Raw genomic sequence first — 55,960 nt, forward strand, 5'->3', positions numbered from 1 at the left:
GTGACCGCCGTACCGATCTTCTTGCCGGCCGCGTCGTACAGGTTCACCGTGGCACCGGCCAGGCCCGGCTCACCGGGGTCCTGGATGCCGTCCTGATCGGTGTCCTTCCAGACCCGGTTGCCGATCTGCAACGGCGCCTGGTCACACAGGATTTCCAGGTCGCCCATACCGCGGGCCTTGCCGAAGTCGTCGTTCAGGTAGAGGCCGTCCGCGTTCAGGGCGCTTGTGCCGTTGGTGCGGTCCACCCACCGAACACCGCTGCCTGTCACCTGGATGGGGTCCATCGCGGTGAAGGGGATCCTGTCCTCCACCGCGGAGAAGGCCACACCGCCCGTGCTGATCTCCTGGTGGCCGCCTTCTTCGGTGGCCATCATGTCGCCGGGGTAGAACTCCTTGACATTCGGGCCCTCTCCGCCCGAGACGGCGGGGCCGGTGTTGTTGTTCTTGCAGCCGCCGTTGCCGTCCAGGACGAACATGTGGTTACCGCCACGGCAGGCCCGGTTGATGTCACCGCCGTTGACCGCGGTGGTGGCCGGCCAGGTGGCGGAGGTGTCCGGCAAGCGCCAGCCGCTGCGGTCGGCGAAGCGGTCGGCGAAGCCGACGACCATGTCGCCGTTGGTCTCGAAGTTGATGTCGGAGAGCTCGGGCTCCGGATTCTGGATCACCTCACCCGCGCATGCCTTGCCGTCCTGGGTCAGCGGCCGGGTGTTGGTCCACGGATACCAGCTCGGGCCACCACACGGGATGGCTGAGTACCCGCCGCGGGGGAAGTTCAGCGACTGGTCCATGACGGTGCCGGTGAACTGGCCCGTGACCGGGTCGAAGACCTGCACGACCGCCCGCAGATCGGCCTTGCTGCCGGTCGACTGCGCCGAACACACGCCGCCGACATACACCTTGCCCTCGTGGAGGCCCAGGCCGTAGGGGCGCCAGTCCCCCGGCGCGGCACACCCCGGATCCTTGATGGGGTACGACGCCTTCGGCGCGGCGGCCGTGGGCTGTGTGGCGTCGTACCGGTAGAGCCTGCGGTCGTTCAGGTTGATGACGTACAGGTCCTTGCCGTCCGCGCTGACGTCCAGGTCGCCGAGCGACTGCTTGCCCACCACCGGGCCGAACGCCTCGTCCATCCCGGCATTCATGTTGTGTGGGGTGCTGCCGGGGTTGGGGACCTGGGTGAACACCACGGTCTGCTTGGTGGTCGGGTCGGTCCGGTAGATCGCACCCGCACCGCCGGGACCGTACTTCGCCCCTCGCTTGGCATAGGCGGCGGAGAAGATCTGCTTGGTCACTCTGTTGACGCCGACACCCCAGACCGTGCCCGTCTGCCCGTTGTTCGCCAGGTCAGAGACAAGGCCGGGGTTCGTCACGGCGTTACCGCGCGTGCCGAACGCGAACGCCGTCAGCGTGCGCTTGCTGTCCGGGGACGCGGAAGCGGGCGGAATAGAGGCGTTCTGACAGGCCGTGACCAAGGTGGCGTTCTTCTGGCAGTAGTCCTCCGGGGACCAGAACGAGGTGGTGATCTCCACGTTCTTGCCACCGGACAGGTCCACGAACTCCACGTTGGACGACAGCACCGTCGGATCGATCAGATTGGTCCGCGCCGAGGCGAACCCGGGGAAGAGCACACCCTCGTCGGGGTTCTTCACCTCGATCCGGTACTTGCCGCCGCCCAGGCTGTTGCCCGGGGTCAGCTTCACCGTGCCGTCCGCCTGTGTGGTCCCGGTGACCGACCGCCCCTCGTCATCGGTCAGCACCACCGTGACCCCGGACATACCCGGCTCGAGCGCCTGGTCCCACTTGCCGTTCGCGTTCACCTCACGCACGACCCGGACGGTCGCGTCACCGTCCCCGGAGTCCGCCGCCGCCGGGGAGATCGCCGAGACCACCCCCGTCGCGGCGAGCGACGCCGATAACGCGGCCGACAAGGCCAAAGACATACCGCCGGCCCACCGCCGACGTTCCCGCTGATCCACTACCAGCTCACTTTCGATAGACCGGTGTCTGCCCGTGGCGGGCAGCCGCCTCGGGTGTGAAACACCTGTAAAGATCGCCACTAGCCCTTCGCATGACGATCTGATGATCCGACCGGGTGGGTCGGCTGACGGAAGAGCCGGGGATCACCGGCCGACTGCCTTGACCTCCCGTTCCGAGCGGTGGCGGGCCCGGTCGTCGTACTGGGCATCGGCAGCTCGGCCAGGAAGCCGAGGCAGGTCATCCGTCCTTCACCGCCCGGTCGGCGATGTCGGACGTACCGTGGTCTCCACGGTGTGCGGACCGGCAGGTCACCGGATCGACGGTGTGGCGGGCGGGGCTGATACGGGTGGGCCGACGGTCTCCGGTGGGGCCGTACACCCGCTGGACGTGGCTCCCACCCGCATCGGCACAGCTACGACGTCGGCCTCAAGGATGAGCGTTGCGAACAGTCGCGGTCGCCACGCCGCGGCCGGCGACATGCTGCGCGACCCTGTAGCCGAGTTCCGCAGTGCGATCCTCGATGTCGACCAGGTTGAATCTGCCGAGTACCGAGCCGTCCTCGGCGACGAGCACATGGAAAGCGCAGATGCCGGCCTCCTGCTCGGCCAGCAAGGCGTTGTACCGGTCGGTGAACTGGTCGAAGAAGTCGTCGCCGCGGTCAGGGACCGAGGCAGCGAAGTAGGCGCGGTTCGCCAGCTCGAAGGCGAGGACCGCCGGGGCATGACCAGCATGCAGCTGCTTCAGCTCGGGCACTGCCCGACCCTATCCGGACGGCGCATCGAGCCCACCTGAGTTTCCGCCGGCGGCAGACAGCCTCAAGACCAGGGCACATAACGAACCACGGCTGAAGTCCGTACCAAGACGCACCCGATCGACAGTATTTTCAGCATTGTGAAACTCAGGACGAAGGTCACCCATGGGGCCGGCAGCGGGGCTGTGGCCTGGCGTGGTCGCCGCAGCCTGAACAACCCTGCTGACCCGTCATGACATTGCTCACCGGAAGGTTCTGCGGCATGACTGCCAAGTACGACGTCAAGCGCGAACTCAAGAAGTGCTACTCGCCCAAGAACACCGACTGGGAGCTAGTCGACATCCCCGAGCTTCATTTCCTCGCCATCGACGGGCACGGCGACCCGAACACCGCCGCCGCGTACCGCCACGCGGTCGAGGCGCTCTACGCGGTCGCCTACACCGCCAAGTTCGCAAGCAAAGAAGCCCTCGGCAAGGACTTCGTCGTGGGCCCGCTTGAGGGGCTGTGGTGGGCGGACGACATGAACGACTTCCTGGCAAGGCTCAAGGACAACTGGCGATGGAGACTGCTCATCAACGTCCCCGACTGGATCACTGGCGGCATGATCGAAGACGCCAAGCGCACCGCACTGACCAAGAAGAACCTTCCGGTCATTCCGGATGTTCGGTCAGAGACACTGCACGAGGGCGCCAGCGCCCAGGTCCTCCACATCGGCCCTTACGACGACGAGACACCGATCCTGACCAGGCTGCACCACGATTACCTTCCCGCCAACAACTTGCGGGAGGCGGGCTTGCACCACGAGATCTATCTCAGCGACCCACGCAGGACTGACCCGGCCAAGCTCAGGACAATTCTGCGGCAACCCGTAGAAACGCAAAGCGGTTGAGGGACGTCGCCGTGTCAGCGGGGGCCGATGCCCGCGAGCGGGGTTGGAGAACAGTGCTCGTGGAACCCGTGCGCAGCGGATCCGCGCCGTATGAGCATGCGACGCGGCAGCCCGGCCGGTCCTCTGTGGGAGACGGCCGGGCCCAAATGTCGCGCCGGTGGTTGCGGATCGTGCCGCGCGCGCCCGGTCAGCCGGCCGGCGAGAGCCTTGGGTCGACCAGCGAGGGCCGGGGCTGGCCCAGCCGCCCTCGTGTCGCGACCAGCAGGATCACGGCCGCCGTGGCCGAGACGAGCAGGAAGGCGTGGGACGCGTCGCTGCGCGTCTGGTCGGGGAACATGTCCGACCACGCCATGGAGATGTAGTTGTTGACACCGCAGTGCAGCAGCATCACCAGCGGCATGCTCTCGCCGGTCTTGTTGAACACCCAGGTCATCACGGCACTGAAGGCGATGGTCGTGGCGATGAACTCCACCGGCTCGATCAGCGCCACATCCGGTCCGCCGCCCCATTCGGTGAGGAACAGCGGCAGGTGCCAGACACCCCACAGGACACCGACGACGGCGGTGGCGGTCAGGGCGCCGTAGCGGTTCTGCATCCGCGGCATGGCGAACTCGCGCCAGCCGGGCTCCTCGGCGAGGCCGGTCGTGAGCAGCTGCATCAGCAGGGCCGGCAGGTAGGCGACCAGGATCCCAGCCGACGGCAGTTCGGGCGCGCGGCCGGCCAGCACGGCGGAGCCGAGCATCAGCGCACCCGGCACCGCGAGGGCCACCGCCAGATACCAGCGCCAGCCGACCTTGAACTTCGTCATGCGGGTCCGCCAGGTACGTAGCCCCGCACGGCCTTCGGTGACCCCGGTGATGAGGACGGCCGAAGTGATCGGCCCGAGGTAGGCGCCCGGCAGGACACCGAGGAGCTGGGATCCGGCCGCGCCGCCGGGGAAGGTGAAGTCCCAGACGCCGACGCCGTTGTGGGAGAGGATGTAGGGCGTCCAGGCGACCCAGCTCAGCGCGTAGGCCAGTGCGAAGAACCAGATCAGCGGGCGGCGGCGGATGCTACCGCGCAGACCCGTGAGCTGCTGGGGCGGGGCCGGCGGGGTCGGTGTGATGCCAGGGGTGGCAGGAACGTAAAAGCTCACCGCAGAGCCTTTCGGAGGGGCTGACGTGATGTGCTCAGCTCACCAGTGCGGCGCCCGGAGATCATTGCGGTGCGTACCCCAACTCCGGGTACAGCAGGCTATACCTGACAGACCGTCACCGGACGACCCCGTACTCCGCGGCTCTCCGACGCGGCATACGAGCCCGACAGTCCACGGGAGCGGATCGAATGGTGCGACGCGATGATGCGTCCCGGCCTCACAAAGCAATTAGCCGATGTGCGTTCTCGCTCCGGCGGCCAGAAGATCAAGTCACTGACATGACCGGACGGGTATGCCAGGCTCTGTCGAACCTGTCCAGCCAGCCGTCCACCTCGTCGCTGGCAGCGGCGCCGGGCGAGCGGCCGACAACGGACAGCGGAACGCCTTCAGCCCGCACGGTCCCCTGAAGTCAGCCTGGCCCGGAGAGTCCTCCCGTTACAGCGGCGAGGCCCGGCGCCTCCATGATCACTGGAACTGGTGGCGATCGTCTGGAAGTTGACCGCCACGCCCCGACCGAAAGTTGACCGTCACGGCATGAGCCGGCCCAGTCAGGCGAGAGGCACCCCAGACCCCCACCTGACACCGCCGCCTGCCGCGGGGCCGTTTCAGTTGAAGGGGACGGCGTCCGTCGGGGCGGTGTGCCAGTTGGTGACGATCGGGCTCTCGACAGTGATGGTGCCGACCGGCAGTGAAACCGGGTTGGGGTCGCTGTCACCGACGGCGACGATGATGCTGTCGAGTTCCTTGCCACCGTTTCCGTTGGTGGTCTTCGGGTTCACCCCGGCGTAGGCGGTGGTGCTCCCGCTCAGCTTGATCTGCTGGCCGGCGGTCTGCTCCGCGGGACCCGCCTCGGTGCCGTCGGATCCGAACGCCACGGTCGGAAGCGCGGCGGGCAGGTAGCAGGTGATCCCCGACTTCGCCTTCGCGATGATCAGGATGTATCCGCCGGCCTGGGTCTCGGACCTGGTGTTCCAGGAGATGTCGTTGGCGCCGCAGCTCTGCTCGACCGGCTCCCGCTTGCCGTTGCCGGTGTCGGCGCCGGAGCCGGCCCCGTCCGCGGTTCCCTTGTCCGTCGCGTCGGAGCCCTTGCCGGTGCCCTGGCTGCCGCCCGCGGTCGACGAGCCGGACGGCGTGCCCGCATCGCCGGTCGGAGTGGCGGACGAAGAACTCTGCCCGGCGCCGGTGTCCGTGGTCGCGTCCGAGCCCTGGCACGCCGTCATCAGCATGGCGCCGCCGACGAGGACCGCGGAGACGAGAAGGGCCTTACGACGGTTGCCGGACATGAAATCTCCCTGGTGATCGGTGGTTGAGGCCGAAGCGGTTTCGGCTTCTTGGTGCTTGCTCGATCACTATGAGGGGGCTGTGGGCCGAGGGGATCCCGGCGTCTTCGTACCAAGACATCGCTGTCGCAGACCGGTGACATGATCACCAAGTCGGAGAACCAAGGGGCCACATGGTCGCAGCGTTACGGCGGGGACGGCCTTTTCGTGTCGCCGAACGTCGACGCCGGCAGGACCGGACTCGATCAGCATGATGGCCGGAGTAGGCGGTGGACGGTCTCATGGCGGGCCCACGGGGACGGTGCTGCCGCGGTGCCTGTTTCCGCGGCGCGCGCTAGAACGCTAGTGCTGTGGCCGGAAAGGTTTGCCGGAAAGCTCGCGGCGTCCGGTGCGGTGCATCGCAAGGCGGAGCATCTCCCGCGTACTGGATGTACTCGGGTGATGCGACAACGCGGCGTGGGGGCACCTCCCGGCCGAAGGCTGGGGGAGTGCCGTGCCGGGCGTCGCGAGCCGGTGAACCTTTCCGGTCGCAGCACTAGCGTCGAGTCTCATGATCGTATGGCTCAACGGCACCCATGGCGCAGGCAAGACGACCACCAGTGCGCTCGTGCAGCAACTGATCCCGGATTCACGGGTGTTCGACGCCGAGAAGGTCGGTGAGACACTCATGGACATCACGCCGGGGCTGCCTGCGACGGACAACTTCCAGCACTGGCCGCCATGGCGGCCGCTCGTGGTCGAGACCGCCCGACGCGTCCTCGACTACACCGGCGGCACCCTGGTGATGCCCATGACCGTCCTGGTCGAACAGTACTGGCGCGAGATCAGCTCGGGCCTTGCCCAGCATGCCGTTCCGGTCCGGCACTTCGTCCTCCACGCCGACCAGGACACCCTCCGCGGGCGCATCGCGGGCGACACCGTTCTCGGCCCCAACTCCCCGTTCCGTCTGCAATACCTTGAGCCCTACGCCGAGGCGGCCCGCACATGGCTGCACGCCGAGGCCGAGGTTGTCGACACCACGCACCTCACACCCGCCCAGGCCGCCCGGCAGATCGCAGAGGCCGTCCAGAGTGGAGAAAAGCGACCAGCCGACGTCAAGCCTCGCGAGTGACAACAAGCCTGCCTGTGTGGCAACCAACGTGCTTCGGCTCAGTGTGACCCGCGGGCTCGCCACGTCCAGGGTGCCTACAGGTCTAATTCCACGTGCTATAGGTCGAATTCCACGTGTTCGATGTCCGTGAGGCGGACCTGCTCCAGGCTGCCGGCGCGGCGGCCGTTGTCCTGGAAGTAGATTTCCCTGAGTCCTTCGGCGGCGATCTGCTGGAGTTGCTGGTCGCCGACGCCGGCCTGCTGGGCGTCGAAGAGGCGGGCGGCGTAGCGGGGTGGCAGGGCGACGGTGAGGTGGCGAAGGCGTGCGTCGTCGGTGGTGCCGACCGGGGCGGTGTAGCCGATGCGGGCGCGGGTGTCGATGACGATGCCGGTGGTCGTCGCGGCCTGTGCCCGCGCCCTGGCGCGGATCTGCGGCTGCCAGCGCTTCTTCACCTCGCGTTCCATGCGGGCGGCGAGGTCCGGGCGGGGCTTCTTGATCTGGTCCTTCACATACCGTTCCACGGTGCGCTGGGAGATCCGCAGGAGTTGGGCGACCGGCCTGGTGCCCTTGAGCTGCCTGACCAGGTACCGCATCTGCGCGCCCGCGCTCTTGGGTGCCGGACGGGTGAACGTCTTCTGCACCGCGGCGTCCAGGCCGTCCCCGAACAGGGTCATCGCCCTCCCCTACTCTCCGTTGTCGACGTCGGTGACGGTGCCGTCCTTGATGTAGCGGGCGAGGTTGAGTTCCGGGGCGTCGAACCGCTCGCGGACCTCTTCGCCCCACAGGACGCTCTGGGTGCCCTCGTGCTTGACCAGGCCCGGGTTGATGCCGAGTCTGAAGCCGCCGGGCAGCGGCTTGCCGTCCCGGTAGGGGAGGAAGTCCAGCGGCGAGGTACCGTCGGCCGCGTACACGACGCAGTCGGACAGGATCGCGACCGGGTACTGGCCGGTGAACGCCGCGTGTTTGACGATCTTGCGGTGCAGGTTGACGCGCGTGCGGGAGATGACCGCGGCGCGGATGTCCGGCCGCCAGGTGGGGCGGGCCAGGGCCCGCCATGGCTCGCCCGGCCGCCAGCCCTCGCCCCGCGGGCGTTCGCGCAGCTTGCCCAGGCCGCCCTTGACCGTCGCCTTGATCGCCGAGACGACGATCGTCAGTTGAGGATCGCGTTCCTTGTAGCCGTCCATGGCCGCCAGGAAGTCGGCGGGCGGCAGGTCGGCGGTGACGCCGAGGTCGGCCATGGTGGCGAGGTAGGCGTCGCGCAGCCGGTTGTACCAGCCGTCCAGGTAGCGGCCGTTGTCGTGGCGCACCCATGCCTCGACCGGGCGCACCTCGTAGCCCAGTTCCTGCGCGTAGGCGACGGTGGGTGTCGCGTACCAGGCCGGGCCTTCGGGGCGGTCGCCCTTCGGCGTGAACGGGCTGGGCAGCATCTCGCCGTCCAGGTCGGCCCATCTGCCCTTGGCGATCTGCACGCGGGACAGGTCGATGTGGGACAGGTCGACCAGCCACGAACCGGGCAGTTTCGCGTCGAACACCGGCGCCTTGACGTGCGTCGGCGCACCGAGGCCGACGACGACGCCGTTGGCGCCGGCGGCGAAGGCCATGTTGACGTCGATGCCGATCAGGTTGCGGCGCATGCATTCGGCGTCGGTGAGCGGGCGCGCCCAGTCGTACGCCTCCTCGAACAGCTTCTCCGCCGGGCCGCGCACATGGAAGCGCGGCAGATCCTTCAGGAGCGGATGCCCGTCCGGGGCCTCGCAGGGCGCGCAGTCAACCGGATGCGCCCCCAGCGAGCCGGGGTTGTGCTCCGAGTGCCGACGGCCGTCGGCATCGGGCTCGGACGCGCGGGTCGGCGGGTGCAGCGCGGTCATCAGCTCCAGGCCGGTGACGGCCGTGGAGCCGCGCGGCGTCATCACCCGGGACGCGTACACGCCCAGCAGGCGGGCGAGTTCGGGTGGCGGCAGCTGGGCGGCCTCGCCCCAGTGCCGGGCGTCGAGCGCATGCCAGGACGGGATGCACAGCTGCACGCAGGCCCGCTCCGCGCCGTGGGCCGGGCGGTAGATCCGCGCCCACGGGCCGAGCCCGCGTTTGGTCAGCTTCCAGTCGGCGCGGGCGAGTTGCTTGACGACCTTGTGGCTCTCCGGGATCCGCCCGGCGAGCCGCTCCTCATCCGTGAGGGCGACGGGCAGGCCGTAGCGCCGCAGCGCGGCCTCGGTGAGCACGAGCAGCGGATCGGCGTCCTTGCCCGGTCCGGACAGTTTCGGCTGCCCGAGCTTCGCCTCGCGCAGTGTCCAGTCCACCAGGGCCGGGAGGGACTTCGCGGGCACGTCCAGGACGAGTCCGCCGACGCAGTACGCCAGTACCTGGCCGTCGGGGTCGGCGTCGACCACGGCGAGCGGGCCGTTCTCGAAGCGCGGGTCCGCGGCCGCGGTGGCGGCGGGCCCGGGGGTGGTCTTCTTCGCCGCCGGCCGCCGGGACGTCGGCGACGGTCTGGTACCGCGCGCCGACCGCGGTGTGGGGGCCGGGGCGGCGGGAGGGGGCTGGGTGTCCTGTCCGGCCGGCGCGAGGGCCGGAACGGGGGCGGGAACCGGGGCGGGGGCGAGGTGTGGGGATACGGCGGTCTGCGGTTCCGGGGCCGGTTCCGGGGCGGCGGCGGTCGCGGACGTCTCGGCCCTTGTCGTGTTCTCGACAGGCGTCGCGGTGTCGGCGTCGGCGTCGGCAGGGTAAAGCTCCGCGAGCTTGTTCAGCAGGCGCGCGTACGCCTCCCGCTCCGGGCCGCGCGGCTCCGTCGGCTTCTTGACGGACTCCCAGCCGGACACCGTGGCCCGGCGCACCTTCAGCGCCGTCGCCACTTCGTCCAGCGTCAGTCCGTGCGCCTGGCGCAGCCGCTTGCGGTCCGCCGGGGACGGCAGCGGAGACCGGGACGCGACCAGCGCGTCGACCCGGTCGAACAGCTCGGACATGGTCACCTCCTGCCTCTCGATCATCCCACGGAACGTACGTTTCACGTACCCATGCCGTACGGATCGCGTACGACGGCACGGCGTGGCCGGGCGGAAGAACTTGGTGCTCCGAAGTCTGAGTCCGCGTGGGGGCCGCGTCCGATCGGTGGAATGCGGTGCCTTCCCTGTCCCCCGGCCCTCGGGTAAGGGGGAGAAAAAGGTCATGACTGTTACCGCACACATCGACAGCAGCCGCCCGGTGGCAACCCTGATCAATGTCTTCACCGTCTCCCCCGACCGTCAGAGCGAACTCCTCACGCTGCTCGCCCATGCCACCGAGGAGACGATGAAGCACCAGCCCGGCTTCGTCTGCGCCAACTTCCACGCCTCCCAGGACGGCGAGCGTGTCATCAACTACGCCCAGTGGGAGTCCGAGGAGCACTACCGGGCGATGCTCGCCAACCCCGAGGCCCGTGTCCACATGGAGCAGGCAGCCAAGATCGCCACTGATGTGCAGCCTCGGCTGTTCCGGGTGCATTCGACACACGGCAAGTGAGACGCGTGACCGGCCCGCCGCCGGACGAGGGCGACCGGAGATCCCGGCACCTCGTCTCCGGTCGTCTGATCCAGGACGGGTCGGGGGCGCCTTGGCCGGGCTGCCGGTAGGCCCGGCGGCGGCGGTCGCGACCTGGAAGCGGTGGCACCAGAGCCCGGTCGGCGGGCGGCAGCACTCCCCCGGCGCGTCACGTCCTCGGCAGGCTTGGCCGGCCTCCCCGACGCCCCCTGGAGGACGCGCCGTGCTGCGCCGCGTACGGAATCTGACGCTCGGGGCACTCGGGCTCTTGTCGGCCGCCGACCGTCAAGGGCGCGCGGCGGTCACAACGGGAGCGTTATACCGAGTTGCTGCATGGCACTGGAGGGCGGGCCGCCTTCGGAACGCTCCGTCTTGTAGCCCTTGGTCCGCGGGGCCAGGGTGTGGGGGTCAACCGCTTCGGCGGGGGCGCTCTTCGCGTAGAGCCCGTCCGGCTGGCTGTCGCGGTCGTGGGGCAGGAGCCAGAAGACCCGCCGGCGGAAGGTTCCGGACTGGCGGGACGGCTTCGCGGTCGGGCCGAGGAGGGCGTAGCCGACCATGCGTCCGTCGCGGTGGTAGGGCGGCTTGCCCTTGCGGGTGGGCAGGCGGTCCAGGCTCTGACGGACGTAGTCGAGGCTGTCGATGTCCTCCAGCCACACCAGCTCCGTCTCGTGGCTGATCTCGTCCTCGGCGATCAGGGAGCTCATGCCTCGGCGTCCCTTTCCTGGTCGGTGAGCAGTCCGATACCCGGGTAGTGCTTACGCTGGTTGGACAGGATCATCTCCTTGGGCGAAGCCAGTCCCACGAGTTCGCGCGTGCGGGCGGCGAACGCCCTTGAGGACATGATCGGTGCTCCCTCATTCTGACACCACGTCCTGTAGGCCGCGTAGAGGGCCGTCTGCTCCGCCCGGAGATCGGAGCCCAGCACGCAGGACTCGTCGTAGAAGCGGCCGGTGTGGTCCTCGGTCTCGGCGTAGGCGTTGGTGGCGATGCGTACCCGTTCGGGACCGGTGAGGTCGCGGTCGCTGGCAAGGTAGCGGCGGGCGCCGTCGATGAGCCAGCCGAGGATGCCCGGACCCTCCTCGGTGACAAGGATGTCGGCCAGGTTGTCGATCTTGCGATGGTCGGGAACGACACGCTCGAAAGGGATCAACCGCATACGACGCCAGAACGCAAAACCACCCGTACCGACCTCCGGCCGGTGATTACCCAGCAACCAGAGCTTGTGAGTCGGCTCAAAACTGAAGAAATCCTGCCGCATCCGACGCGCCTTGATCCGATCCCCACCCGTCAACAGCTTGACCCGCGCCTCATCGAACTTGTCACCCGGCTTGACCTCCGAACACACGATCACCCGCCGACCATGCAACTCGGCCAGGTCGGTGGGGTGGCCTTCGTAGGGCCGTGCCATCAAGAACCCGGGCGGAGCCGCATCGGCATAATCCCCCAGCAGCTTCATCAGCACGTCCAGCAGAACCGACTTGCCATTCTTGCCGGAGCCGAAGAGGAACGGGAGGATCTGCCCGCCGACGTCGCCGGTGACGGAGTACCCGAGGAGCAGTTGCAGATAGTCGATCATCTCCCGGCCTTCGGCGTCGTCGCCGAAGGTGTCGGTCAGGAACCTCCCCCACCGCGGCGTGGCCACATGCCGCGGCCCGACGGTGGTGGACCGGGAGTGGAAGTCCTTGTCCGGGTCGGGGGTCTTCACCAGTCCCGTGCGCAGATCGACGATGCCGTCGGGTGTACACAGGGCGTACGGATCGGCGTCCAGCAACGCCGCGTTCAACACCATCCCGGGCGCGGACTTGGCCTGCGCGAGCATGGCGTTGATACCGGTGGTCGACAGCGCGCGGCGGCGGTGCTGTTGCAGCGCTGTGGTTGTGAAGACACCGCGCGGATCATGGCCGGAGATGCTCTCCGCGAGGTCCCCGGCCGCCCACAGCACGGTGTCGTCCTCGTCGATCTGCCAGCGGGTGGTGTCCCACCGGTACCAGCCGATACCGGGTACGTGCCGGTAGTCGTTGGCGTACAGCTGCACGAACAGCTTGGCGTTGCCGCGGTCGGAGAGGGTGTCCGGCAGCAGCCCGTTGGCGGTCACCTCTCCGGCTGGGACACGGCCGGCTTCGGCCTGCGCAGGGCGCGGCACGGCTGCGGCCCCCTGAGCCCTGATCTGAGCGGCAACGGCCTCCGGGTCGAACTCGAAGAGCGTTTCCGGCTTGGGAGACGTCATGGGCGCCTCCCACGGCCGTACAGAGGCCGCTTCAGACCCGCCGTGAGACCGCTGTGGACGATCTGCTCGATACGCCGCTCCTGGCCGGGGCGGGCCGCGACCGCCGTGTCCCTGAGGGCTTGTACGGCCTCGTCCTGGAGCAGACGGCCGGCCGCGACGAGCCCGCCGATCGTGTAGGCGGCACGGTTGAGGACGTCGGAGAACCCGGCGCCCTCGGCGATCTGCCCGCAGGCCTGCACCGGGGCGAGGACGGCGTCGAGGATGTCCCTCCCGCGGTCCCGGCCGCCACCGGCGGCGAGAACGGCCTGCCGGGCGCGGGCCGGTACCGGCCGGGGCGCGGGGATGTTCGATGCGGGCAGATGGCCGGTGCGCTCCAGTTCCTGGGCGAGCCAGAACGGCAGCGCTGCCGGTTCGCGGGCCTCGCCGACAGGCGTGTACGTCCCGTGCTGCGTGGTGGTCCCGGGCGCGATGATGTAGCTGCCGTGGGCGCGGACGTCCACCTGCCAGGCCAGGGCGCGGCCGGGGCTTGAGCCGACGGAGGACTGCCAGCGGCGGCCGTCCGCCCGGTACCAGATGTGCATGCCGCCCGAGGGGGTGCGGACGCGCATCGTGCTCTCATCGTCCGCGGGGCTGGGCTGGCCTCGCAGGGCGGCCAGGACGGCAAGGGTGTGGAAGCCGTTGGCGAGGCCCGTGAGGTCGATGTGGTCGGCGATGGGGATGCCCGGCAGGATCCGGTCCCGGGTGGGCGGTTCGGCGGGGTGGGCGTCGACATCGATGACGACCAGGCCTGCCAGACCGCAGGCCACGCCGATGCCGAACTCCGGGTTCGCCCCCCACCACTGCTGGATGCGGTCCTGGTCGAGGGTGGCCGCGTGGAAGCCGTGGCACCAACGGCCTGCCTGGAGGCACGGGCAGCCTGCGGGCGGGTGGGGATTCCTGCGGCAGTCGGGGCAGTTCGCGGCCGGGGTCTTACGACCCTTGGCCAAGGGGTGGACCGGCCAGCCTCGACGGGCGCACCAGCGGGCGGTGGCCAGGGACAGCTCAGCGACTGAAGGGCCGTCGGCGGCGCGCGTTGAGTCGCTGGGAGAAAACCGCAGATCAGCTGGCATCTCCACTCCCTATCAGCGACCGAAGCGACTCAACGACGGACACAGACTAGCGAATGAGGCTGCTGAGGTCGTGGACCACATGCCCCGATGGACGGATCCAGCGACTGAAGGAAAAGGGCAGCGACTGAACGCTCTTCGGTAGCTACTCAACAGCCAAGAGAAAACCGCAGGTCAGAGAAGTCTCAAGACCAAAACAGCGACTGAAGCGACTGAAGGCCTCTATATATCACGCACACGCGCACACTCTAACTTCCTCATATATACGGGCCTTGAGTCGCTTCAGTCGCTGTCTCTGGAACGACACCGCTCTGACCTGGTCTTTTACCCTCCCCCTGGGCAGCGACTGAACAGTCGCTGAGTCGCTGAGCTTCAGTCGCTGTGCCCCCGGGAGCCCCCGAAGGCCAGCGACTCAAGCGACTGAAGCGACCGACCATGGAACAAGCGCCCCCCTTCCCCCGGCGGGCTTACGCGAACTCCCCCGCCTGGCCCCGCTCCAAGCCCGCGGCCGCCTTCCCGGACCGCACCCCCATGCCGCCGCGCCCGCAGGCGTCTTTGTCCTTGGCTTGGTCTGAGCGAACGGTCCCGTCCCCGGGAAGCAGGCAGACGGGCTTCCGCTCCCCGGGCCCGGAATGACTTCGCAAGCGGAACGGATCCGCTCGGGTGTCGCCGTAAGGGCGTTGTCAGAAAGGCAAGCCCTGTAGGCTCACGTCAATGGTGGGCTGGGGCAGTTCGGTCAGGTCGTACGTCATGGTGGACAGTGGACAGAGTTGGGTGCCCGCGGGCTGCAGGACGGTGACCGGCACCGCCGGCTGGCACCATCCGAGCCGTGTGTAGAGCGGGACCTGTTCGGGGCGGCAGAGCAGCATCACCGTTTCGGCCCCGGCCGCCCGTGCGTGTTCGACCGCGACGCTGATCATAGTTCTGGCGATACCCCGGCCCCTATGGGCAGGGTGCACCAGTACGTTGCTGAGCCCCGCAACACGGCGCGGTGCCCCGTCGAATGTCATCTCCCGCAGCAACCACCCCAGAGAAGCCACCAGTTTGCCGTTGGAGGCGGCTGTGAGGGCGTGCTCCATGTCCGCCCGGACCAGACAGAATCCGTTGACTTGGAAGGGGACGGGCAGACCGTCGCGGAGTGCGGCATTGTCCTCCTGGCTGCCAGGACCGGGTGTATAGCGCAGTTGGAGATCTGCAGCACCGGCATCGCTGTCGTCCCCCGCGTGCCCCGCCTCGGCCGTGCCGCCCGCGGGGCCAAATCGATAGCGCAGACAGTGCAGGCCGCTGGACTGGACGGTCCCGGCCGCCTCAGCACCCAGACGACGCAGCAATGAGATCGAGGCCGTATTACCGGGCAGGACGAACGCGAAGACGACCGGGAGCGCGAGTCGATGAAACGCCCACTCCAAGCAGGCACGGCCTGCCTCCCCTGCGATGCCGCGGCCCTGAGCCTGTGGATGCAAGGCGAAGCCGAGGTCGACCCCGTACCGGGCGTGGTTGCGCAGTCCCACGCGCCCGAGGAAGACATGGGTTGCCGCGTCCCTGACCGCGAAATCACCGTAGCCGTGCCTGGCCCAGTGTGCGACGTGAGCGTCGCACATGGCCTCGGCCGCCGACCGGCTGTCCGCCCGGCCGGTCGCCAGCCACCGCATCACGCTGTCCTGACTGACCACGGCCTCAAACAGATCGTCACTGTCCTCGCGACGGATCGGCTCCAGCATCAGCCTCTGCGTACGCAGAACAGGTCCATATAACCAAGCCACTCGCAACTCCCCTCAGCCAACGCGGGAGGAGTCCCCCCGGGTCTGGTCGTAGAGTCTGAACTGTGTTGCGCGACTTGTAGAACATTTTGATCGGCTATGCCATGGCAGTTCGTCCATGGGGCGATGAGCTTGGTCATCTCTCGCACGGTGGTTCGTCCGCTGAGTGGTTGTGCGTCTGCCGAGACTGGTCGGTGTCTTGTTGCCGAGGGGTGGCTGCGGTGGTAGGGGCTGGCCCTAGTGAACTGCCGTTCAGCGTGGCGGTCGTTGGGAGAGTCATCGCCGGGTGGTCAACGGGATTCTGTTCCGGCGACGCACCGGGGGGCCGTGGCGGGATCTGCCTGTGCGTTTCGGCCGGTGGAAGACCGTGTGCGAGCGGCATCGGCGCTGGTCAGCGGATGGCGCATGGGACAGGCTCTTCGCGGCTGTCCTCGCTGATGCTGATGCGGAAGGCCGCATTGACCGGTCCGTGGTGAGCGTGGCCTCCACCTCCTGCCGGGCCCACCAGCACGCTGCGGGAGCAAGTAGGAAGCCCTCGCGGTTCCCGGGGAAAGGCGCGCGTCCCGGCAGTACCGACCCGATGAGGGCCTGGGACGCTCACGGAGTGGCCTGACCTGCAAAATTCACCTTGCTGGGGAGGGTGGACGCCGCCCACTGGCCTTGCTGATCACCCCGGGTCAGTGGGGCGACGCCCCATAGCTCATCCCGGTCATGGAGCGTGTCCGCGTCGCCCGCTGAGATGGTGGGCGAAGCGGACACGGCCTGGCCATCTCAGCGGAGACAAGGCTTACTCGTCCCGTCGTAACCGCCGCTACCTGCGGCGACGCCAGATCAAGCACACGATCCCCGAACCGAAGAACCAGCGGGCCGACCGACAACACAGAGGCAGCAGGGGCGGACAGCTCGCCGGCTTCGACAAAACGATCTACAAGCGCAGGAACGAGGTGGAGCGGACGATCAATGCCCTCAAGAGCTTCCGGGCTGTGGCGACGAGGTTCGACAAACGCGCCTGCGTTTTCTACGGCACCGTCACCGTTGCCCCGATCCGACTCTGGCTCCGGTCGCGACCCGCTGAAGAGACCTAGTAGTAGCCCTTCGACCCGTCGAGCAGCTCTCTCACGATGTCCGCGTGCCCTGCGTGCCGTCCGGTCTCTTCGACGAGATGGATGAGCATCCAGCGGAGGTTGGCTTTGCCTGCGCGGTAGTCGGGGTGGCGGCCGACGTCGTCCAGGGATGCCTCGGCCACGATCTCGTTGCTTCGGACGCACTGGGCCTCGTACTCCGCGAGCAGCTGCTTCAGCGAGATGCCGTCGGTACGCCAGTCCGCGTCCTCGCCCGTCCCGGCCAAGGACGGGTTCTGCTCCTTGTCGCCGCCCAGGAACACCACCTCCAGCCAGGTGTGCTCGACCCACCGCATATGGCTGATGAGCCCGGCCATCGTCATCGTCGGCGAGGTCGGGATGACGGAGCGGTGCGCGTCAGCCTCGCTCAGGCCCTCGCATTTCCATCTCAAGATCTGCCGTTGCAGATCCAGCCAGCCGATGAGCGCAGTGCGTTCGTCGGCCTGCAAAGGGGGACGCTCAAGTGAAGGTGACATGCCTGCACGTTAGGGCGCTTGGTCTCCGGATGCCGCCTGATTTTCGATTCAAGATCCGCCGGACAGGCTCTAGGTCGTCACCGCTGAGGAAGGGCGGTGCCATGGATGCTGACTCCTGGACCAGGGCCGCGATCGAGGAGCATTGGCGGGGCTCGGAACGTGGGAGCACCGAAGCCGAGCACGCCCTGTACGTCGCGGACGCGATCCTGGACTATCCGTAGTCAGGTGAGCGGTTTCGGGGCCGAGCGGCGATCTCGGCGCGACGGGGTGGGCGCCCGGCCGAGCGGCACTTCACCGTCCAGCGGATCACCGTCCGGCGGATCATCGGCCATGCGCATCTGTGGGTGAGCGAATACCTCATCACCTACGACGGTGTGCCTTCGTACTCGGTGAGCATCATGGAATTCGCTGACCAGCCTGTCACTTTGTTGAAGTGCCAAGAGCTCCTCCTCACCGCCTTCCCACGCGAGACCTGGCGGTAGATCTGGTCGAGGAAGGGGAGAGCACGCCACCACTCCCCCACCTTGGACGGACCGGTCCAGCCAGGGAACTACTCAGCAGCGCCAAGCATTTCTGGCGCTTTGCCTCCGGGTCCGGGCCCAGATGCCGACTCCGGCGGCCCGCCCGGTATGTGGTGCTGGTGTCGCGGAGTGCTCTGGGGGCTGCCCGGCCTAGGTCGGGCAGCCCCTGGGGTCAATCGGTAAGCCGGGAAGGTCGGAGACGACCGGCACCTGTCCGTTCAGCAGCTTGGCTTTGGCCACTCCCCCGATGACATCCATGACAGCAGCGGTCAGCAAGGTCCTGGCGATGTGGTCGATGTCGCGATTGCAGCCGGCGCTGACATTGACGGCATGGGTCGGCCTGAAGCCGGGGATGGCCTCCACCTCGGGCTCGTCCGCGTGCTCAGCCTTGAAGAGGCTGTCGTCGCCCGCACTCGACCCCATCAAGCAGACATGGAAGGGCCGACGCCAGTCCTCGCACTGCGGATTGAAATCCCCCAAGGTCGTGAGCGTCTCGTCTGCGGGGGCGTTGCCGAGGAGTGGAAGTGGGAACGGCTTTCGCCAGTCCGCCTCTTGCCTGTCCTCAGTGCCCAGGCGCTCCGCGGGTACGTTGATGTCGAAGAACCGTGCCGCTTCTTGCCGAAGTGGGAGGGGAACCCCACCGTCAACGCGTGGAACTCCCGCAGCGCAGCCGGGGAAAGCGGTCCGCCAGATCCAGCCGGTCCGAGTATCGACGTGGGATGGGTGCTGGATCATCGCGCGTGGTGCCGTCCCGTCGTAGGTCGGGGGCCGGGGCCGGGCCCGCCGGGTGATTACGGCGTAATCACCCGGCGGGGCGGTCTATGAGCAGGTAGGTTCCTGGGGGCGCGTAGCTCTTGGGACAGAGCGTTGGGCGATTCACAGAATGTGAATCATGGTTTTCCGGGCACACTGTTCCGCATGGCTCGTCGTGCCCGTAAGTCCCCCTCCCCCACAACGCCGCTGGTCAAGCAGCCGCTGCGCATCGGCACGCTGGACGCGGTGGGCGTCGTCGGTGAGCTGCGTCAGCTTCATGAGGACGCGGAGGATCCCAGCGTTGAGCGTATGCCGGCGGACGACGAGGTCTATGGCGCCCTGCTGTATGCCGAGAAGCATGCCGGGGCGCTGCGCAGGCTGCCGCCCGAGCGGCAGAAGGCGGCTGCGCTGAAGCGCGTTGTGCTCTGGGAGTATCTGCGCGAGCGCGCCGAGGTTCACCAGGCCCGAGCCGTGGCGGATGCGCGCGGTACGGGTGCCGAGTGGGCGGAGCTGGCTCCCGTACTTGCTGTGAAGGCGTCGAGCGCCGCTTATAACAAGGCCAAGCGACTACGGGCGGCGGCCCTTGCCGATGAGGCGCCGCGCGATGCCGAGCCTCTACGTCGCACCCCCGAGGCCGTCATCGCGGCCGAGAACCGGATCGCCCGTCACAAGCAGGCCGAGCAACGGGCCCAGGAGGCGGTCAGGCGGCGCCACCATATTTTGGTTCCGGTGGCGCAGCGGCTTCTGGACCATCGTGACGGGCTGGTCCCGGACGAAGATGCCGAGTACTGGCTCGATGAGATGGCCGAGGTGCTGCCCAGTTGCACCACCGCAACTCAGATGACGAGCCTCAGCCGTTATCTGAGTGCCGCGGTCCGCGCGTTGAGCAGACGAGAGCAGCGCACGACTCTGCCGGTCGCAACCACTGATGAGGCACGCATTGCGCTCGCCGCCGCTGTGGCCTTGGTGATGGAGCAGACGTGATGGCCGGTCAGCTGCGGGTGGCCGACGCAGCCATGCGACAGGCGTGCTGCACGCGGACGGAGTAATGGCCGAGGTGATTACGTCGTAATCGCTCCGTCGTTACCTTGGTGGAGCGACTCGTCGGCCATGGGCTATCCATAGCTAACGTGTCGGTCCCCCTAAGGATCATCGACGTTAGTATGGTGTCTAACATGAGCTCACCAGCAACCAGCGACCGGGAAAAGGTCGTCAGCAAGCTGCCCGGATGGCTCCGTCAGAATCTGAAGATCAGAGCCGCCCAGCACGGCGTCGAGATTCAGGCTGCGGTCGAACAGGGCATCAGGGATTGGTGCAACCTGGCCTCCGCCCCCACGGCCGTCGACACCTCCGGCGCCGACTCCTTCTCCACCTTCCTGCCCCCGGGGCAGTGGGAGGACTTCCGGCAGATCACCACCGACCGACGGGTGTCCCTGATCCAGGGGCTCGCCCAGTCCGTACAGCTGTGGCTCGACACCAACCCGGCGCCCGATGTCTCCCGCCCCGAGATCACGCGCCGCATCGTCGTGTGCAACCAAAAGGGCGGGGTCGGCAAGACGGCCATCACCGCCGGGCTCGGTGAAGCGCTCGCCGAGGATCCCAATTCGCTCCATCCCGTACGAGTCGCCAAGGCCCTGACCCAGGCACTGCGGCAGAGCGACACACACGCCGACCAGTCGGCGCAGGACGATAACCCGCTCGACATCGAGAACCTGCCGGGCCCCGGCCAGCGTGTGCTCCTCGTCGACTTCGACCCGCAGTGCCACCTCACCAACCAACTGGGCGCCACTCCCCTGCCCATGGATGGCGACAGCCTCACCAATCACATGGCCGGCGACTCCAAGGGCGATCTTCGGGACCTCATCCTCTCGATCGATGAGGAGACATTCAACGGCAGACTCCACCTTCTCCCGGCCTGTCACGACGCCTTCCTTCTCGATGTACGTCTCTCAGCGGTGCGTGCGCGTGAAGCCGGACTTGAGCGGGCCCTCGCGCCCCTCGAAGCTGATTACGACGTAATCATCGTCGACTGCCCGCCCAGCCTCGGCCTCAGCATGGACGCGGCGGCCTACTACGGTCGCCGACGCGAGGGCGAACGCCCCGGCAATTCGGGGGCACTGATCGTCGTCCAGGCCGAGGACAGCTCCGCGGATGCCTACGACCTGCTCACCACACAGATCGATGACCTGCGTGGTGACCTTCAGGTCGACATCGACTATCTCGGCATCGTCGTCAACCTCTATGACTCCCGCCGCGGTTACATCGCGACCTCGTCCCTTCAGGGATGGGTGGACATAAAGGATCCCCGGGTCGTCGGGCTCATCGGCGACCTCAAGGAACAGAAGGAAGCCGTCCGAGTGAAACAGCCCCTGCTGTCGTACGCTCCCAAATCGCAGCAGTCGATCGGCATGCGCGCCCTGGCCAGGGAGGTGCTGTGAGCAAGGCCGACCAGCTGGGTGCCGGCCGATTCGGTGGGGGAGTGCGCTCCGTCAGCGCGCGTCGCCAGGCCGTGGCCGCGGCCACCGGTGTCCCCACCGAAGGCGTTGCCCCGCCGACGGAACTGCCTCCGAACCGCATCAGCCTCAACCCGGACAACCCGCGTTCCGCGCTCGGAGATCTCACCGATCTCGCGGGCAGCCTAAAGACTCATGGTCAGAAGCAGGCCATCACGATCATGAACCGTGATGCCTATGTGAAGGCCAACCCGGACCGGGAAGCCGACATCGAGCCGGACGCCGCGTATGTCGTCATCGATGGCAGCAGCCGGCTCGCCGCCGCCCGTGAGGCCGGTCTTGCCGCGGTCAAGGTGATGGTCAGCGATGAGCAGGGCGCCACCTCCGAGGAACTTCTCGAATCCGCCCTCGTCGCCAATATCCATCGGCAGGACCTCGAAGAGCTGGACGAGGCCCGTGCCCTGCAACGACTGCTGGCCATCCACGGCAGTCAGCGCGCGCTGGCCAAACGGCTGCATCGCTCGCAGGGGTGGGTGTCGCAGCGGCTGTCCCTGCTGAATCTCACCCCCGAGCTTCAGGCGCGGATCCGCGAGGAATCCATTGAGTTGCTGCGTGCGGTCGGGAACCGGCCGCACGCGGAGCAGGCTGCGGCTCTGGAGGAGCTCAAGGCCGAACGAGCGCGCAAGGAGGCGGAGAAGGCGGCCCCCAAGGCGCAGGCTGTCGCCGCGCCGGTGGTGCCGGAGGCTCCCTTGGCTGCCGCCGAGCCCGAGCCGCCGAGCCAGCCGAGTGATTACGTCGTAATCACCCAGGAGCCTCCAGCGGCGCCAGTGGATGCCGCACCGGTCGATGTTCCGCCGGTCGATGTCGCGCCGGTGGCTTCCGCGCCGGACGATGTCGCACCGGTCGATGCCGCCTCGCGTCCGAAGCAGGAAGCGGCTCCCCGGATGGACACGGTGCCCCAGACGGACACGGTGCCCCGGACGGACACGGTTCCAGAGCCGCGCGGTGACGCCCAGCCCGTCTCCGCACGGCGTCCCGCGGCCAGCCCGCCCAAACTGCCCTACGACGACGGCACCTTCATCGCCATGCATCTCATCAAGAGGATGGGGGACACCGAGTTCGACAAGATGCTGCACATCCTCAACGAACACCAACGTAAAAGGGACGCCGAGGCCGACGGCACCGTCAGAAGGTGAAGGCTCGGGGGAGTGCCCGACCGAGCCACCCGATCCCACCCCCGCCGCAAGGGACACCGAGGCCCGCGGCGGGGGAGCGGAGTAACAACTCACGCGAATAGGCGCGAATCGGGTGATCGTTCAGGTTTTGCCGCGGGCCGGAAACCGTTACTCCTCATAATCGTGTGAGCGGTCGGATTGGTCGCCGCTGCTGTGGGCTCGGGGCGCGGTGTGCCCGGTCTGTCACGATGGCGAGGCGCCCCCGTCTCCCAGGCTGTGACGACAAGGAGTGCTCATGGTTCCGACGTTGAGGATCGAGACGTTCGTGCCCGCCAATGTGCCGATCACCACCCCGGTCACCAAGTTCGGGGGCCAGCCGGTGTGGCTTTCCGAGCCGCAGTGGCCGGTCAACGACGCATGGGATGAGCCAATGCGTTTCATCTGCCAGATCGAGCTCGGGGCGGTGCTCGGTGACGCGGGGCGAGGCAAGCTGGCGTATGTCTTCGTGACTCACGCGGAGCACGGCGACGAGACGTTCTTCGACCCCGATGTCATTTTTCCCGACGAGGGCGCGAACGCGGTCATCGTGCAGCCGGGTGGTGTCTACGGCGGTTCAACGCTCCCGATGGCCACCGGGCCCACCCTGTACCACATCGAGGATGGGTCCGACGCCGAGTACACCGTCCGGCTCCAGCCGGACAAGGACCCCGACTTCCGTCCTCAGCATGACCGCGGGAGGCAGCCGCCCGACGATCACGATCAATACTGGGAGCAGATCAGCGGCGACAAGATCGGCGGAACGCCCGCGTTCTTCCAAGGCGATGACTGGCCTCACGAGGGCCCCTGGAAGCTGATGTTGCAGATGGACCCGAACTTCCAGCCGTTCTACCTCAATCTCGGCGCTGCGCCTACAGCGTTCGCGTTCGTCTCGCCGGACGCCAAGCAGGGACGGTTGCTCATACAAGACTCCTGACCGAGGTCAGGCAGCCGCCATGGGCCGTATGGGCGTACCTGGGAGCGTTCGCCACCGGCCGATGGGCTCCACACCCCGAAGGGTGTGGTCAGTAGGTACCGCGGTCGTCCGGCCCGTCGTCGCAGTGGCCGATGGTCAGGTGCCACGTCTCGTGGGCCCGGCTCGCCACCAGCGGACGCCACGCCACCCAGCGATCGAAGCTACCGAAGCGACTGAAGCGACTGTCATTCGGACAGAGCCAGCCGGGTTGGGCCACGTCAAGGCTCGGTGTCAGTGCCATGTGGCACTGTCGGGGCCCATGATGACCATCGTCAATATGCTGTCGGCGAGCGCGCTCGTCCTGGCGGGTGTGGGTGTACTCGCGCTCGGACTCTTATCCAGCGTGACAGGAGCAGTAGTCGCCGGCCTGATCATCGGCGTCGGTAACGGGATCTTCTCCGCGCATATCGCGCCGCTGGTTCTCGCATAAGCGCCCGAAACCCACTTGTCCCGCATCCAGGCGGTGCTGGTGCTGGTGCAGAGCCTGGCCTTGCTGTTCATGAACAGCGTGCTCGGCACGCTCGTCGACCTCAAGGGCGCCACAGCCGTCGTCGTCACCTCCGCCGTCATGCTCGTCGGTGTCGGGTTGTCGGGTCTGGCCTCCGGCCCGCTCCGCAACGATCGGACGGGACTGGGACCCCGCTGATCTCGACCACCACCGGAAACCGGGGACGTCCCCGCCGGTGAGCATGACCGCGAGCGGGTTCCGCGGTGGCCGACGGACGCATGCTGGATCACGTAGCCGCCAGGGCGGGGGAGTGGGGGGAGTGGGGGAGCGCTTTCTCCGTCGGGGGCCCTCTTCTTCCCAGGATCAGTCCCACGGGGGCGACTGGCCTGCGGACTTGGCCGCAAGCGGCGGCGGTGTTGCCCTCCCCGTAATCGTCAGCCATGCACTCCAGGCAAAACAGCGGACTCCGCCTTCTGCGCATAAGTGGTAGCGGAGGGTAATGGCTCCGTAAGTCGGGCTTATTCCAGATGAGTTGCCCAGGACTGCATCAGCGCCAACGCCGTCAACGCGACGTCGATGGCCGTGGCCGCCGAACTCGCGGACCACTGGGGCATCGAGGCCGCCGTCATCCTCAACGGCGTCGCCTACGACTGTTTCACCACCACCACCGACCGGGCGGCGTAGGCGAGTTGGGGCTCCCGCCTGGGCCGCTACCTCCTCACCGTCGGCGGCATCGACCCCCGCAAGGGCTCGATGGACCTGAGGCGTACGCCCTACTGTGCGCCGAACACCCCGATATACGGCTGGTCATCGTCGGCGGCGAGGCACTTTCGACTACCGCGACTACCGAGCCGCTGGAAGCGGCGGCGGCCCAACTCGGCGAGGGGCCGGTCCTGTTGGGGAGGTACCCGACGACGATTCGCCACCCCTGGTGGCAGCGGCCGGCACGTTCGCGTTCCCCTCCCTGAAGGAAGGCTTCGGACTGGCCGCATGGAGGCACTTGTGGTCGGCGTGCCCCTGGTCGTCCGTGAACTCCCGGTGTCCCGCGAGGTGTTCGGCCCGGCGGCCCGCTTCGCCACGACACCCGGGGACCTGGCCCGCGAACTGGCCGCGGCGCTCACGGACGACGACCAGGGCCGCCGGACGGCCGGCCGGGAACTCGCCGCCACCGCACCTGGACGGAGACAACCCAACGCCATATGGCCCTGTATCGCACCCTTTATCGCAGGAGATCGAGGACCGGGACGGCTTCCTCCTGGCCGCGCGGCTGTCTCAGCGCACGGTGATGACCAGCTTGCCCGTGGTGCGGCCTGTCTCGCCCAGGACGTGGGCCCGGGCGCCCTCGGCGAGGGGGAAGGTGCCGGAGACGTGGGCGCGGAGCCTGCCCCGGTCGACCAGCTCGGCGATGGCGCGCATCCCGGCCCGGTCGTGCTCGACGAGCAGGCCGACGGCGCGGACCTGTGCCTTCTTTGCCGCGGCGGGAGTGTCCTCGGCCTGTGGCATCAGGGAAATCAGCACGCCGCCGGGGCGGAGCACGCCCACGGAACGGGTGGCGGTCTCCCCGCCGAGAGTGTCGAGGACGACGTCGTAGCGCTCCTCGGTGTCGGTGAAGTCCTCGGAGCGGTGGTCGATGCAGACCTCCGCGCCCAGCTCGCGCAGGAAGGCGTGCTTGGGGGCGCTCGCCGACCACTTCCGGGAGCTGTTCCCCCAGGTCGAGCTGGACGCCGGCGTGCTCTTCGTCGACCACGGTGATGTGCTGACCTCCGCGGGAGCGGCGAGCGGTGTCGACGTCTGCCTGCACCTGGTGCGCCAGGACCACGGCAGCGAGGTGGCCAACCAGGTCGCCCGCTGCTGTGTCGTGCCGCCGTACCGGGACGGCGGGCAGGCGCAGTACATCGAGCGGCCGCTGCCGCCCGCGAGCGGAACCGGCACCGGGCCGACCCGCGACTGGGCGCTGCGACGGCTGGAACTGCCGCTGTCACTGGACGAGTTGGCCGCGCACGCGGCGATGAGCACCCGTACCTTCGCCCGGCGCTTCCGGGAGGAGACCGGGATGAGCCCCGGCCGCTGGCTGACCCAGCAGCGGCTGCGGCGGGCGCGGCACCTGCTGGAGTCCAGCGATCTGCCGGTGGAACGGGTCGCCCACGAGGTCGGCTTCGCCACCGCCACCTCACTGCGGCGGCACCTGGCGGCGGAGGCGGGCGTCGCCCCGTCGGCGTACCGGCGCACCTTCCGTGCCTCGGGCCCGGCCGCGGGCGAGGCCGAGGAAGCACCGGCCTCGCCCGCGCCACAGCCTGCGGGCTGCTGAAGCTGCTTCAGAACCGGTGATCCGTGACGTTCCGTGGGACCGGTGGATCGGCCGGTGGAGTCGGACGCACTGTGCCGCAACAGCGTCCGGGTCGGGCCACGTTGGCATGGAGCCTGGTGATGTTGGTGTGTCGGGTGGAGCCGGGGGAGGTGCACCCGATTCTGGCGTCCGTGCCGGACCGGTTCGAGCTGATCCTTGACCCGCCGCCGAGCGAGCGCACCGGCCGGCGCCGGTGGAGTGCGGAGGTCGCCAAGAAAGTAGTGGGCTGAAGACCGACGACGTACCGGTCACTGCGGAAGCGGCGCACCGCGGCGCTTCATGGGCTGGGATCCCCCTCGGCGCCGACGGCTCCGTGCTGGTGCCGCTTTCTGGCGGCCCCGTCGTGGACGGCCTTGATGAGGGCGTCGGACGGCGTGCGCCCTCGGCCTCGGCGAGCGCTTCGACGTCGTCACGCAGTGGCTTGGGCGGGCGGAAGCCCATGACCTTGGTCTGGCCGGTGGCAAGCGTGTTTTGGCAGCGGGGCACGACGTGTGCGACTCTGCTGCCTCTCACCTGAAGGGACCTACCTGATGCTTGGCATGGTCGTGTGGGACGTCCGCTCTCGCGCTTCGACGCGAGGGCGGTAGCGGCCACCTGCCTCAACGCATACGTCTGTCCGGTGGACAGACGTCGGTTCCGTCTGCTCCTCGTCGAAGTGCTTCTCGTGTCCCTGCACGTTCGACCACGAGGAGTACGTGGTGTCCACGATCCATTGGACAGAAGGCCCGACCCACCAGTCCGCCCGCTGGCATTCCGAGAACGGCGCTTCCCCTCCGCAACGCGTCATCGTCGCCGACGACCGGATGAGGGCCAACGACGCCTACCGCCAAGCATGTGAAGGAACGGCCCTGCTCTGGCGAGGTGACTTCCACAACGCCCGGCACCTACTGCAGGCGATGGGCCGCCGCATCGACCGCAAACCCCCCAGGAGCGCAACCTCCACCAGCAAGTCCTTCCACCTGCACCGACGCGCCAGCCGCCACCGCGCCCATATCCTCGGCAAGCTCCTGGTGCTGCTGGACGGCGACTACACGCTGGCCTTGCGCCGGGCTCCCGACGTCCGCCAGGCGTGTCGGGAGGCCTATGGCCCGCCCGACGGACCCATGGCACTCTCCCTCAGGGAGCTGCTGGGAGTGATCGGTGCGCACCAGTGGCGCGTCAACGGGGTCGATGTGCCGGCACTGGGTACCCGCATTCACCCCCATTACGGTGTGTTCGCCCCCGTCCGAGGTGAGTATGTCGACCTGGTCGCCCACACACCGCTGCCGCCGGCGACCCGAGACTTCCTCGCCACCAGCACCGCGTTCGATCTTGGTACGGGGACCGGCGTCCTGGCTGCCGTCCTGGCCCGCCGAGGCATCCGTCGCATCGTGGCCACCGACAGCAGCCCCCGCGCGCTGGCATGCGCCATGGAAAACGTCCGTCGGCTCGCACTGACCCACCACATCGACGTGACGGGCCCCTGTCTGTTCCCCGAAGGCCGCGCCGACCTCATCGTGTGCAACCCGCCGTGGCTCCCCGCCCGTCCGACCAGCCTCATTGAGCAAGGCGTCTACGACACGGGCAGCACCATGCTCCACGGCTTCCTAGCTGGGCTGTCCGCCCACCTCCGACCAGGCGGCGAGGGCTGGCTCATCCTGTCGGACCTGGCAGAACACCTTGGCCTCAGGACACGCCGGCAACTGCTCGACGCGATCCACACGGCGCACCTCCGGGTCGCGGACAAGATCGATACAAAGCCCCGGCACCCCCGGTCCAAGGACACCACCGACCCACTCCACGCCGCACGAAGTGCCGAGACCACGTCCCTGTGGCGTCTGATCACAACCGCATGACCGACACACCGGTTGTGTGACAGCACCTCCTCCCAAGTTCCCCAGCGGCGCCTCCCGTGGGCCACAGCGCAGCCCACGGGAGGCGCCGTGGCCAGGGCGGGGGATGAAAACACCCACTCAGCCCGAAGTTCCGGTGAGTACGGTCACCACGGGATCGGCGGCCACAACGCCGCACGCCTGGCTCTTGCCGTGAATCTGCCCGGCATCCGTCCTCGGGGACCTCACCGGCATCAGTGTCGACAACGCCGTCCGATGTGGGTCTCCCGTCTCGAACAGCCGGCCTGACTCGGGCAGGACGAAGTCCCTCAGATCCCTTCCGGGACGCTGCTCATCAAGCACGTCGGCAAGCACAGCAGATGCCCCACCTGAGCTGCGAAGACTCATAAGTCAGTCCGGTCGACAGGCCTCGAATGCCACGACGGAACGCCCGCCGACCCCAGCAGCTATGCCGCTGGAATTCCCGAGTTCACGGTCGCTGGCAGGCAGCCTGCTTGAGCAGCCAGCTATGTGCCGCCCCCAGGACATCGTCCCGGCTGCGTGCCACTGGGCGTGGGTCCTTGACGATCTCAAGGTCGACGCAGCCGCAGGTCAGTCCAGTGGGTCGGGCCATTCACTGGCGGGCAACAGGTCGCGGAGTCTTGTCGTTCTGTTGCGGCCCAGGACCACTTCGGTATCGAGGTTCGCCGGGTCGATCTGGCGCATGAACTCCCGGCACCGGCCGCACGGCGGGAGGACGTGCAAGACGCCCTCGTCGTTGCGCCATACCGCGACCACCTTCGCGATCCGGTACTCGCGGGCAGTGACCATGGCGGCGATGGCTGCGTGCTCCGCGCAGAACCCGGTGCCCGATCCGGTGTCGATACACACGCCCGAGTACGGGTTGCCGGCATCGGTGATCAACGTGGAACCTACGTTGCCGAACAGCCGGTCACCCACCTTGTGCGGATTCAGCACGGCCTGAGCGGCAGCGATCAGTTCATCGTTCGACATAGTGATCACGTGGCCGAAGGTACCAACCCGCCTACCCCAAGGCCACTGGATTCCCACGGCAAGTCGAGAACCTGACTACGGCGACACCTCCCGCGGACCCTCGAGGACATGTCCCGCAGCAGCCCACGAGGTTGAAGAACAAGCTGAGTGCCTGTTTTCGATCCCCGGTTTTGAGTAGCTTTGGGCCCTGGGCTGGCTGGGTGTCCGAGGGCGCCGGGGAACGGGTGTGCGGGGGGCTGAGGTGAGCGGCTACGGCCCTGCGGCACGCCACCGTGGTGCGCGGCGACGAGACGCATGCCCCATCTTGCGCTGTACACATTCGGCGTCCTGAAGTCACCTCTCGCCGATCCCGCACCTCTCACGCGCGAGTTCTACGACAGTGGTGAAGCCGTCTACCGGAAGATCAGTCAGCACCCCGGGTACCTGGCGCGTGCTGAAGCGGCAGACGGTGATCGGGGCATGCTCTTCGAGGCGGACTGGGGTGCATGGGGAGAGTTCGCCGTACCGGCTTGGTACGGCAAGGGCCGCACAGCGGAAACCACCGCCCTGGCCGCGACCCTCTCACTCTGGACCGACCTGCGCCCCGCCTTCGACGCCGTCTACACCGGTCTGCACCGTGCGGCGCTGAACAGGCGTTACGACTGGTTCGAGAGGACAGGGCACCCGAATTACGTGATCTGGTGGGTCTCCGACGGCGTGATACCCACCTGGCAGGACGGGGTTTCCAGGCTGGAACACTTCCACGACCACGGCTCCGCGCCGCACGCCTTCACCTTCCACCACTCATTCGCCCCGGACGAAACTCCGACCAGGATCAAAGACATCGGGCCGAAGAGCGACCAGGTTCGCTGACAAGGAAGCCTGAACGACCGGGTTCGCTGTCCAACACCTCGATTGAATGAGTTGCTTCCTTCGTTCGCGTCCCGCCCGCAAGGAAGGGTCCGTCCAGTACTTCCCGCTCAAGCGTCAGCCGGGCCACGCCGCGCTGCACGCTCTGCTGGACGCCGTCGCACCCGGCGGCACGCTGCTCTCACCACACACGCCCTCGCGGAACTGACCCCCCGTCAGTAACAGGTGACTTCGAACCCGCCGACTCCCACCAGCCCGACGCCATCGCCCAACTCTTCGACCCCACTTGGAACATACTGGTCAAAGGGACCCGTTCCCGCGCCGACCCGGACCCCTGCCGGCACCCACCACACCCGCGACAGCGCTCTGCGAGTACGACGCCTGCGGTGACACCCGGGCCGGGGCGCGGCAGTACGTTGTGCCGATGACCGAACACCTGCCGCCCGGCGGCGCTGTGCTGGACGCGAACGAACTGGACGCCCGATGGGCGGACGCCTGGCGGCCGGAACAGGTCGCGGAGCGGCTGGGCGGGGTCGGTGCGTCCTGGTGCATCGCGGCGGGGTGGGCGCTGGATCTGTTCCGCGGCGGGCCCTCACGGCCGCACGGCGACCTGGAGATCGCCGTGCCCACAGCGGGTTTCCAGGAGATCCGGGACCGCTTCCCCGAGTACGTGTTCGACGCGGTGGGCTCGGGACGGGTCTGGCCGGGGGCGGGAGCCGAGGCGCTGGCGGCCACGCACCAGACCTGGCTACGGGATCCGGCGAGCGGTCAGTTCCTGTTCGACGTCTTCCGCGAGCCGCATGAGGGCGCAACGTGGATCTGCCGACGCGACGAGAAGCTGCGGCTGCCCTACGACGCGATCACCGAGCGGACGGCGGACGGAATCCCGTACCTGGTACCGGAGTTGGTACTGCTCTTCAAAGCCAAAGCGCCACGGCCCAAGGACCAGGCGGACTTCGACGGGGTGTTGCCGCTGCTGGGCCGGGCACGGCGAGCCCTCCTCGGCCACTGGCTGGAGCGGGTGCATCCCGGGCATCCGTGGCTCGCGGAGCTGGCGCGGTAGGTGCGTCGTGACATTCGGTACGGAGCGTGTTGTGCGGGTGTGATCGCTCGAAGGAGTGGTTCGACGAAGGATCGGACTTGGGTGTGGCGGCGTGGACCCTAGGCTCAAGGCGTGTGCACTGCTCAGGCCAGGTCCGCTGACGAGAAGCCCGTCCGAACGGGCGCCGCACAGCTGGCCGAGGTGCCCTCGGTGATGCTGATGCAGCCGACGACGCTGTGCAATCTCGACTGCACCTACTGCTATCTGCCGGACCGGAAGGTGTCCCGGCGGATGAGTACCGAGGTCGCGCAGGCGGTTGCGGCAGGCGTCCGGGAATGGTCCAGGCGGCGCCCGGTGGCCGTCGTATGGCACGGCGGCGAACCACTCGCGGTGGGCCCGGCCTACTTCCGGACTCTCACGGAGCCCTTCGGGACGGGGACGGGTGAGGCGCATCCGGTGGTGCACGCCGTGCAGACCAATGCCACGCTCATCGACGAGGCGTGGTGCGAGGTGTTCGCTACCCTTCCCGTCCGTGTCACCGTGAGCCTCGACGGCCCGGGCGAAGCGAACGCCTCACGCGTGGACTGGGCGGGCGGGCCGAGCACCCAGCGGGCGATGAGCGGCATCGCCATGCTGCGGCAGGCCGGCATCGGTTTCGGCATGATCGCGGTGGTGGCCGATGTGTCCCCGGGAGCCGCCACCGACCTCTACCGATTCGCCTGCGAGCTGGGCTGCGACGACCTCGGGGTGAACCTTGCCGAGAAGAAGGGCGTGTACACGGGCGGACAGGACCCCGAGCACTCGGTCGTGGCGTTCTGGGAGGAACTCGCGGCCTGCTGGCAGGCCGATCCACGGATCCAGGTCAGAGAGCTGGACCACGCTTACACCTACATCCGCGAGGAACTGTCCGGTACGGCGGCACATCGCGCCGACCGCCCCGTCATGCCGCTGCCCATGGTGACCTGGGACGGCGACTTCCTTCCGCTCGGTGCCGAACTGGCGGGCTTCCGCTCGGCCCGACACGGCCCTTTCACCGCGGGAAACGTCCTCGACACCCCCCTGACCGTGCTGGCCGCCCGGGCCGCGGAAGTGCCCTGGGTCGCCGAGGCCCTGGCGGGCGTGACCAACTGCCGTGAGCAGTGCGAGTACTTCGCCTACTGCCGCGGTGGCCAGGTGGCCAACAAGTACTTCGAGACCGGCCGTCTGGACAGCACCGAAACCGACTACTGCCGAACCAGCAAGATCAGTCTCATGGAAGGAATCCTCCGCAATGCCGAACGTACACATCTCTGAAAAGTCCGCACCGGCCACGAGCCCGCTCACCCGACGGATCACCGCCTGCCGCGACCAGCTCGCCCGGTCGACCGCGCAGGCCGGTGAACTCCACGACACGGCCAGCATCTTCGGCTGGGCCTATCTGCGGCCGCGAGCCTGACCCCGGCCGGATCGCTCCACCTGGCGCCACACCTGCGGCACGGAACCGAGCAGCGACACACACCGCGGTGTCGCACGGCGTCCGCCGCCCCAGCGGCCAGGTCGGCTGACATCGGCGGCGTGCCGCGGTCGCGGTCGCACAACGCGGCACGTCTGCGCTTCCTGGACCCGGGCGCGGTACGTCAGCGGGGAGGCGATCGCTGCTGAGACCGTCGCCCGACTGCGCCCGTCGGCCGGGCGCCGGCCCGACCACATCGGCCTGGCAACGCCGGCCGGAGAGTTGGCCATCCGCAGCGAGCCGTTCCGGCATCGGGCGGCGACCGGCGACGTAGGGGATCGGCGCCGACTCGGAGACCAGGCGTGTTTCGCTCTTCATGAGGAGGCCCGGCCCCGCGGACCGGCTCGCTCACGGCCGCGGTGGACCGGGCCGTCGGCCTGGCGGAGTCCTGACAGGCGTATGGGACGGAGGCTTACGCGGTCAGCCGCTCAGGTCGGGTGTGAGCAGAGGCGGCCGGTGTGACGTCATGTTCGGGTCGGCTGATCTCGGCCCACACCGCATCGAGGGAGAGGCCGAGGACATCGGCGATCGCCGCGATGGTCGGGAAGGCGGGGGTGGCCACGCGGCCCGACTCGATCTTCCGGAGGGTCTCCGGTGAGACATGTGCGTCGAGCGCGATGTCGAGCATCGAGCGTTCTCCCCTGGCCCGGCGTAGGAGGGCGCCGAGGCGCTGTCCGCGTGCGACCTCTGCGGGGGTGAGTGGCAGTCTGACCATGACTCCCATTCTAGTGCCGGTATAGTATGGCCGGTATAGTTATTGGTCCCATGAGAAGGGCGCCGCATGATCGAGATCCTGAACCCCACCCTGCTGGCCCGAGCAAAAGACACAGGCGCCCTGGTCGCTGACATCCTGCAGACGCTGAAGAGCCGTAGCACGGTCGGTACGAACCTCCTGGACATCGACCGGTGGGCCAAGACCATGATCGTCGAGGCGGGAGCGCAGTCCTGCTACGTCGACTACGCGCCCTCCTTCGGACGCGGCCCGTTCGGCCACTACATCTGCACGGCCGTCAACGACGCCGTACTCCATGGACGGCCGTACGCCTACACGCTCGCCGACGGCGATCTGCTCACCCTTGACCTCGCCGTCTCCAGAGGCGGGGTCGCCGCAGACGCCGCCATCAGCTTCATCGTGGGCGACGCAGAGCCCCCGGAGAGCGTCGCGATGATCAGTACAACGGAACGCGCACTGGCCGCAGGGATCGCCGCCGCCGGGCCCGGGGCTCGCATCGGCGACATCTCCCATGCCATCGGCACGGTGCTCAGCGAGGCGGGATACCCGATCAACACCGAGTTCGGAGGTCATGGCATCGGGTCAACGATGCATCAGGACCCGCATGTTGCGAACGCCGGGCGGCCCGGCCGTGGATACAAACTGCGCCCCGGGCTGCTGCTGGCACTGGAGCCGTGGGTCATGGCGGACACCGCCAAACTCGTCACCGACGCCGACGGGTGGACGCTCCGAAGCGCGACGGGCTGCCGGACGGCACACAGTGAGCACACGATCGCCATCACCGACGACGGAGCCGAAATCCTCACCTTGCCGAAGCAAGCACACCCGTGAGATCGGCGCCGCCGCATCCCGCTTTCAGGCGCGCGCAGGAGGAGTTGGCCGCCGGATCACGCTGGTGGAGAGCATGACCTGCAACAGCGACGCACTCACGCTCTCTGTCCGTGTGGACTACGGCGGGCGGGAGGAACTGACCGCCGCCGCACGCGCGTTGGCTGCCGAGGCCGTGACGGCACCATCCGCCCCGAGGACATCACCCCTGCCGACCTCGCCCGGCATCTGTATGTGCCGGAACTGCCCGATGCCGATCTGCTGATCCGCACCTCCGGCGAGCAGCGGATCAGCAACTCCCTGCCCTGGCATCTCGCCTACGCGGAACTGGTCTGCGATTCCGCCCCGTGGCCGGACTGCGAACTGGCCCGGCTGAGGGGCGCCGTCACCGTCTACGTGGCGCGCGAGCGCCGCTTCGGCGGTGGCAGCGGACTGCCCTCCCAGACCGGCCGTACAGAGCCGGTCCGGGGGGCTGAGCGGTCCGGACCGGCGATCCCTCATCGCGTCCGTTCGCCCGTCATGCCTTCGGCGGGGTGTACACGCCCTCGGCGGTGATGTACGCCGTCACCGTGTCGGAGGAGATCCGCACGGTGCCGTCCGCTGTGCGGACCTGAACCCCGCCGTCCAGCCGGCCGCCGCCCTGGGCCTTCGGCAGGTTCGCCGACGACGGATCGCCCTGTCCGGACCGCACCGGGAACCGGATCCCCCCGCGCGTCGGCTTCGGCCAGACGCTTCAGCCCGCGAGGGTGTCGGCAGCTTCCCCGACCGGGCTGTGGTCGCGGGACGGTGGCCGATGGAGTCGATGTCGGGCGCTGCGGCGGCCTCTTCCGGCGGGCGTGAGGACGGCCTCGCCCTTCAGGGATAGATGATGTTTCCGGTGAATTGGTTGAACGGGTTGGTGGCGTTGTTCTGGAACGCGGCGGCGTGCGTGTCGGCCACGACGGTGTTGTTCGAGAAGTTGATCACGCCGTTGCCGTAGAACCGTGCGCCGGCTGTGTTGCCCGTGATGTCGTTACCGGTGATGGTCACTTTGGCGCCGCCGTCGACGAGGAGTGCGGGCCCGCCGTGGCCTTCCATTTCGGAGCTTGAGATCGTCACGTAGTAGCCGCCGTGGACGTACACCGCCGCTGAGTTGTTGGAGCGGAAGTGGCTGGCTGACACGTTGACCCGGCTTTCGCTTCCGGTGATCGCGAGAGCGTGGTGGAAGGTGTAATGCGTCGAGTTGGTGAGGGTCACGAGCGTCTTGTCCGCGCTCAGCACTCCGACGTTGCAGAAGTCGGTGGTGAGGCCGTCGATGGTGCCCCAGGTGGCGCCTTTGTCTGTCCCTTGCAGGAGTACGCCGGTGTTCGCCCCGAAGACGAAGACGTTGTTCATGCGGAACGCGTCGAGGTGGCCCAGCTCGATGCCTACGCCGCTCTTCCAGAACGCTCCCTGGTAGACGGTGGGTGGCGTCCACACTTCCACGTTCGAGATCGTCGTGGCGTCCCAGCCGGTGTCGATCCGCATGCCCAGCCTGGCGGGTGCGGAGATGAACACATCCTGGATGACCGCGCGTCCGGTGTTGTCACCGACGGACTCGATCCCCGCCCAGGGGAAAGAGATCTTCACGTTGCTGACGCGGGTTCCGACACCGTCGAGGAGAACGGTCGTGGCGAACTGCGTCGGTGTGGCGGAGCTTTGGTCCTGGGGGTGATCGAAGTTCAGGCCGCTGATCGCGCCGCCGTCCTTGAGCCGGATCGCGCTGTGCGCGGGGTCGGCTTCCACGATGGTGGGGAGCGTCTGATAGTCGGAGGTGTAGCTGGCGTGGTTGTCCCCGGTCATCAGCTGCTTGTCCAGCGTGAGCGTATCGGTGATCCTGTACGTGCCCATAGGGACGTAGACAGGGATTTTTGTCGCCGCCGACTGGGCGATGGCCCGCTGGAAGGCCGCGGTGTCATCGGCGGTGCCATCACCGACAGCACCGAAATCCCGGACATTGACCACTTCCGGTGCGGGGGCGGCCACCCTCTTGCGTACCTTGAGGTGCTTGGGTGCGTCCATGGGAGCGGCGAACGGGGTGGGCGTAGGGGCTTCGGCCGCAACGGATTGCGCTGTGCTCCCCACCCCCGAAATGCCGCAAGCCAAAAGTATGAGAGCGCATATTCGGCCCATTCGTTGATTCACGCGTCGATTCATGCGTCTTCCCTCTTTCCGGAGCGGAGCAGATGTCTGGCATACAGGAAGACGGACTGTCCAAGCCTTTATGACGGCAGGTCAGCCAGTCGGAATCATCCGGCGCCCGGACGGAGGAAGCCGGTGCGGAGCCGGGCGCACCGGCTTGGCGGGCCACATGCTGGAGATGCCCCGCCCCGGTCGACGCGCGAGTCCGCCAACAGGCGTTGCGCGCACTATCGTTGGGTGATGCGCGCCCACCGTATCGACCGCCCAGCCGATCTTGACGTGGTCCGTGAGTCCTATGACCGCGTGGCCGACAACTACGCCCACATGGTGGTGACGACGGGGTTCGGTGACATCCGTACCCATCCATGGCTCAAGGCGTCGATCGACGCCTTCGCCGACACCGTGAGCGGGCTTGGGCCCGTCCTCGACGTCGGCTGCGGACCCGGAACGGTGACCGGCTACCTCGCCGAACGCGGACTCGATGTGTCCTGGGTCGATCTCTCCCCTCGCATGATCGAGAACGCGCGCCGTCTTTATCCGCAATGCCGCTTCAGCGTCGCCTCGGCCACCGACCTCGACCTCGGCGAAGCGTCCCTCGGCGGTGTGCTCGGGTGGTGGTCGCTGTTCAACCTCCCCCGTGACGTCCTTCCTCAGGTTCTCGCCCTGTTCGCGCGCGCTCTGAAGCCGGGTGGACACTTCATCGCCGCCACACACGTCGGCGACGAAGACGCGGTGCGCACCGAGGCCTACGGAGGTGTACCCGTGCGCTGGACGACACACAAATGGCGGCCGGAACCATTCGTCGGCCTGATCGAGCAGGCCGGACTGCGCCCGGTTGCCGAACTTCGGCTCCCCGCGGATGAGCAGACCGGGCCGGGTCTGGTGGTCATGGCCGAGCGGCCCGGCTGAGAACCGGGCGTCGGAAGCGGTACCGGGTCGGGGGCAACTCCGCGGCTCAGTCGGCGTCTTCGATCCGCATGCCGCTCCCGACGCCCAGGTCCTGGCGCATCCGGTGCTGCATCAGGGCCAGTTGGCGCCACGAGTCGTCGACTCCGGCCGCGAAAGCGCTCAGTTCCTCCTGATCGTACGGAGTGGTCGCGGATACGCGCTTGAGCAGTGCGTAGCCCGAGTTCAGCCGGTGGCCGGCCGCTGTGGCCGCCGCCAGCACCTCGTCGGGTACCACCATCTCGGCCTGCGCATAGCTGTCCCGCTGGGCCGCGCGGCCGGCTTCGAGCTGCTCCAGGCAAAGGCCGACTCCCGTGTCGTTCCGCAGCGCGTGCAGGAGGTTGACCTGAACGGTCATGTACTGCCGTGAGGCGGTGTTCAGCGAGGTGTAGCAGGAGCGGAGCAGTTCGACCAGCGCCTGCGCCTTCTGCTCGGCGCGCTCCGCCTGCCGAAGCTCCTCCGCGTGCCGAAGCTCCTCTCGCCTCTGCGCATGGGCCGCTTCCAGCTCCATCCGCTTCGTCCGGTCGGCCCGGCTCTGCGTCAGAAGGGCCGCACCGAGCGTCCCCCCGACCCCCACAAGGGCCACCACCAGCGCGGACCATCCCTCGCCCATGCGCACACACCCTCCTCGCGCAGCCAAGTCCCATGAGCCCTGCCCCGGGATCGATGATGCGCCCAAGGCCGGGGAAGCGCATGGTCGACGCGGATTGCTTCACAGGCTGAGCGACAACAGGGGAGCCTACGACCGGAGTTCGCCGGCCTCGGCAACCGCCTCGTCGGCGAGGTCCGCGGCCGGGAAGGCGTCCAGGGTCTGTTCCGCGACCGACGTCCGGTGCGGTGGTGCTCCGTGGGACGGTGGCCGGGTCAGGGGTTCTTGCGTACGACGGCGCGTGGAGTGCACGGGGGCTTCGTGCGGTCGTCGGCTCCGTCCAGGACGGTGGGGATGGTCGCGCCCTTGTAGCTTTTGGAGGTCTTGGCCGTGGTGTAGAAGACATTGCCGTGCGAGCACTTGGTGTTGCGCGCGAGCCGCCATGCCGAGAAGACCGCCTTGGTGCCGGTCCTGCTGTAGCTGCCACCGCGTACCTTGTTGTCGTTGCTGTAGTCGGCCGCCCGGATCGCGTCCCCGGAGATCTCGGAGAACGTGCCGCCGCTGACGGTGTTGTTGTTGCTCTGCTCGGCGAAGTACACCCCGTGCATGCAGCCGGGACAGCCGCTGTTCACAAGGTTGCTGAAGGTGTTGTTCCTGATCGTCGTGTTGCGGGCGTAGTTGAGGTGGACCGCCGCGAAACCGGAGTTGGCGCCGCCGATGTTCGTGAACTTCATCGCGTTGATGGTGGCGCCGATGACCCTGCGGCTGTCGGCCGTACCGGTGCCGCGGAGCATGATCCCGCCGGTGGTGTAGCGCTTGAGCCTCAACCCGGTGAAGGTGAGTTTCGTCCTCGTCGGTTCGACGACGAGCCAGTACTTCTGTTTCGCATCCGAGGAACTGAGGGACGGTCTGCGCGAAATCCAGGCAGCGGTGCGGCAGTTCCTCACCAGCACTGGACGCCCACGCTCGCGGCGGGACTTCGACGCGTTCCACGAAGCACTGCGCCTGCTGCGTACACGCGTGGGAACAGCGGCGGGCACGATCGCGGAGACCTTCGACATCCCCGTGAACGGAGACCTCGCTCTCATCGTTCGAGCAGGCCACGGGGACCACCACGGGAACAACCATGGGAACAGTTGAGGGTCCGCCGGCCGGATCGGCACACCGCGGGCGCCCTCGTGCGATGTCAGAGGCTGAAGCAGACGCCGGTGAGTTTCTCCGAGGCGTCCCAGAGCCGCCGGGCCAGCTCCGAGTCCTGCGCGGTCTTGGAACGGCCGATCAGTTCGGCACCGCCCCGCATGTGCATCCAGTGCTTCGGCCCGGTGAAGCTGTCACCGGGGACGTCGCCGGTCGCGGCGTACAGCACCGGCAGGGCGCCCTCGTCAGGGCCCTGTGCGAGCAGGCGGAGCATCAGCCTCGTGCCAGGGCCCGTCGACCGGTCGTAGAGGGGGGTCGCGACGAAGCCGGGGTGCGCCGCGACGGCGAGCACGCTCGACCCGGCGGCGCTGAGCCGACGCTGCAACTCGGCGGAGAACAGCACGTTCGCGAGCTTCGACGTCGCGTAGGCGCGGGACTGTTTGTAGGGGGTGTGCTCCCAGTTGAGATCGCCGAGATCGATCCGCCCCGTCCGTTCCGCCTGTGAGGCCAGCGACACCACCCGTCCGGTGATGTGCGGCAGAAGCAGATTCGTCAGGGCGAACGGGCCGAGGTGGTTGGTGCCGAACTGCAGCTCGAACCCGTCCGCGGTCCGGCCGAGTTCGGGGGCCGAGATCCCGGCGTTGTTGATCAGCAGATGGATCGGCCCTCGCCAGTCGGCGGCGAAGCGGCGGATCGACGCCAGGTCGGCCAGGTCCAGCCGCCGCACCTCGGTGTCACCGGGCGTCGCGGCGGCTCGCTCGCCCTTCACCGTGTCACGCACCGCGAAGACGACGTGTGCGCCGTATCCGGCCAGGGCCTGGGCGGTGGCGAGACCGATTCCGCTGTTCGCGCCGGTCACGATGGCTGTCTTGCCGGTCAGATCGGGAGTGGGGGAGACATCGTCATGGGCTTTCATGACAGCGAGAGTAGGCACTGCCTAGAAACTAGTCAATGCCTAGTTCTGGATAGGATGAGCGAGTGAACGACAGGCCCTTCCACCACGGGAACCTACGAGCCGTCCTGCTCGACCAGGCCGAGCGCACCCTGCGCGAGGGCGGCATCGAAGCGCTGTCACTGCGTGAGCTGGCGCGTCGGGCCGGCGTCAGCCATGGCGCACCACGCAGCCACTTCGTCGACCGGCAGGCACTCCTCGACGCGCTCGCGGAGCGCGGCTTCAATCGCCTGGCCGACGCACTGGAAGCGGTGATCGCTTCCGACGCCAAGGGCTACGAGCAGCGCTTCCGCGCCGTCGCGACCGCGTATGTGCGCTTCGCCGTCACCGACGCCGCACTCCTGGACCTGATGTTCACCGCGAAGAACGGCGACGCCCCTGAAGGGCTGCGCGTCGCCTCGGAACGACTCTTCGCGACCTTCGGCGACCTGATCCGCCGCGGCACCGAGGCCGGCGAGATCGCACCCCAGGACCCGTACCGACTCACGCTGCTGTTCGCCGCCACCATGCAGGGCATCGCCGTCCTCGTCGGCACCCGACGGATCTCCGCGCAGGGCGGCGACCGCCTCATCCATGACGCGATCTCTCTCCTCGTCCACGGACGACAGGACAGACGACAGAACGAGTGAAACGAGTGAGCGGCGCCGGCGTGCGGTACCTGCGGGCCCTGAGTTCCTTGCGAAAGCTGCTGCGGGCCCTGAGCTGATGAGCAATTGCTAAATTTAGCAATTGGTTAGATGCTGTGTTCGCTGCACCCGCAGATGGCCGTGGGCGCGGCCCTCCGTGTGCGCCCCGAAGTGGGGTTTCGTCAGGGAAGTCGAGGCGACGTGTCCGTTCCGCCGTACCAGGCCGAGGGCCGTCGCGCGATGACGAGGTGTCTCGGCCGTGCCCGGGGCCGGATCGCCCCGCTGCTGCCCGGCCGCGGCGATCTCGTGGACATGCGCCGCGATCCGCGGCGTGACATGGTCGCCGGGCTGACGGTGGCGATCGTGGCGTTGCCGCTCGCGCTGGGCTTCGGGGTCTCGTCCGGGCTGGGTGCCGAGGCGGGCCTGGCCACCGCCGTGGTCGCCGGTGCGGTGGCCGCGCTCTTCGGCGGCTCGAACCTCCAGGTGTCCGGGCCGACCGGGGCGATGACCGTCGTCCTGGTGCCGATCGTCGGCCAGTACGGGCCCACCGGCGTCCTGACCGTCGGCCTGATGGCGGGCGTGCTGCTCCTCGCGCTGGCCGTGCTGCGGGCCGGCACGTACATGCAGTACGTGCCCGCGCCGGTGGTGGAGGGCTTCACCCTGGGCATCGCGTGTGTGATCGGCCTGCAGCAGGTGCCGAACGCGCTGGGGGTGCCCAAACCCGAAGGCGACCGGGTCGTGGTCGTCACCTGGCGTGCGGTCGAGGAGTTCGCCCGGACACCGAACTGGACCGCCGTCGGCATCACCGTGTCGGTGGCCGCGGTCATGCTGGCCGGCGCGCGATGGCGGCCGACCGTGCCGTTCTCCATCGTCGCCGTGATCGCCGCGACGGTCGTCGCGCACACCGCGGGCCTGCACGCCGCCCAGCCGATCGGCGACCTGCCCTCCGGTCTGCCCGCGCCGTCCCTCGCCTTCCTCGACCTCGGCTCCCTGGGTTCCCTGCTCGCCCCGGCCGTGGCGGTCGCCGCGCTGGCCGCGCTGGAGTCACTGCTGTCCGCGTCGGTCGCCGACGGCATGACCGTGGGGCAGCGGCACGACGCGGACCGGGAACTGTTCGGGCAGGGCCTCGCCAACATCGCGGCCCCGCTCTTCGGCGGCGTACCGGCCACCGGCGCCATCGCCCGCACCGCCGTCAACGTCCGTACCGGCGCCGGCTCCCGGCTCGCCGCCCTCGCGCACGCCGCCGTCCTGGCCATGATCGTCTTCGCGGCGGCCCCGCTGGTCTCGAAGATCCCGCTGGCCGCGCTCGCGGGTGTGCTGCTGGCCACGGCGATCCGCATGGTCGAGGTCGGCTCGCTGAAGGCGATGGCCCGATCGACCCGCTCGGACGCGCTGATCCTGACGCTGACCGCCGCCGCGACGCTCGTCCTCGACCTGGTCTACGCGGTCATCATCGGCCTGGCTGTGGCGGGCGCCCTGGCGTTGCGCGCCGTGGCCAAGCAGGCCCGCCTCGACCAGGTGCCCCTCGACCGCGGCGACCACTCGGCCGAGGAACACGCCCTGCTGGCCGAGCACATCGTGGCGTACCGGATCGACGGGCCCCTGTTCTTCGCCGCCGCCCACCGCTTTCTGCTGGAACTGACGGACGTCGCCGACGTGCGGGTGGTCATCCTGCGGATGTCGCGCGTCTCGACGATGGACGCCACCGGCGCCCTCGTCCTCAAGGACGCGGCGCAGAAGCTGACACGGCGCGGCATCCTCGTCCTGGCCTCCGGTATACGGCCGGACCACCGCCGGGTCCTCGACTCCGTCGGCGCACTGGAACCCCTGCGCCACGAGGGCCGCGACCACGCCACCACCCCCGACGCGATCCGGGCCGCCCGGGACCATCTGGAGCGCACCGGAGTCCTGCCCGCCCGGCCGGCGGGCGCCTCGCACGAGGAACCAGCCCGGTGAGCACATGTGATGGGCACACGACGCGAGCAGCCCGTCGTCCGGCTCGCCCGGAGGGTGCGGGAGGCCGTACGCCCACCCGTCCGGGACGCCGCCGCCCACGGTCGGCGCACCCCGGCCTGCCGGGCGTACGGCCCGCACACCCCGTTCCTGCCCATCCGCCCACCGACGGTGACCGGCTTCCGCTCGCCGGCGGCGGCTGGCTCGCGTCTGCCGGTGGTGACCGGCTTCCGTCCGACGGTGGTGACCGGCTTCTGCCCCATGGCGGTGACCGGCTTCCGCTCGCCGGCGGTGACCGGCTTCTGCCCCACGGCGGTGACCGGCTCGCGTCTGCCGGTGGTGACCGGCTTCCGCCCGACGGCGGCGGCTGGCTCGCGTCTGCCGGTGGTGACCCGCTTCCGCTCGCCGGCGGTGGTCGGCTTCTGCCCGACGGCGGCGGCTGGCTCGCGTCTGCCGGTGGTGACCGGCTTCCGTCCGACGGTGGTGACCGGCTTCTGCCCCACGGCGGCGGCCGGCTCGCGTCTGCCGGCGGTGACCGGCTTCTGCCCCACGACGGTGACCCGCTTCCGCCCCCCGGCGGCGGCCGGCTCGTGTCCGACCTTCCCGGAGAAAAGACCCCCATGCAGCCGCACGACCTGCTCCACCGGCATGTGCTCACCCTGCCCGCCGAGCCGAACGCGGTCCGTCTCGCGCGCGAGACGGCCGAGCAGGCGTGGACGGAATGGGGCATCAGCCTGCGCCACCCCGCCATAGGCCCGGCCCTGCTCATCCTGAGCGAGCTGGTCACCAACAGCGTCCGGCACGCCGCCGCTGTGTCCCCGCAGGTCACGGTGGTCTACGCGGCCGGCCCCGGCCGCCTGGCCTTCGCCGTCCACGACCGCCACCCCTACCAGCCGGCCCTGTACACGTCGGTGACCGGCAGCGGCACCGGGGGACTGGCCACCGTCATGGAACTCACTCTCGGCCTGGACGGCACCGCGGATGTACGGACGGACGCCGACAGAGGAGGCAAGAGCATCTGGGTCACACTGCCCCTGTGAGCCGCCCCGCGATCCGGCGGCCCGGCGGACGCGGATTCGGGTACTGCCGTGCCGGCAGGCGAGGATGGGCCTCATGCTGTCGACGAGTGGGTGGATACGAGGGACCGACGTCCGGCCGGTGCGGCCGGGCTGCCGGTACGGGAAGGGGACAGCGCGGTGAGTACGCCGCTGTACCAGCTGAAAGCCGAGTTCTTCAAGACACTCGGTCATCCGGCGCGGATCCGCGTCCTTGAGCTCTTGAGCGAGCGTGAGCACGCGGTCGGCGAGATGCTGCCCGAGGTGGGGATCGAGCCCGCGCATCTGTCCCAGCAGCTCGCGGTGCTGCGCCGGGCGAACCTGGTCAAGACCCGCAAGGAGGGCTCGACCGTGTACTACTCGCTGACCAGCCCGCATGTCGCGGAGCTGCTGCGGGTGGCCCGGACCATCCTGTCCGGCGTGCTGGCCGGGCAGGCCGAACTCCTCGCCGGCCTGCGGGCCGCCCAGGGGGAGACGAAGCAGTAGCCCGGGGGTTTGCGCTCACAGCCGTTCGATGTGCGGAGCCTGCGGCATGACGCCTCGCGTGTCCAGCACGTACTCGCTCTCCGCGGTGACGGCCGCGAGGTCGAACCCGTCGTACGCGGTGAGCAGCACGGCGGCGTCGTAGGCCCGGTACGGCAGCGGGGGGCGGAGCGGGTGTTCACCCTCCGTGAGCTGCGGATCCACCACGTCGACGAGTGCGCCCCTGCGCTCCAGTTCGGCGACCACCTCGGCGGCGGACGACCGGTGGGAGCCGGCGCCGCCGATCCTGCGGGTGGCGAGCCCGAGCGCCAGCACACGGGCCTCTTTGAGGGGTTTGTCGTGCCGGGTGCCGAGGGCGTCCTGGATCCGGTCGACGACATAGGCGGGCTGCGCCCCGTTGATGTCCCGGGCCAGTTCGACCAGCCGGAACGCCTTCCTGTGCCCTGCCTTGTCCTGCTGGCTCAGGTGCATCGGATCGACCGGCAGGCCGTGGTCGTCCGCTCCGGGTCCCGGCCGGAACTTCGTGAAGCCGACCGGGTTCGAGCCAGCGAGGTCGAGGGTGTGCCAGGCGTCCAGGTCCAATGTGTGCGCCACTCGGCACAGCTCGTGGGCGAGGGCGGTGTTCACATACCGGAAGGTGTCCTCGAACACCTTGGCCAGCTCGGCCTCTTCGATGCTGTTCGCCGGCACCACGTTCTGTGTGATGCCGGTGTAGAACGCCGCCACCTGGTCACGGCACTTCTCGGTGAGCCCGGAGACGATCTTCGGAGTGTTGGCGAACGTCCAGCGCTCATCGCCCGGTTCGACGCGTGCCGGGCTGTACCCGAGATGGAAACTGATCCCGGCCCGCATCCACGAGAGTGCCTCCAGGATCGGGCGCACGATCTTGCGGGTGGTACCGGGATGCGCGGTGGACTCGAGGATGACCGTGGTGCCCTTGCGTACATGCCGCGCGAGGCTCTCCGCCGCCTCCCGTACGGCCCCGAGATCCGCTCCCCGCTCCGTCGGCGGTGTGGGCACGGCGATGACGGCGATGTCGAAGTCGGCCAGCGACTCCTCCTCGCGGGTCGCCTGGTACCGGCCGGACTTCAGGGCCGCCTCCAGCGTCTTGTCGGGGACGTCCTCGACGGGGGAGACGCCGCCGCGCAGCTGCTCAAGGCGCTGCTTGTCGCGCTCGAAACCGATCACGTGATGGCCTGCCTCGACGGCGGCCATGGCCAGGGGCAGACCGGCATGCCCCTGCCCCATGACAGCAATGTTCACTGGTTTCCCTTCCCGGGATACGTGCCGGTGGTCGCTCGTAATAGGAAGAGGCCGCGGCGGCGACTATATGACGATAGGTCGCCCGTACGGTGCAGTGATCTTGAGGATGGACATACGGCGGACAATACGAGTGATGCGCATCACGTTTGGTCTCTGCGGATTCCGCGTAATAAGGGACGCCTTCGCGGGTCTTAAGGAAACGTCGGCATACGTCGGCGTCGGTCTCAACGTGGAGAAGCACCCATGGACATCACCATCGAGCAGCCCGCCCGCGCCCGACTGATCACCTCGGAGAGCCAGGAGCTGCCCGTGTCGGCCACGCTGCGGTACACCTCGGGAGACCCGTTCGCCGTCCACATCGGTTTTCCGCCCGAAGTCTCGCTCAGCGGCACCGACGTCACCTGGACCTTCTCGCGTGAACTGCTGAAGGAAGGGCTGGCGGCGCCGGCCGGTCATGGTGATGTGCACATCTGGCCGTGCGGCCGGGCCCATACGGTCGTGGAGTTCCACGCGCCGGAGGGTCTGGCGCTGATCCAGTTCGACACATATGCCCTGCGCCGCTTCCTGCGGCGCACGTTCGCCGCCGTGGCCCTCGGGAAGGAGAACATCGACCTGGCCGTCGACCGCGGCCTGGCCTCCCTCGTGGGCGGAGCGTGAGCGGGACGGCCCGGGCAGGGGGGCCGTGCGGCGGTCAGCCGTACGACAGGTCGGAGCACGGATCGTCATCGGCGGACCGGATGTCACCGGTCACCGGGGCGGGCCCGGAGGCCGGGGCGTGCTCCGCGTAGGACCGGCCCAGGATCACGTTGATGCCCAGCGCGCCGATTGACTGGAGCCGGGCCCCGGGGAAGAGCCCGGCGACCGTCCGGGCCTGGGACTCCAGGCCCGTGCCGTACTGGATCACGGTGGTGGCGTGGTCCTGGCTGCGGGCGTTCGCGGTGCCGGTGACGGTGAAGCCGCGTTCGGTGAGTCTCGCGGCGGCGGTCGCGGCCAGGCCGGAGGCGTCGGTGCCGTTGTAGACGGCGACGCTGATGCCCTCTGCTACGACGGTGTCAGCGGCGCTCGGCGAGCCGGGACTCGAACCCGTCGTCGCCGTCTCCCTACCGCCGTCGGCGGCCAGGCCCTCGATGGGACGGTCCGCCTTGAGCGCGGCCCACAGCCGGTCGGCGGCCGGCTGGACGATCGCGACGCGCGCCCCCTGGTAACGCCAGGGAACCGTGACGAACTTGGTGTCGTGCAGGTCGATGTCCTTCAGCGACATCAGGAACGAGATCAGCTTGTGCGCGGTACCGAGGCCCGGATCGACGGTCATCGACCTGGTGACGGCGTCCGCCAGCGGCAGCAGCCTGGCCGGGGTGAGCCCGTCGCTCTTGACCTTCTTGACGAGACCGGCGACGAACGCCTGCTGACGTTTGATCCGCCCCATGTCGGAGCCGTCGCCGATGCCGTGCCGGATGCGGACGTAGTCCAGGGCCCGCTGCCCGGAGACGGTCTGCTCGCCCTTCTTGAACAGCAACTCGCCCTGGGTGGCGAGGTTGGGGTCGAGGTCCTTCTCGTAGACGTCGTTCGGCAGACACACCCGCACCCCGCCGACCACGTCCGTCACCGCCGCGAAGCCCTTGAAATCGACGACCACGGTGTGGTCCACGCGTAGTCCGGTCAGCTTCTCCACGGTGTTCTGGGTGCAGGCCGGGTTGCCCTTCTTGGTCTGCCCGACCGAGAAGGCCGCGTTGAACATGGCGTTCGTCTGCGTCTTCGTCCACTCGCCGCCGGGCAGCCGGCACGGGGGAATGGTGACCAGTGTGTCCCGCGGGATCGACACGGCGACCGCGTGCCTGCGATCGGCGGGAATGTGCACGAGCAGCACGGTGTCGGAGCGGCCCGTGTCGTCCGTGTGGCCGCCGCCCAGCGCGCTGTTGCCCTCATTGCGCGCGTCGGAGCCGATGACCAGAACGTTCTCACCCTTGGAGGAAGCGGCGTCGGGGCGGTCCTCGGACAGTCCGTTCCCGTCGAAGGTCCTGATGTTCCCGTTCAGCCTCAGCTGGATCCAGCCCACGCAGACGGTGCCGAGCACCATCAAGGTCAGCGCGATGAACAGCGCTGACCGCAGCCGGCTTCCCCTGCGCCGCCGTGCCGCTCCTCTGTCGCGGCGGTGCGGATCGGCCGGGCGCCGGTCGTGGGAGGGCGCGGCCCGGTCAGTGGTGGTCATCCGAGCGTCCTCATTCGTCCGACTGGTACGGGGGGACGGCCGGCACCCCCGGGACCCCTGTCGGACGGCGGTGGCATGCGCGGGGCAGATGCCGGGTCCGGGCGTGCCGCACCGCACACGACCGGGGCGAGGGCCGATACCCCCGCCCCGGCGGAACTTCGTGTCTCACCGCGCCCATGAGCCCGCATGTCGCACAACACGGGAACCCGTGCTCCGGCGGCGACGGCGGGAAGGCGCGGTCAGGCATGCGTCAGACGCCTGCCGCGAGCGGCGGCAGGACGTCAGGACGCGCTGGTGCGCGGTCGTTCTAGAACAGGAAGAGGTCGTCCGGGGCCGGGGCCGCCCCGGTGCCCGGCAGAGCGTCGGCCACGCCACCGGCGACATCGCCGAGCGCACCGCCGTCGGCCACGCCACCGGCGACACCGCCGAGCGCACCGCCGTCGGCACCGCCACCGGCGACACCGCCGACCGGGACGGTCTCCTGCGGCTGGGCCGCGTGCTTGCACCCGTTGTCACTGCCGGACGACAGCGGCTCCAGGCCGAGGATGCTGATGGTGTTCCCGCACACCGTGACCGGAATGTTCAGCGGCAGCTGGAGCAGGCTGCCCGACAGGGTCGAGCCGGTGCCCGAGTCTTCGGGGGCGGCGGGCGCTGCGGCAGCGCCCAGAGCACTGGCCAGGACCAGCGAGGCGGAGGATGCCCCAAGGACGGCAGCCGTCATCATCTTGCGCACGGATTGTCTCCAGATCTGGTTGGACGCTTCCTGGGCAGGCTGCGTGTCTGTACTCGCTCAAGAAGCCATGCAGAGCACCCGGGCCGTGGCACGGCCTTCGGCAGCCTGTAGTGAAAGAGGCCCTGTGAGAAGGGTTATGACGCGGGACGGCAACGCAGGTTGACGTCTTTTCGATCCGCACTGCCGTACCGGCCGTATTGCCGCGCGCTCACCACTCGTTCGGTGTATGTGCGGTTTCCTGAGTACGCCGTCGGCGTTGTCTCGGAGAGAACGCCGGGATCCCCTGCCATGGCGCGGCAGGGGACCCCGCAGCGTTAAAGTTCCGCACCTGGTCCGCGCGTACCGGCAATTGGCTCCCGCAGAGCGGAGCCGAACCGCTGTTTTGCCTACGATCGGGTAAATGCGGTGACGGCTCGGCCGCGTGTCGCAGGGCCTCCGGAGAAAGGGTATTCTGGGCGCCCGTTGGGGAGTGTGGCGGAACTGGAAGACGCGCCGGATTCAAGTCCCGGTGTCCTGTGGCGTGAGGGTTCGAATCCCTCCACTCCTACTCACGATGATTCTCCCGAGCCGTGGGCGCATACGCCCGCCGGCTCGGGGCTACGCCGCTGCGCCGCTGGTGACCGTGGGGTCCTCTTGGCTCCCGCCGTCGACTCGGCGATCTGAAAAGGGAATGCGCGGCGACACTTTCGTTCCACAGTGATATGTCACATGCGGCATACGAAGGTGGAGTCCCAGGCAACAGCCGGAATATTGTATTCCGTTCAGTATGACGGCGCGCGGCGCCGGCGCATACGCCCCTGGGCGAGAGCGTCCGAATGCCGCGCATGGGCACATACTCACTGCCGTTTCGTCACATACTCCCCGCCGGTTCGGGGAACGCTCCCGGCGACCGCACGCCCAGGTCAAAAGATTCGAGGTTCAAGATCGGATACCGCAGGCGAATATCGCAGTACGTTTGTCTGATTTTGACGGAAAGAGATCGGCGATGTGTTGACGAGTAAATCACCCTGGAGGGTGTATTACCCGATACGGTGAACTTGGTTGCGAAACCCCGTGGGCGGGACCCGTCGTTGCCACGTGCGGGGTAAGTTGATGGCTGCTCAATTTTCCACACCGACTTGAGGGGGAAGCCTTGGGGAGCCCATCGCACCGGGGTCCTGACCGACGCCCAGGCCTCACATCAGGGGAAATCGCCCGGATGTCAGGTACGGTCACCCGCCCCACGGTTGCTTCGGTGGCGACGACCGCCGGAGTGCCGGGGCACGGAGTCCGCAGAGGGATCTCCGAGGAGAACGGCAGGCGCATGGCGGCCGCGATGTCTGTCGGACTCCTGACCGAACGCTCCGCGCGCTGCATCGCCGAGGACCCGCAAGCGGTCATCAGGGCGGCACAGGAGCTTCAGGCCCTGGTGTGGGAGATCATGCGCGCCAGATTCGATGAAGAAAGCACTGACACAACGGCAATTGCCTAGGTAGGAAGACACCGGCCCGACGCACCTCAGCCAAAGAAGCATCCGGGCCGGTGTCCACAGATAGTTCGCCCGGCGGGCCCATGTTCGCTCATCGGCCCCAAAGGTGACGAACCACTGCTAGGGGAAAGAGAATACCCATGTCTGCGGCAATTCGGGGGGGCGGACACCCAAGTCTCCTCAACCTCACGTTCACGGCATCTCGCCACCAGGGCACAGGAACTGGGCCCGCGATGACGGCCGTTACCGGCCGTCACGACTGGTGGTACACGGTTTCGACGGAGCGTCAGAAGTCCGGCGTCTGGAACCGGTCCGGAGGGCAGCTGGTGCAAGTCCTCGCCTGGTGCCCGGAAGTTCTCGCCAGGCTCGCCGCATTGGACGCCGAAGGCACGTGCCACCGGCACCATTATGTGGTGCGGGTAAACCGTCAGCTGGCCCTGCTCTGCGACCGCGACCTCCCGGACGGAAAGGGCTGGGAGCAGTTCACGGGCATCGACATCTGGGAGAGCCTCGCCCTCAAGGACGTCCTGGCCGACATCGTCCAGCAGCAGGCCCGACAGCTTCCCCAGGTCGTCTTCGGGGAGGAGGACCGGTGACCGTCGAGACCTTCGCCGCCGCCGTACCCGCGGCGGCGCACGACGCCTACGGGCGGGGCAGGCGAGAGCGGGTCGAGCAGGGCGGCCCGGACCACTTCCCCCCGGCCCGGGAAGAAGCGGGGGATCCCGAATCCGAGACACCTCCGGGCCGTCCGGTCATCGGATCCGCCGGCTGGTACTACGAGGCCCATGAGGACCACGGCACGGTCTGGAAGGCCAACCGCGGCAAGGACGGAGGCTGGGACGTCGTCCTGGACTGGGCGCCCTACGTCTCCGAACGCCTGGTGCTGATCGGCGAGGACGGCAAGTCCGCCGGCCGCTACTACACGATCACCATCGGAGCGGACACCCTCACCAAGAGCCTCTCGGACCTGCGCACCGCCGACGGCTGGAACGACTTCAGCGACGACAGCGGCGCCGCCTCCCGCGCCATCCGCGAGGTCCTCATCAACATCATCACCGACCAGGGCAAACGCCTGCCCCGTACCCCGGTGGTGGCGCACACCGGCTGGCACCGCCTGCCGACCGCGGGCCTGACCTACGTGTACGCGGACGGCCGCAGCTACCCCCCCAGCGGCTCCGTACGCGTCATCGGCGCCCCGGAACCCCTGCGGCAGGCCGCCGCCCCCCTGGAGCGCACCGCCACGGACGAGGAGTGCCGCCGAGCGGTCGACGACATCGCCGGCCACGGCTGGGCCTCGCTGATGGCCCTGGCGGTCGGCGCCCGTTCCCTCGCGTACTCGCTGCGCCCGGTCTCGGCGGCCTTCGTGCTCGACGCCGCACCCAACTCGGGCAAGACGTCAGCCGCCAACACCGCACGCAGTCTGCTTCTCACATCACGGCCCCATGCCTGGCCCCCGGTGCCGACCAAGGGCATGAGCAGCACCGCCACGGACATCGAGTGCGCACTCGACTTCGAAGGGGACATGCCGACCCTGCTCGATGACATTCCCCTCACCCGCTCCTCGTCCGCCGCTCAGATGCGCGACATGGAGAAGAAGCTGGAACTCGTGATCCGCGCGGCGGGGAACGCGACGGAGATCAAGGGGCGGCGCAACCGCGATCTGACGGCCAGGCCGGCCAACCGCATCCGTTCCATTCCCGTCATCGCCGCCCAGATGCTGCCCCCGAGCATGCAGGAATCCCTGTACCGGCGCTCGGTGGTCATCTATCTGTCGCGGGACGGCGGCGAGGTCGACTGGCGCTGGTACAAATCCGGCGGCGGTCAGAGCCTCACCGTCCCGCTGCGCACCCTCGGCGACCGGATCATCGCCCATCTCCACGCCCTGCCGGACGCCGACAGCCATCTCGCGGAGCTGGAGAAGCGGGCACTCGAACACCTCAGCCCGCATGTGGACGCGGTGCTGCCGGAGCCGGGCGACACGATGGACGGCGTCATCACCGCCGCGGCCGCCATGCTGTCCGGCCTCGGTCTGGTCGCCGCGGTCACGGACACGGACATGGCCGGCCTGGTCGATGTCGTGGCCGCTCCGCTCGCCGCCTCGCTCGCCCGGCAGGCCGCCCGCATGGACGCGCAGAGCACCGCCCAGGACGGAGTGGCCACCGCCGTGGGGGAGGTCCTGCGCAGGGCCTTCTCCCGTGGGCGGCTGCACATCCGGGACGAGAAAGGCGTCGTACGTCCCGCGGTGTCCGGTCAGGTGGAACAGGACCAGGGCCTGGTCCAGAAGCGGGACGGCAGCGGCTGGGAGGGCAAGGGGCCCGCCGCCTACTGGCTCCCCAGGCGAGGACCGGCCCTGGGCATCACCACCAAGAACCTCAACATGCTGCTCAAGGCCAGCGGCGACTCCCGGGTCAACTGCTATGTCGACCGTTCCCTGCCCGACGCCCTGCTCCAGGCCGACGCGATCCTGCGCAACAACAGCCAGAAAGACCGGATCGCCTCCCACCGGGTGCGTGTGGGCACGGAGAACCTGCGGCTCCTGCTGCTGAAACCGGACCTGATCTGGGACTTCTAGAAAGGCAGCGCAATATGCCCAACTGCCGCGGCGCCGGGGGCCGCGGCAGCAAGGCAGGGCGTGCACGGAGGACGAGGGATCTCCCGTCCGGCCCGCCGCGTCCTGGAGCCGGCCCGCCCCTACCACCTGCGGCTACATGTGCTGGTCGTGGTGGTCTCCCTGCTCGACGGCGAGGAGACGCGCCCGGAAGTGCCGTTGCACGCTGCGGTGGTCTCCCGGGGTCCGCAGCGTCAGATCCTGCGCGAGGCTCTGGGCCAGATCGTGGGGTCCGGTCAGGGGTGCGATGACTTCGGTGTACTCCAACAGGTCCCACAGGGCGCGCAGTTCACTGTGCCGGATGGGCAGGAAGAGAACCCGGTCGTCCCCGGAGGCCAGCGCCCTCAGGGCCCGGTCGCGGTATGCGGCGCCCTGTGCCTCGACAAAGCGGTGCTCGTAGTCGGCCTGGGCGAGCGGGGTGTGCCCGGCTCCGGGCGCGAACCTTCCGAAACCGGCCGCAAGCTCGTTGAGTTGGTCACAGGGGGTCCGATAGTGCGGACGCTCACCGCTTCCGGCCGCGTCCGGGTCGACACGCACGGCGGAGACGAAAGCGGCCACCCGGTCGGGAGAGGGCAGCAGACCCGCGTTGAGCCAGCGGGCGTGGTCGGAAGGGGAATCGGCGCCCGTCGGCCCGTTGATGGTGCGGTAACACCAGCCCGACGTACCGACCCAGTGCAGGAAGGATTCCGCCGGACCGTTGAGACTCAGCTGAAAGGCCTTGGTGAAGTGGATACTTCCCTCGATATCGTTGTCATCGATCATGCTCTCGTCGTCGGTGGCATAGGCATAAATGGACGCGACAGGCAGGCCGTCGGCGAGAAGCCGCTCCGCCACGGCGGCCATGTAGTGGCCGACGCCGGTCTCCGGCTTGCCCTTGAAGCTCTTCCCTCTCGCGTCCTTCGTGGTCTCTCTCATGCCTTTCCTCCCGGTGCGCATGCGTTGATCGATGGGGGTGTCCGACTCCAGAGGAGGGGCGGAAACCGGTGGGCCTGCCGGTGGGGGCTTCCCCGGTTCCGGCAACGGGCGACCCGTCAGAAGCGGTTCGATACAGGGGCCAGCCACAGGCCGACGATCGCGTCGATCAGCCCGGTGGTGGTGTCGTGCCAACTCGGGCAGGACGAGGGCGAGTTACCGGCCAAAGCGCCCTCCCGCTCCGCGCACATGTGCACGATCAGCTGGAGAGCCATGCCGGTGCGCTCGGTGCGCACCTCGGACGGCAGATCCGCGCGGCAGCGGCGCAGTCCTTCGAGGATGCGCCGCAGCGCGGGGGAGTGGCGTAACTCCTGGTCCGCGATGCCGCGCAGCGCGGGATCGATCATCACTTGGGCGCAGAACCGGGCGTACCAGCTGGGACTGCCCAGGGCGGTCAGATGCTCGGTGACCGGTCGCACAAGGCAGGCCACCCAGTCCCGTACGTCCCCGGAGTCGCCGGTCTCGGCCAGCATGCGCACGCGGATCCCCTCGATGTGCTCGTTGTGGGTGCGGACGATCGCGCGCACCAGGCCGGCCTTGGAGCCGAAGCGGTGGTCGGCGGCGCCCCACGCCGGTGGCTCGCCGCCCTGGCGGTGAGCGAACGCGGGCACCCTGCGCTCGGCGAACAGCCGCTCGGCCGTCGTCAGGATCATCTCCCGTGTCCCCGCGGCGTGTTCGACGCGTGCGGCTCGGCCCACCGCGGTTGTCTCCCCTCCGGACGACCTGATGTGAGCAGGTGCCCGAGTTCGCCGAACCGCGCAGCGCCGATACGTCAACGAGCGCGCGGAACCGCGGTTCGCTGATGTCGGAGTGCGGCTCGGCCACCTTCGGAGCCTCGCCCGGAAAACCCTCATGAACAGATCAACGCGCTACCGACACGGCAGTTACGAGTGAAATCTTCAGCTTCTCTTCGACCGGCAAACAGGTCATGGATATGTCATCACTATCGACAGGATGTCAATAGCGTGTGGTGTTCCCGGTGTTGCTTCTCGGGACCGGTAAAGCCACTGCTGCCTGCATAGATGTGCTCGGCAACAGTTGTTGGGAAATGAAGAGGGGGCGGTGGTCCGCCCATGCCCCGGCGGTCGGAGAGAAAGCTTCATTGCTTCGCTCCGACCGCCTCGGACACGGGTTCCTTCCGCCCCCGAAAAGGTTACCTGCGCATCACCGGCAGGTCGCTTTTACCGCTCTTCCCCGCCGGTGTTGCGCCGACGGCGCAGGATGACGGTGCCGAGGGCGCCCAGGCCCGCGGCGGTGGCCGTGCCCACGGCCGGGTCGATGAGCGGGACGTCGACCTCGGTGGTCGTCTTGGAGGTGTTGTTCTCCGGCTTGGGGTCGGGGTCGTTGCCGCGGACGGTGGCGACGTTGTCCAGCGTGACACCGCCGGGGACGGGCGCCGTGCCCTTGACCGTGATGGTGGCGCTCTTGCCCACGGCCAGGGCCCCGCCGGTGCAGGACAGTTGCGAGCCGTCGATGGTGCAGCCCGGGGTGGGGGTGCTGGGGTTCTGGAGCCCGGCCGGCAGGGTGTCGTTGACCGTCCAGCCCGAGGAATCCGCCGGACCGTTGTTCATCACCGTGATCGTGTATTCGACCGGATCACCCTGGTTGACCTTCAGCGGTCCGACCTTGACCACCTCAAGGTCCGCACGCGCCACGAAGCACGCCGCCGCGTCGACGGCGCTGGCCGCGGCCGCTTCCTGCGAGGACACGAGCGTGAACGTGGGGGCCGCGTTGCCCGGGTTCTGCACGGCGATGCGGTAGAGGGTCCCGCCGTTGTCGAAGAAGCCCAGGTCGTTGTTGCCGTAGGTGATGGCACCGCCGTAGCCCTGCTTGGCGGCCGGCACCATGCCGGAGAAGTTGTCGACCTTCCCCGTCGTGGGGTTGATGCGCTGGATGACACCGTCGATCGTCGCGCTCCAGAAGAAGCCGGAGGCGTACGTGATGTCACCGACGCCCCCGCCCAGCGGGGCGCTGAGCTTCGTCTCGGAGACGACCTTGCGCTGCTTCGTGTCGACCTTGTACAGCGGGGTCCCGTTGCCGGCGATGTAGAAGTCGCCCGCCTTGTCGAAACCGCCGATGTAGTAGTTCGCGGTGGACGGCAGGCCGGCGATCGGGCCGAGATCCTTCACCGCGCCGGTGTTGTTGATCTGCAGGAGGTGGTTGTTGTCGCGGCGCATCGCGAAGATGTACTGCGTGTCGGGGTCCACCCCGATGGCGTTGTAGCCGGGACCCGTTGGGCCGAGCGGCGAGAACGACACGGTGCCCGGCCCGACCGTACCCGTGTAGAGCTTGACCGAGCTGGTGGAGCCGGCCGACTGGAAGATCTGGCCGTCGCACTCGAAACCGTCCGAGGCCGGTGCCGCGAAGGCATGCGGTGCGCCCAGTAGCCCGAGCGAGCCTCCGGTCACCGCACTCGCCGTGAGCCCGATTGCAAGTAGCCGACGTGATAGACGCCTGTTCATCTGTCTTACTTGCCTTCCGTCTGCGGAGGGGACATGCATGTAAGACCCGGTTGCTGCCTCCGGCATGACGGACGGCTGATCCGAACAGGTGACGCCTGGTGAAGCCGAACGGCACACGCGGCCCGGCACTTCCGTTGTCACGCGGTCGCGAGGGCGCACCAGACCCAGCCGGCCGTGTCGACCCCCCATGCGTCGGCCAACGCGTCGACGAGCAGCAGGCCCCGTCCGTTTTCGTCGAGCAGGCCCGGATCGCGGGCCGTCAACGTGTTCACCGGGCCGCTGCGCACCTCGATCCTCACCTCACCCGGGAGGTAGGACAGGCGCACGCCGACCTGGCTGCCCGAACCGTGCTGGATCGCGTTGGTGACCAGCTCGCTCAGGAGCAGCCGTACGGAGTCGTCGAGCCGCTCCAGCCCCCAGTTCCGCAGCCGCCCGCCGCAGATCCGGCGGACCTCGCCCACCCGCACCAGGTCCCGGGCCGCGGGCTCTTCGGCCGCCCGGACCGCGGTCCGCGGAAAAACGAAGGCGATACGCGCACGGAATGC

54 protein-coding genes, 1 tRNA gene and 4 pseudogenes (1 of these 59 cut by a window edge) are annotated in these 55,960 nt (G+C 68.5%); 32 read left to right on the forward strand and 27 right to left on the reverse strand.

The window, feature by feature from the left end:
• Nucleotides 1–1,937, reverse strand: a 1,937-nt coding sequence (locus ABT245_RS28980; protein ID WP_351738831.1) for an SdrD B-like domain-containing protein, incomplete at its 3' end; no start/stop codon positions are given.
• A gap of 478 nt (nt 1,938–2,415) precedes the next feature.
• Nucleotides 2,416–2,727 (reverse strand): annotated as a pseudogene (locus tag ABT245_RS28985) (GNAT family N-acetyltransferase); the annotation flags it as partial.
• A 260-nt stretch (nt 2,728–2,987) separates the two neighbouring features.
• On the opposite strand from ABT245_RS28985, the gene ABT245_RS28990 reads away from it, so the two are divergent.
• The gene (locus ABT245_RS28990) at nt 2,988–3,614 is read left to right on the forward strand and encodes a GyrI-like domain-containing protein (RefSeq protein ID WP_351738834.1); all 627 of its coding nucleotides are present in this window, start codon (nt 2,988–2,990) and stop codon (nt 3,612–3,614) included.
• A 187-nt stretch (nt 3,615–3,801) separates the two neighbouring features.
• Here ABT245_RS28990 and ABT245_RS28995 read toward each other — a convergent pair whose 3' ends face one another.
• Complete coding sequence (locus tag ABT245_RS28995) at nt 3,802–4,749, reverse strand: CPBP family intramembrane glutamic endopeptidase (protein WP_351738837.1); 948 nt, start codon at nt 4,747–4,749, stop codon at nt 3,802–3,804.
• Between the two features lie 605 nt (nt 4,750–5,354).
• The gene (locus ABT245_RS29000) at nt 5,355–6,032 is read right to left on the reverse strand and encodes a DUF4232 domain-containing protein (protein ID WP_351738840.1); all 678 of its coding nucleotides are present in this window, start codon (nt 6,030–6,032) and stop codon (nt 5,355–5,357) included.
• A 547-nt stretch (nt 6,033–6,579) separates the two neighbouring features.
• Between ABT245_RS29000 and ABT245_RS29005 the strand changes: the two genes are divergently transcribed.
• A complete protein-coding gene (locus ABT245_RS29005; RefSeq protein WP_351738842.1) occupies nt 6,580–7,140 on the forward strand; it encodes an AAA family ATPase in 561 nt (186 codons plus the stop codon).
• Nucleotides 7,141–7,235: 95 nt separating this feature from the next.
• On the opposite strand, the gene tpg is transcribed toward ABT245_RS29005, so the two are convergent.
• Nucleotides 7,236–7,793: a telomere-protecting terminal protein Tpg gene (tpg, locus tag ABT245_RS29010; protein ID WP_351738845.1), complete on the reverse strand. Its 558-nt coding sequence runs from the start codon at nt 7,791–7,793 to the stop codon at nt 7,236–7,238.
• Between the two features lie 9 nt (nt 7,794–7,802).
• Nucleotides 7,803–10,079 (reverse strand): telomere-associated protein Tap, encoded by a 2,277-nt coding sequence (gene tap, locus ABT245_RS29015; RefSeq protein WP_351739043.1) that lies wholly within the window; start codon nt 10,077–10,079, stop codon nt 7,803–7,805.
• Nucleotides 10,080–10,281: 202 nt separating this feature from the next.
• On the opposite strand from tap, the gene ABT245_RS29020 reads away from it, so the two are divergent.
• Entirely contained in the window at nt 10,282–10,614 is a 333-nt protein-coding gene (locus tag ABT245_RS29020; protein ID WP_351738848.1) for an antibiotic biosynthesis monooxygenase family protein, read from the forward strand.
• Nucleotides 10,615–10,934: 320 nt separating this feature from the next.
• Here ABT245_RS29020 and ABT245_RS29025 read toward each other — a convergent pair whose 3' ends face one another.
• The 4 genes from ABT245_RS29025 to ABT245_RS29040 form a co-directional block, all read right to left on the reverse strand.
• Nucleotides 10,935–11,336, reverse strand: coding sequence for a DUF6009 family protein (locus tag ABT245_RS29025; protein WP_351738851.1), 402 nt, complete (start codon nt 11,334–11,336; stop codon nt 10,935–10,937).
• Complete coding sequence (locus ABT245_RS29030; protein WP_351738853.1) at nt 11,333–12,859, reverse strand: DNA primase family protein; 1,527 nt, start codon at nt 12,857–12,859, stop codon at nt 11,333–11,335. Before ABT245_RS29030 ends, ABT245_RS29025 begins: the two co-directional genes overlap by 4 nt.
• The gene (locus ABT245_RS29035) at nt 12,856–13,968 is read right to left on the reverse strand and encodes a bifunctional DNA primase/polymerase (protein WP_351738856.1); all 1,113 of its coding nucleotides are present in this window, start codon (nt 13,966–13,968) and stop codon (nt 12,856–12,858) included. Before ABT245_RS29035 ends, ABT245_RS29030 begins: the two co-directional genes overlap by 4 nt.
• A gap of 680 nt (nt 13,969–14,648) precedes the next feature.
• Nucleotides 14,649–15,686: a GNAT family N-acetyltransferase gene (locus tag ABT245_RS29040; protein WP_351738859.1), complete on the reverse strand. Its 1,038-nt coding sequence runs from the start codon at nt 15,684–15,686 to the stop codon at nt 14,649–14,651.
• 295 nt (nt 15,687–15,981) lie between these two features.
• Here ABT245_RS29040 and ABT245_RS29045 point away from each other — a divergent pair.
• Nucleotides 15,982–16,810, forward strand: a pseudogene (locus ABT245_RS29045) (IS5 family transposase); the annotation flags it as partial.
• Here the strand turns inward: ABT245_RS29045 and ABT245_RS29050 are convergent.
• Together ABT245_RS29050 and ABT245_RS46210 are read right to left on the reverse strand one after the other, a co-directional pair.
• On the reverse strand, nt 16,807–17,322 hold the full coding sequence (locus tag ABT245_RS29050) for a DinB family protein (protein WP_351738862.1): 516 nt from the start codon (nt 17,320–17,322) through the stop codon (nt 16,807–16,809). The pseudogene ABT245_RS29045 and the gene ABT245_RS29050 sit on opposite strands and share 4 nt — an antisense overlap.
• A 671-nt stretch (nt 17,323–17,993) precedes the next feature.
• Nucleotides 17,994–18,578, reverse strand: a complete 585-nt coding sequence (locus ABT245_RS46210; RefSeq protein WP_502982217.1) for a DUF6368 family protein — start codon at nt 18,576–18,578, stop codon at nt 17,994–17,996.
• Nucleotides 18,579–18,761: 183 nt separating this feature from the next.
• Here ABT245_RS46210 and ABT245_RS29060 point away from each other — a divergent pair, with 183 nt between their 5' ends.
• The 6 genes from ABT245_RS29060 (at nt 18,762) to ABT245_RS29085 (ending at nt 23,882) form a co-directional block, all read left to right on the forward strand.
• A complete protein-coding gene (locus tag ABT245_RS29060) occupies nt 18,762–19,580 on the forward strand; it encodes a hypothetical protein (protein WP_351738867.1) in 819 nt (272 codons plus the stop codon).
• 191 nt (nt 19,581–19,771) lie between these two features.
• Complete coding sequence (locus ABT245_RS29065; RefSeq protein ID WP_351738870.1) at nt 19,772–21,034, forward strand: ParA family protein; 1,263 nt, start codon at nt 19,772–19,774, stop codon at nt 21,032–21,034.
• Nucleotides 21,031–22,245, forward strand: a complete 1,215-nt coding sequence (locus tag ABT245_RS29070; RefSeq protein ID WP_351738872.1) for a ParB/RepB/Spo0J family partition protein — start codon at nt 21,031–21,033, stop codon at nt 22,243–22,245. The genes ABT245_RS29065 and ABT245_RS29070 overlap by 4 nt, the downstream gene beginning before the upstream one ends.
• Before the next feature lie 274 nt (nt 22,246–22,519).
• Complete coding sequence (locus ABT245_RS29075; protein WP_351738875.1) at nt 22,520–23,197, forward strand: DUF1963 domain-containing protein; 678 nt, start codon at nt 22,520–22,522, stop codon at nt 23,195–23,197.
• A gap of 298 nt (nt 23,198–23,495) precedes the next feature.
• Nucleotides 23,496–23,666: a hypothetical protein gene (locus tag ABT245_RS29080; RefSeq protein ID WP_351738877.1), complete on the forward strand. Its 171-nt coding sequence runs from the start codon at nt 23,496–23,498 to the stop codon at nt 23,664–23,666.
• A gap of 15 nt (nt 23,667–23,681) precedes the next feature.
• Complete coding sequence (locus tag ABT245_RS29085) at nt 23,682–23,882, forward strand: hypothetical protein (RefSeq protein WP_351738880.1); 201 nt, start codon at nt 23,682–23,684, stop codon at nt 23,880–23,882.
• Between the two features lie 1,074 nt (nt 23,883–24,956).
• Here ABT245_RS29085 and ABT245_RS29090 read toward each other — a convergent pair.
• Nucleotides 24,957–25,370, reverse strand: a pseudogene (locus tag ABT245_RS29090) (zinc-binding dehydrogenase); the annotation flags it as partial.
• Between ABT245_RS29090 and ABT245_RS29095 the strand changes: the two are divergent.
• The 3 genes and pseudogenes from ABT245_RS29095 to ABT245_RS29105 form a co-directional block, all read left to right on the forward strand.
• Nucleotides 25,360–25,992, forward strand: a pseudogene (locus ABT245_RS29095) (GlxA family transcriptional regulator); the annotation flags it as partial. The pseudogenes ABT245_RS29090 and ABT245_RS29095 overlap by 11 nt on opposite strands.
• Before the next feature lie 149 nt (nt 25,993–26,141).
• Entirely contained in the window at nt 26,142–26,261 is a 120-nt protein-coding gene (locus tag ABT245_RS29100) for a DUF6192 family protein (RefSeq protein ID WP_351738882.1), read from the forward strand.
• A gap of 468 nt (nt 26,262–26,729) precedes the next feature.
• Nucleotides 26,730–27,866 (forward strand): methyltransferase, encoded by a 1,137-nt coding sequence (locus ABT245_RS29105; RefSeq protein WP_351738885.1) that lies wholly within the window; start codon nt 26,730–26,732, stop codon nt 27,864–27,866.
• Nucleotides 27,867–28,454: 588 nt separating this feature from the next.
• Here ABT245_RS29105 and ABT245_RS29110 read toward each other — a convergent pair.
• Nucleotides 28,455–28,913 (reverse strand): cytidine deaminase family protein, encoded by a 459-nt coding sequence (locus tag ABT245_RS29110; protein ID WP_351738888.1) that lies wholly within the window; start codon nt 28,911–28,913, stop codon nt 28,455–28,457.
• Between the two features lie 237 nt (nt 28,914–29,150).
• Between ABT245_RS29110 and ABT245_RS29115 the strand changes: the two genes are divergently transcribed.
• From ABT245_RS29115 to ABT245_RS29140, 6 genes are all read left to right on the forward strand, one after another.
• On the forward strand, nt 29,151–29,708 hold the full coding sequence (locus ABT245_RS29115; RefSeq protein WP_351738890.1) for a DUF3291 domain-containing protein: 558 nt from the start codon (nt 29,151–29,153) through the stop codon (nt 29,706–29,708).
• 46 nt (nt 29,709–29,754) lie between these two features.
• Complete coding sequence (locus ABT245_RS29120) at nt 29,755–29,913, forward strand: hypothetical protein (RefSeq protein ID WP_351738892.1); 159 nt, start codon at nt 29,755–29,757, stop codon at nt 29,911–29,913.
• A gap of 216 nt (nt 29,914–30,129) precedes the next feature.
• Nucleotides 30,130–30,768, forward strand: a complete 639-nt coding sequence (locus ABT245_RS29125) for a nucleotidyltransferase domain-containing protein (protein WP_351738895.1) — start codon at nt 30,130–30,132, stop codon at nt 30,766–30,768.
• Nucleotides 30,769–30,879: 111 nt separating this feature from the next.
• Complete coding sequence (gene amcB / locus ABT245_RS29130; RefSeq protein ID WP_351738897.1) at nt 30,880–32,040, forward strand: cyclophane-forming radical SAM peptide maturase AmcB; 1,161 nt, start codon at nt 30,880–30,882, stop codon at nt 32,038–32,040.
• A complete protein-coding gene (locus ABT245_RS29135; RefSeq protein ID WP_351738900.1) occupies nt 32,018–32,182 on the forward strand; it encodes a hypothetical protein in 165 nt (54 codons plus the stop codon). Before amcB ends, ABT245_RS29135 begins: the two co-directional genes overlap by 23 nt.
• Before the next feature lie 219 nt (nt 32,183–32,401).
• Nucleotides 32,402–32,701: a hypothetical protein gene (locus ABT245_RS29140; RefSeq protein WP_351739045.1), complete on the forward strand. Its 300-nt coding sequence runs from the start codon at nt 32,402–32,404 to the stop codon at nt 32,699–32,701.
• On the opposite strand, the gene ABT245_RS29145 is transcribed toward ABT245_RS29140, so the two are convergent.
• The gene (locus ABT245_RS29145) at nt 32,652–32,954 is read right to left on the reverse strand and encodes a helix-turn-helix domain-containing protein (RefSeq protein WP_351738903.1); all 303 of its coding nucleotides are present in this window, start codon (nt 32,952–32,954) and stop codon (nt 32,652–32,654) included. The two genes, ABT245_RS29140 and ABT245_RS29145, sit on opposite strands and share 50 nt — an antisense overlap.
• Before the next feature lie 66 nt (nt 32,955–33,020).
• On the opposite strand from ABT245_RS29145, the gene map reads away from it, so the two are divergent.
• Nucleotides 33,021–33,803 carry a type I methionyl aminopeptidase gene (gene map / locus ABT245_RS29150; RefSeq protein ID WP_351738906.1) on the forward strand — a complete coding sequence of 261 codons (783 nt, stop codon included), beginning with the start codon at nt 33,021–33,023 and terminating at the stop codon, nt 33,801–33,803.
• A gap of 231 nt (nt 33,804–34,034) precedes the next feature.
• Nucleotides 34,035–34,355, forward strand: a complete 321-nt coding sequence (locus ABT245_RS29155; protein ID WP_351738908.1) for an undecaprenyl diphosphate synthase family protein — start codon at nt 34,035–34,037, stop codon at nt 34,353–34,355.
• Here the strand turns inward: ABT245_RS29155 and ABT245_RS29160 are convergent.
• A complete protein-coding gene (locus tag ABT245_RS29160) occupies nt 34,318–34,491 on the reverse strand; it encodes a hypothetical protein (protein WP_351738911.1) in 174 nt (57 codons plus the stop codon). The genes ABT245_RS29155 and ABT245_RS29160 overlap by 38 nt on opposite strands.
• Before the next feature lie 164 nt (nt 34,492–34,655).
• Nucleotides 34,656–35,840, reverse strand: a complete 1,185-nt coding sequence (locus ABT245_RS29165; protein WP_351738913.1) for a right-handed parallel beta-helix repeat-containing protein — start codon at nt 35,838–35,840, stop codon at nt 34,656–34,658.
• 360 nt (nt 35,841–36,200) lie between these two features.
• On the opposite strand from ABT245_RS29165, the gene ABT245_RS29170 reads away from it, so the two are divergent.
• Nucleotides 36,201–36,869, forward strand: a complete 669-nt coding sequence (locus tag ABT245_RS29170; RefSeq protein WP_351738916.1) for a class I SAM-dependent methyltransferase — start codon at nt 36,201–36,203, stop codon at nt 36,867–36,869.
• A gap of 46 nt (nt 36,870–36,915) precedes the next feature.
• On the opposite strand, the gene ABT245_RS29175 is transcribed toward ABT245_RS29170, so the two are convergent.
• Complete coding sequence (locus ABT245_RS29175; protein ID WP_351738919.1) at nt 36,916–37,518, reverse strand: hypothetical protein; 603 nt, start codon at nt 37,516–37,518, stop codon at nt 36,916–36,918.
• Nucleotides 37,519–37,769: 251 nt separating this feature from the next.
• The gene (locus ABT245_RS29180) at nt 37,770–38,321 is read right to left on the reverse strand and encodes a right-handed parallel beta-helix repeat-containing protein (RefSeq protein ID WP_351738922.1); all 552 of its coding nucleotides are present in this window, start codon (nt 38,319–38,321) and stop codon (nt 37,770–37,772) included.
• On the opposite strand from ABT245_RS29180, the gene ABT245_RS29185 reads away from it, so the two are divergent.
• Nucleotides 38,311–38,634 (forward strand): DUF6650 family protein, encoded by a 324-nt coding sequence (locus ABT245_RS29185; RefSeq protein ID WP_351738925.1) that lies wholly within the window; start codon nt 38,311–38,313, stop codon nt 38,632–38,634. The two genes, ABT245_RS29180 and ABT245_RS29185, sit on opposite strands and share 11 nt — an antisense overlap.
• A gap of 46 nt (nt 38,635–38,680) precedes the next feature.
• Here ABT245_RS29185 and ABT245_RS29190 read toward each other — a convergent pair whose 3' ends face one another.
• Nucleotides 38,681–39,547 carry an oxidoreductase gene (locus tag ABT245_RS29190; protein ID WP_351738928.1) on the reverse strand — a complete coding sequence of 289 codons (867 nt, stop codon included), beginning with the start codon at nt 39,545–39,547 and terminating at the stop codon, nt 38,681–38,683.
• A gap of 62 nt (nt 39,548–39,609) precedes the next feature.
• On the opposite strand from ABT245_RS29190, the gene ABT245_RS29195 reads away from it, so the two are divergent.
• The 4 genes from ABT245_RS29195 (at nt 39,610) to ABT245_RS29210 (ending at nt 43,703) form a co-directional block, all read left to right on the forward strand.
• Complete coding sequence (locus ABT245_RS29195) at nt 39,610–40,212, forward strand: TetR/AcrR family transcriptional regulator (protein WP_351738930.1); 603 nt, start codon at nt 39,610–39,612, stop codon at nt 40,210–40,212.
• Between the two features lie 237 nt (nt 40,213–40,449).
• Nucleotides 40,450–42,165, forward strand: a complete 1,716-nt coding sequence (locus tag ABT245_RS29200) for a SulP family inorganic anion transporter (protein WP_351739048.1) — start codon at nt 40,450–40,452, stop codon at nt 42,163–42,165.
• A gap of 617 nt (nt 42,166–42,782) precedes the next feature.
• A complete protein-coding gene (locus tag ABT245_RS29205; RefSeq protein WP_351738932.1) occupies nt 42,783–43,202 on the forward strand; it encodes an ATP-binding protein in 420 nt (139 codons plus the stop codon).
• A 156-nt stretch (nt 43,203–43,358) separates the two neighbouring features.
• Nucleotides 43,359–43,703 carry an ArsR/SmtB family transcription factor gene (locus ABT245_RS29210; protein WP_351738934.1) on the forward strand — a complete coding sequence of 115 codons (345 nt, stop codon included), beginning with the start codon at nt 43,359–43,361 and terminating at the stop codon, nt 43,701–43,703.
• 15 nt (nt 43,704–43,718) lie between these two features.
• Here the strand turns inward: ABT245_RS29210 and ABT245_RS29215 are convergent, their stop codons facing one another.
• Nucleotides 43,719–44,948, reverse strand: coding sequence for a nucleotide sugar dehydrogenase (locus ABT245_RS29215; protein ID WP_351738937.1), 1,230 nt, complete (start codon nt 44,946–44,948; stop codon nt 43,719–43,721).
• 258 nt (nt 44,949–45,206) lie between these two features.
• Here ABT245_RS29215 and ABT245_RS29220 point away from each other — a divergent pair, with 258 nt between their 5' ends.
• A complete protein-coding gene (locus ABT245_RS29220; protein ID WP_351738940.1) occupies nt 45,207–45,620 on the forward strand; it encodes an SsgA family sporulation/cell division regulator in 414 nt (137 codons plus the stop codon).
• A 34-nt stretch (nt 45,621–45,654) separates the two neighbouring features.
• Here ABT245_RS29220 and ABT245_RS29225 read toward each other — a convergent pair whose 3' ends face one another.
• A complete protein-coding gene (locus ABT245_RS29225) occupies nt 45,655–47,172 on the reverse strand; it encodes an LCP family protein (RefSeq protein ID WP_351738943.1) in 1,518 nt (505 codons plus the stop codon).
• Between the two features lie 307 nt (nt 47,173–47,479).
• Nucleotides 47,480–47,896, reverse strand: coding sequence for a chaplin family protein (locus ABT245_RS29230; protein WP_351739050.1), 417 nt, complete (start codon nt 47,894–47,896; stop codon nt 47,480–47,482).
• A 474-nt stretch (nt 47,897–48,370) separates the two neighbouring features.
• Here ABT245_RS29230 and ABT245_RS29235 point away from each other — a divergent pair.
• The 4 genes from ABT245_RS29235 to ABT245_RS29250 all read left to right on the forward strand — a co-directional run bounded on the left by ABT245_RS29235 (nt 48,371) and on the right by ABT245_RS29250 (nt 51,945).
• Nucleotides 48,371–48,452: transfer RNA gene (locus ABT245_RS29235), tRNA-Leu, on the forward strand.
• Between the two features lie 756 nt (nt 48,453–49,208).
• Nucleotides 49,209–49,376: a hypothetical protein gene (locus ABT245_RS29240; RefSeq protein WP_351738946.1), complete on the forward strand. Its 168-nt coding sequence runs from the start codon at nt 49,209–49,211 to the stop codon at nt 49,374–49,376.
• A 410-nt stretch (nt 49,377–49,786) separates the two neighbouring features.
• Nucleotides 49,787–49,969, forward strand: coding sequence for a hypothetical protein (locus tag ABT245_RS29245; protein ID WP_351738949.1), 183 nt, complete (start codon nt 49,787–49,789; stop codon nt 49,967–49,969).
• Nucleotides 49,966–51,945: a hypothetical protein gene (locus ABT245_RS29250; RefSeq protein ID WP_351738952.1), complete on the forward strand. Its 1,980-nt coding sequence runs from the start codon at nt 49,966–49,968 to the stop codon at nt 51,943–51,945. The genes ABT245_RS29245 and ABT245_RS29250 overlap by 4 nt, the downstream gene beginning before the upstream one ends.
• Nucleotides 51,946–52,077: 132 nt before the next feature.
• Here the strand turns inward: ABT245_RS29250 and ABT245_RS29255 are convergent, their stop codons facing one another.
• From ABT245_RS29255 to ABT245_RS29270, 4 genes are all read right to left on the reverse strand, one after another.
• Nucleotides 52,078–52,896: a hypothetical protein gene (locus tag ABT245_RS29255; RefSeq protein WP_351738955.1), complete on the reverse strand. Its 819-nt coding sequence runs from the start codon at nt 52,894–52,896 to the stop codon at nt 52,078–52,080.
• 116 nt (nt 52,897–53,012) lie between these two features.
• Entirely contained in the window at nt 53,013–53,606 is a 594-nt protein-coding gene (locus tag ABT245_RS29260) for a TetR family transcriptional regulator (protein WP_351738958.1), read from the reverse strand.
• Between the two features lie 528 nt (nt 53,607–54,134).
• A complete protein-coding gene (locus ABT245_RS29265) occupies nt 54,135–55,361 on the reverse strand; it encodes a DUF11 domain-containing protein (protein WP_351738960.1) in 1,227 nt (408 codons plus the stop codon).
• A gap of 191 nt (nt 55,362–55,552) precedes the next feature.
• Nucleotides 55,553–55,960: the 3' portion of an ATP-binding protein gene (locus ABT245_RS29270; protein ID WP_351738963.1), read on the reverse strand. 57 nt of this gene lie beyond the right edge of the window; the window shows 408 of its 465 coding nt (coding positions 58–465); its start codon lies beyond the right edge, outside the window; its stop codon occupies nt 55,553–55,555.

This window comes from Streptomyces sp. NPDC001508 (assembly GCF_040298665.1).
Lineage (GTDB): Bacteria > Actinomycetota > Actinomycetes > Streptomycetales > Streptomycetaceae > Streptomyces.

Bases quoted from the DNA above. Each gene is read 5' to 3' on its own strand.
- ABT245_RS28990 (WP_351738834.1), top strand. From the start codon at position 2,988: ATGACTGCCAAGTACGACGTCAAGCGCGAACTCAAGAAGTGCTACTCG.
- ABT245_RS29120 (WP_351738892.1), top strand. From the start codon at position 29,755: ATGAGTTGCTTCCTTCGTTCGCGTCCCGCCCGCAAGGAAGGGTCCGTC.
- ABT245_RS29215 (WP_351738937.1), bottom strand. From the start codon at position 44,948: ATGGGGCAGGGGCATGCCGGTCTGCCCCTGGCCATGGCCGCCGTCGAG.
- ABT245_RS29205 (WP_351738932.1), top strand. From the start codon at position 42,783: ATGCAGCCGCACGACCTGCTCCACCGGCATGTGCTCACCCTGCCCGCC.
- ABT245_RS29135 (WP_351738900.1), top strand. From the start codon at position 32,018: ATGCCGAACGTACACATCTCTGAAAAGTCCGCACCGGCCACGAGCCCG.
- ABT245_RS29020 (WP_351738848.1), top strand. From the start codon at position 10,282: ATGACTGTTACCGCACACATCGACAGCAGCCGCCCGGTGGCAACCCTG.
- ABT245_RS29145 (WP_351738903.1), bottom strand. From the start codon at position 32,954: ATGGTCAGACTGCCACTCACCCCCGCAGAGGTCGCACGCGGACAGCGC.
- ABT245_RS29030 (WP_351738853.1), bottom strand. From the start codon at position 12,859: ATGACGTCTCCCAAGCCGGAAACGCTCTTCGAGTTCGACCCGGAGGCC.
- ABT245_RS29000 (WP_351738840.1), bottom strand. From the start codon at position 6,032: ATGTCCGGCAACCGTCGTAAGGCCCTTCTCGTCTCCGCGGTCCTCGTC.
- ABT245_RS29200 (WP_351739048.1), top strand. From the start codon at position 40,450: ATGACGAGGTGTCTCGGCCGTGCCCGGGGCCGGATCGCCCCGCTGCTG.
- ABT245_RS29220 (WP_351738940.1), top strand. From the start codon at position 45,207: ATGGACATCACCATCGAGCAGCCCGCCCGCGCCCGACTGATCACCTCG.
- ABT245_RS29115 (WP_351738890.1), top strand. From the start codon at position 29,151: ATGCCCCATCTTGCGCTGTACACATTCGGCGTCCTGAAGTCACCTCTC.
- tpg (WP_351738845.1), bottom strand. From the start codon at position 7,793: ATGACCCTGTTCGGGGACGGCCTGGACGCCGCGGTGCAGAAGACGTTC.
- ABT245_RS29050 (WP_351738862.1), bottom strand. From the start codon at position 17,322: ATGTCACCTTCACTTGAGCGTCCCCCTTTGCAGGCCGACGAACGCACT.
- ABT245_RS29125 (WP_351738895.1), top strand. From the start codon at position 30,130: ATGACCGAACACCTGCCGCCCGGCGGCGCTGTGCTGGACGCGAACGAA.
- ABT245_RS29170 (WP_351738916.1), top strand. From the start codon at position 36,201: ATGCGCGCCCACCGTATCGACCGCCCAGCCGATCTTGACGTGGTCCGT.
- ABT245_RS29165 (WP_351738913.1), bottom strand. From the start codon at position 35,840: ATGGACGCACCCAAGCACCTCAAGGTACGCAAGAGGGTGGCCGCCCCC.
- ABT245_RS29075 (WP_351738875.1), top strand. From the start codon at position 22,520: ATGGTTCCGACGTTGAGGATCGAGACGTTCGTGCCCGCCAATGTGCCG.
- ABT245_RS29005 (WP_351738842.1), top strand. From the start codon at position 6,580: ATGATCGTATGGCTCAACGGCACCCATGGCGCAGGCAAGACGACCACC.
- ABT245_RS29065 (WP_351738870.1), top strand. From the start codon at position 19,772: ATGAGCTCACCAGCAACCAGCGACCGGGAAAAGGTCGTCAGCAAGCTG.
- ABT245_RS29260 (WP_351738958.1), bottom strand. From the start codon at position 53,606: ATGATCCTGACGACGGCCGAGCGGCTGTTCGCCGAGCGCAGGGTGCCC.
- ABT245_RS29255 (WP_351738955.1), bottom strand. From the start codon at position 52,896: ATGAGAGAGACCACGAAGGACGCGAGAGGGAAGAGCTTCAAGGGCAAG.
- ABT245_RS29175 (WP_351738919.1), bottom strand. From the start codon at position 37,518: ATGGGCGAGGGATGGTCCGCGCTGGTGGTGGCCCTTGTGGGGGTCGGG.
- ABT245_RS29040 (WP_351738859.1), bottom strand. From the start codon at position 15,686: ATGCTGGAGCCGATCCGTCGCGAGGACAGTGACGATCTGTTTGAGGCC.
- ABT245_RS29230 (WP_351739050.1), bottom strand. From the start codon at position 47,896: ATGATGACGGCTGCCGTCCTTGGGGCATCCTCCGCCTCGCTGGTCCTG.
- ABT245_RS29060 (WP_351738867.1), top strand. From the start codon at position 18,762: ATGGCTCGTCGTGCCCGTAAGTCCCCCTCCCCCACAACGCCGCTGGTC.
- ABT245_RS29035 (WP_351738856.1), bottom strand. From the start codon at position 13,968: ATGCCAGCTGATCTGCGGTTTTCTCCCAGCGACTCAACGCGCGCCGCC.
- ABT245_RS29025 (WP_351738851.1), bottom strand. From the start codon at position 11,336: ATGAGCTCCCTGATCGCCGAGGACGAGATCAGCCACGAGACGGAGCTG.
- ABT245_RS29240 (WP_351738946.1), top strand. From the start codon at position 49,209: ATGGCGGCCGCGATGTCTGTCGGACTCCTGACCGAACGCTCCGCGCGC.
- tap (WP_351739043.1), bottom strand. From the start codon at position 10,079: ATGTCCGAGCTGTTCGACCGGGTCGACGCGCTGGTCGCGTCCCGGTCT.
- ABT245_RS46210 (WP_502982217.1), bottom strand. From the start codon at position 18,578: ATGATCCAGCACCCATCCCACGTCGATACTCGGACCGGCTGGATCTGG.
- ABT245_RS29080 (WP_351738877.1), top strand. From the start codon at position 23,496: ATGATGACCATCGTCAATATGCTGTCGGCGAGCGCGCTCGTCCTGGCG.
- ABT245_RS29190 (WP_351738928.1), bottom strand. From the start codon at position 39,547: ATGAAAGCCCATGACGATGTCTCCCCCACTCCCGATCTGACCGGCAAG.
- map (WP_351738906.1), top strand. From the start codon at position 33,021: ATGATCGAGATCCTGAACCCCACCCTGCTGGCCCGAGCAAAAGACACA.
- ABT245_RS29225 (WP_351738943.1), bottom strand. From the start codon at position 47,172: ATGACCACCACTGACCGGGCCGCGCCCTCCCACGACCGGCGCCCGGCC.